Origin of the sequence: Pseudomonas sp. S4_EA_1b, assembly GCF_016307435.1 — a bacterium.
Taxonomy (GTDB): Bacteria; Pseudomonadota; Gammaproteobacteria; order Pseudomonadales; family Pseudomonadaceae; genus Aquipseudomonas; species Aquipseudomonas rhodesiae.
The window spans coordinates 1-55390 of the sequence record NZ_JAEILC010000046.1 but is presented as its reverse complement, the minus strand read 5'-3'; the positions used below and the strand labels follow the sequence as shown (position 1 = coordinate 55390).

General features: G+C 59.9%; 58 protein-coding genes, 2 tRNA genes and 1 pseudogene (1 of these 61 cut by a window edge). 39 read left to right on the top strand and 22 right to left on the bottom strand.

The annotated features are described in order from the left end of the window. Positions 1-1746, top strand: the 3' portion of a protein-coding gene (pta, locus tag YA0848_RS16500; protein WP_047881676.1) for a phosphate acetyltransferase. The gene continues 354 nt to the left of window position 1, outside the view; 1746 of the gene's 2100 nt are visible here — the last part of the coding sequence; its start codon lies beyond the left edge, outside the window; the stop codon is at positions 1744-1746. After that, a complete protein-coding gene (locus tag YA0848_RS16495) occupies positions 1747-2646 on the top strand; it encodes an acyltransferase (RefSeq protein WP_169903783.1) in 900 nt (299 codons plus the stop codon). Between the two features lie 111 nt (positions 2647-2757). On the opposite strand, the gene cysN is transcribed toward YA0848_RS16495, so the two are convergent. The 3 genes from cysN to YA0848_RS16480 form a co-directional block, all read right to left on the bottom strand. After that, on the bottom strand, positions 2758-4656 hold the full coding sequence (gene cysN, locus YA0848_RS16490; RefSeq protein ID WP_034095807.1) for a sulfate adenylyltransferase subunit CysN: 1899 nt from the start codon (positions 4654-4656) through the stop codon (positions 2758-2760). 9 nt (positions 4657-4665) lie between these two features. Next, a complete protein-coding gene (gene cysD, locus YA0848_RS16485) occupies positions 4666-5583 on the bottom strand; it encodes a sulfate adenylyltransferase subunit CysD (protein WP_005784641.1) in 918 nt (305 codons plus the stop codon). Between the two features lie 177 nt (positions 5584-5760). Next, complete coding sequence (locus YA0848_RS16480) at positions 5761-6519, bottom strand: Nif3-like dinuclear metal center hexameric protein (RefSeq protein WP_034095806.1); 759 nt, start codon at positions 6517-6519, stop codon at positions 5761-5763. A gap of 102 nt (positions 6520-6621) precedes the next feature. Between YA0848_RS16480 and algW the strand changes: the two genes are divergently transcribed. Together algW and YA0848_RS16470 are read left to right on the top strand one after the other, a co-directional pair. Next, on the top strand, positions 6622-7776 hold the full coding sequence (algW, locus tag YA0848_RS16475; protein WP_034095805.1) for a Do family serine endopeptidase AlgW: 1155 nt from the start codon (positions 6622-6624) through the stop codon (positions 7774-7776). 112 nt (positions 7777-7888) lie between these two features. Continuing rightward, positions 7889-9982 (top strand): TonB-dependent siderophore receptor, encoded by a 2094-nt coding sequence (locus tag YA0848_RS16470; RefSeq protein ID WP_269835997.1) that lies wholly within the window; start codon positions 7889-7891, stop codon positions 9980-9982. A 5-nt stretch (positions 9983-9987) separates the two neighbouring features. Here YA0848_RS16470 and hemH read toward each other — a convergent pair whose 3' ends face one another. Further along, a complete protein-coding gene (gene hemH / locus YA0848_RS16465; RefSeq protein ID WP_034095803.1) occupies positions 9988-11013 on the bottom strand; it encodes a ferrochelatase in 1026 nt (341 codons plus the stop codon). Between the two features lie 14 nt (positions 11014-11027). Next, a complete protein-coding gene (locus YA0848_RS16460; RefSeq protein WP_184316436.1) occupies positions 11028-11927 on the bottom strand; it encodes a TIGR01777 family oxidoreductase in 900 nt (299 codons plus the stop codon). Positions 11928-12125: 198 nt separating this feature from the next. Here YA0848_RS16460 and YA0848_RS16455 point away from each other — a divergent pair, with 198 nt between their 5' ends. From YA0848_RS16455 to YA0848_RS16400, 12 genes are all read left to right on the top strand, one after another. Then, a complete protein-coding gene (locus YA0848_RS16455) occupies positions 12126-13112 on the top strand; it encodes an NAD(P)/FAD-dependent oxidoreductase (RefSeq protein ID WP_034095801.1) in 987 nt (328 codons plus the stop codon). Further along, entirely contained in the window at positions 13109-13324 is a 216-nt protein-coding gene (locus YA0848_RS16450; RefSeq protein WP_034095800.1) for a TIGR02450 family Trp-rich protein, read from the top strand. Before YA0848_RS16455 ends, YA0848_RS16450 begins: the two co-directional genes overlap by 4 nt. Before the next feature lie 112 nt (positions 13325-13436). Next, positions 13437-14396 carry a YbgA family protein gene (locus tag YA0848_RS16445; RefSeq protein WP_034095799.1) on the top strand — a complete coding sequence of 320 codons (960 nt, stop codon included), beginning with the start codon at positions 13437-13439 and terminating at the stop codon, positions 14394-14396. A gap of 15 nt (positions 14397-14411) precedes the next feature. Then, a complete protein-coding gene (locus tag YA0848_RS16440; RefSeq protein ID WP_034095798.1) occupies positions 14412-15341 on the top strand; it encodes a MerR family transcriptional regulator in 930 nt (309 codons plus the stop codon). Next, complete coding sequence (gene phrB, locus YA0848_RS16435; RefSeq protein WP_169903782.1) at positions 15342-16787, top strand: deoxyribodipyrimidine photo-lyase; 1446 nt, start codon at positions 15342-15344, stop codon at positions 16785-16787. It abuts the gene before it with no gap. Next, entirely contained in the window at positions 16780-17202 is a 423-nt protein-coding gene (locus tag YA0848_RS16430; RefSeq protein ID WP_034111696.1) for a nuclear transport factor 2 family protein, read from the top strand. Before phrB ends, YA0848_RS16430 begins: the two co-directional genes overlap by 8 nt. Beyond that, the gene (locus YA0848_RS16425; RefSeq protein WP_034095795.1) at positions 17199-17981 is read left to right on the top strand and encodes an SDR family NAD(P)-dependent oxidoreductase; all 783 of its coding nucleotides are present in this window, start codon (positions 17199-17201) and stop codon (positions 17979-17981) included. Before YA0848_RS16430 ends, YA0848_RS16425 begins: the two co-directional genes overlap by 4 nt. After that, positions 17978-19225 (top strand): NAD(P)/FAD-dependent oxidoreductase, encoded by a 1248-nt coding sequence (locus tag YA0848_RS16420; protein ID WP_169903781.1) that lies wholly within the window; start codon positions 17978-17980, stop codon positions 19223-19225. Before YA0848_RS16425 ends, YA0848_RS16420 begins: the two co-directional genes overlap by 4 nt. Further along, positions 19222-20031, top strand: a complete 810-nt coding sequence (locus YA0848_RS16415) for a DUF1365 domain-containing protein (RefSeq protein ID WP_034095793.1) — start codon at positions 19222-19224, stop codon at positions 20029-20031. The genes YA0848_RS16420 and YA0848_RS16415 overlap by 4 nt, the downstream gene beginning before the upstream one ends. Beyond that, complete coding sequence (locus tag YA0848_RS16410) at positions 20018-21289, top strand: SAM-dependent methyltransferase (RefSeq protein ID WP_184316434.1); 1272 nt, start codon at positions 20018-20020, stop codon at positions 21287-21289. Before YA0848_RS16415 ends, YA0848_RS16410 begins: the two co-directional genes overlap by 14 nt. Then, positions 21282-21761, top strand: a complete 480-nt coding sequence (locus tag YA0848_RS16405; RefSeq protein ID WP_169903780.1) for a DUF2878 domain-containing protein — start codon at positions 21282-21284, stop codon at positions 21759-21761. Before YA0848_RS16410 ends, YA0848_RS16405 begins: the two co-directional genes overlap by 8 nt. 54 nt (positions 21762-21815) lie before the next feature. Then, complete coding sequence (locus tag YA0848_RS16400; protein WP_034111692.1) at positions 21816-22121, top strand: YkgJ family cysteine cluster protein; 306 nt, start codon at positions 21816-21818, stop codon at positions 22119-22121. A gap of 53 nt (positions 22122-22174) precedes the next feature. Here YA0848_RS16400 and YA0848_RS16395 read toward each other — a convergent pair whose 3' ends face one another. From YA0848_RS16395 to hemA, 6 genes are all read right to left on the bottom strand, one after another. Continuing rightward, complete coding sequence (locus YA0848_RS16395; RefSeq protein WP_034111690.1) at positions 22175-22693, bottom strand: acyloxyacyl hydrolase; 519 nt, start codon at positions 22691-22693, stop codon at positions 22175-22177. Positions 22694-22804: 111 nt separating this feature from the next. After that, a complete protein-coding gene (gene murI / locus YA0848_RS16390) occupies positions 22805-23599 on the bottom strand; it encodes a glutamate racemase (protein ID WP_169903779.1) in 795 nt (264 codons plus the stop codon). Beyond that, positions 23592-24347 carry a molybdopterin-synthase adenylyltransferase MoeB gene (locus tag YA0848_RS16385; protein ID WP_169903778.1) on the bottom strand — a complete coding sequence of 252 codons (756 nt, stop codon included), beginning with the start codon at positions 24345-24347 and terminating at the stop codon, positions 23592-23594. Before YA0848_RS16385 ends, murI begins: the two co-directional genes overlap by 8 nt. Beyond that, a complete protein-coding gene (gene prmC, locus YA0848_RS16380) occupies positions 24341-25171 on the bottom strand; it encodes a peptide chain release factor N(5)-glutamine methyltransferase (RefSeq protein WP_034095787.1) in 831 nt (276 codons plus the stop codon). The genes YA0848_RS16385 and prmC overlap by 7 nt, the downstream gene beginning before the upstream one ends. Continuing rightward, on the bottom strand, positions 25172-26254 hold the full coding sequence (gene prfA, locus YA0848_RS16375) for a peptide chain release factor 1 (RefSeq protein WP_169903777.1): 1083 nt from the start codon (positions 26252-26254) through the stop codon (positions 25172-25174). Further along, positions 26251-27540 (bottom strand): glutamyl-tRNA reductase, encoded by a 1290-nt coding sequence (hemA, locus tag YA0848_RS16370; RefSeq protein WP_034095785.1) that lies wholly within the window; start codon positions 27538-27540, stop codon positions 26251-26253. Before hemA ends, prfA begins: the two co-directional genes overlap by 4 nt. Before the next feature lie 183 nt (positions 27541-27723). Between hemA and YA0848_RS16365 the strand changes: the two genes are divergently transcribed. The 19 genes from YA0848_RS16365 (at position 27724) to YA0848_RS16275 (ending at position 42216) form a co-directional block, all read left to right on the top strand. Next, a complete protein-coding gene (locus YA0848_RS16365; RefSeq protein WP_034095784.1) occupies positions 27724-29448 on the top strand; it encodes a tetratricopeptide repeat protein in 1725 nt (574 codons plus the stop codon). A gap of 4 nt (positions 29449-29452) precedes the next feature. Continuing rightward, complete coding sequence (gene lolB, locus YA0848_RS16360) at positions 29453-30070, top strand: lipoprotein insertase outer membrane protein LolB (RefSeq protein ID WP_099313228.1); 618 nt, start codon at positions 29453-29455, stop codon at positions 30068-30070. A gap of 49 nt (positions 30071-30119) precedes the next feature. Next, positions 30120-30923, top strand: a complete 804-nt coding sequence (ispE, locus tag YA0848_RS16355) for a 4-(cytidine 5'-diphospho)-2-C-methyl-D-erythritol kinase (protein WP_221440389.1) — start codon at positions 30120-30122, stop codon at positions 30921-30923. 37 nt (positions 30924-30960) lie between these two features. After that, positions 30961-31035: transfer RNA gene (locus tag YA0848_RS16350), tRNA-Gln, on the top strand. 46 nt (positions 31036-31081) lie between these two features. Continuing rightward, positions 31082-32023: a ribose-phosphate pyrophosphokinase gene (locus tag YA0848_RS16345; RefSeq protein ID WP_003171603.1), complete on the top strand. Its 942-nt coding sequence runs from the start codon at positions 31082-31084 to the stop codon at positions 32021-32023. Between the two features lie 137 nt (positions 32024-32160). Then, a complete protein-coding gene (locus YA0848_RS16340; RefSeq protein WP_034095781.1) occupies positions 32161-32757 on the top strand; it encodes a 50S ribosomal protein L25/general stress protein Ctc in 597 nt (198 codons plus the stop codon). A gap of 167 nt (positions 32758-32924) precedes the next feature. Then, the gene (pth, locus tag YA0848_RS16335) at positions 32925-33509 is read left to right on the top strand and encodes an aminoacyl-tRNA hydrolase (RefSeq protein WP_034095780.1); all 585 of its coding nucleotides are present in this window, start codon (positions 32925-32927) and stop codon (positions 33507-33509) included. A 21-nt stretch (positions 33510-33530) separates the two neighbouring features. After that, complete coding sequence (gene ychF, locus YA0848_RS16330) at positions 33531-34631, top strand: redox-regulated ATPase YchF (protein WP_034095779.1); 1101 nt, start codon at positions 33531-33533, stop codon at positions 34629-34631. 313 nt (positions 34632-34944) lie between these two features. Then, positions 34945-35868: a sigma 54-interacting transcriptional regulator gene (locus YA0848_RS16325; protein ID WP_169903776.1), complete on the top strand. Its 924-nt coding sequence runs from the start codon at positions 34945-34947 to the stop codon at positions 35866-35868. Positions 35869-36164: 296 nt separating this feature from the next. Further along, a complete protein-coding gene (locus tag YA0848_RS16320; RefSeq protein ID WP_143506543.1) occupies positions 36165-36383 on the top strand; it encodes a hypothetical protein in 219 nt (72 codons plus the stop codon). 91 nt (positions 36384-36474) lie between these two features. After that, the gene (locus YA0848_RS16315; protein WP_082136133.1) at positions 36475-36843 is read left to right on the top strand and encodes an EscI/YscI/HrpB family type III secretion system inner rod protein; all 369 of its coding nucleotides are present in this window, start codon (positions 36475-36477) and stop codon (positions 36841-36843) included. 5 nt (positions 36844-36848) lie between these two features. Further along, positions 36849-37649, top strand: coding sequence for a type III secretion system inner membrane ring lipoprotein SctJ (gene sctJ, locus YA0848_RS16310; RefSeq protein ID WP_034095777.1), 801 nt, complete (start codon positions 36849-36851; stop codon positions 37647-37649). 334 nt (positions 37650-37983) lie between these two features. Continuing rightward, positions 37984-38244, top strand: a complete 261-nt coding sequence (locus tag YA0848_RS36055) for a hypothetical protein (RefSeq protein WP_232925129.1) — start codon at positions 37984-37986, stop codon at positions 38242-38244. Then, the gene (gene sctL / locus YA0848_RS16300) at positions 38222-38797 is read left to right on the top strand and encodes a type III secretion system stator protein SctL (protein WP_169903775.1); all 576 of its coding nucleotides are present in this window, start codon (positions 38222-38224) and stop codon (positions 38795-38797) included. The genes YA0848_RS36055 and sctL overlap by 23 nt, the downstream gene beginning before the upstream one ends. Before the next feature lie 92 nt (positions 38798-38889). Next, on the top strand, positions 38890-39108 hold the full coding sequence (locus tag YA0848_RS16295; RefSeq protein ID WP_169903774.1) for a hypothetical protein: 219 nt from the start codon (positions 38890-38892) through the stop codon (positions 39106-39108). Further along, positions 39109-39501, top strand: coding sequence for a hypothetical protein (locus YA0848_RS16290; RefSeq protein ID WP_034095774.1), 393 nt, complete (start codon positions 39109-39111; stop codon positions 39499-39501). Positions 39502-39515: 14 nt separating this feature from the next. Next, positions 39516-41654, top strand: a complete 2139-nt coding sequence (gene sctC, locus YA0848_RS16285; protein ID WP_169903773.1) for a type III secretion system outer membrane ring subunit SctC — start codon at positions 39516-39518, stop codon at positions 41652-41654. Further along, complete coding sequence (gene hrpT / locus YA0848_RS16280) at positions 41651-41854, top strand: HrpT family type III secretion system protein (protein WP_034095772.1); 204 nt, start codon at positions 41651-41653, stop codon at positions 41852-41854. The genes sctC and hrpT overlap by 4 nt, the downstream gene beginning before the upstream one ends. An 11-nt stretch (positions 41855-41865) precedes the next feature. Continuing rightward, a complete protein-coding gene (locus YA0848_RS16275) occupies positions 41866-42216 on the top strand; it encodes a transcriptional regulator (RefSeq protein ID WP_169903772.1) in 351 nt (116 codons plus the stop codon). Here YA0848_RS16275 and sctU read toward each other — a convergent pair whose 3' ends face one another. From sctU to YA0848_RS16220, 11 genes are read right to left on the bottom strand one after another with little or no spacing between them, the layout of a single operon-like run. Continuing rightward, the gene (gene sctU / locus YA0848_RS16270; RefSeq protein WP_034095770.1) at positions 42217-43314 is read right to left on the bottom strand and encodes a type III secretion system export apparatus subunit SctU; all 1098 of its coding nucleotides are present in this window, start codon (positions 43312-43314) and stop codon (positions 42217-42219) included. Further along, complete coding sequence (gene sctT / locus YA0848_RS16265; protein ID WP_034095769.1) at positions 43311-44099, bottom strand: type III secretion system export apparatus subunit SctT; 789 nt, start codon at positions 44097-44099, stop codon at positions 43311-43313. The genes sctU and sctT overlap by 4 nt, the downstream gene beginning before the upstream one ends. Before the next feature lie 10 nt (positions 44100-44109). After that, positions 44110-44373 (bottom strand): type III secretion system export apparatus subunit SctS, encoded by a 264-nt coding sequence (sctS, locus tag YA0848_RS16260; RefSeq protein ID WP_034095768.1) that lies wholly within the window; start codon positions 44371-44373, stop codon positions 44110-44112. Positions 44374-44380: 7 nt separating this feature from the next. Further along, positions 44381-45034, bottom strand: a complete 654-nt coding sequence (gene sctR, locus YA0848_RS16255; protein ID WP_034095767.1) for a type III secretion system export apparatus subunit SctR — start codon at positions 45032-45034, stop codon at positions 44381-44383. Continuing rightward, the gene (locus YA0848_RS16250) at positions 45031-46044 is read right to left on the bottom strand and encodes a FliM/FliN family flagellar motor switch protein (protein WP_034095766.1); all 1014 of its coding nucleotides are present in this window, start codon (positions 46042-46044) and stop codon (positions 45031-45033) included. The genes sctR and YA0848_RS16250 overlap by 4 nt, the downstream gene beginning before the upstream one ends. Then, entirely contained in the window at positions 46041-46499 is a 459-nt protein-coding gene (locus YA0848_RS16245) for a type III secretion system HrpP C-terminal domain-containing protein (protein ID WP_034095765.1), read from the bottom strand. Before YA0848_RS16245 ends, YA0848_RS16250 begins: the two co-directional genes overlap by 4 nt. Continuing rightward, positions 46496-46924, bottom strand: a complete 429-nt coding sequence (sctO, locus tag YA0848_RS16240; RefSeq protein ID WP_034095764.1) for a type III secretion system stalk subunit SctO — start codon at positions 46922-46924, stop codon at positions 46496-46498. Before sctO ends, YA0848_RS16245 begins: the two co-directional genes overlap by 4 nt. Next, entirely contained in the window at positions 46911-48269 is a 1359-nt protein-coding gene (locus tag YA0848_RS16235; RefSeq protein ID WP_040267191.1) for a FliI/YscN family ATPase, read from the bottom strand. The genes sctO and YA0848_RS16235 overlap by 14 nt, the downstream gene beginning before the upstream one ends. Next, complete coding sequence (locus YA0848_RS16230; RefSeq protein ID WP_034096756.1) at positions 48266-49171, bottom strand: FHA domain-containing protein; 906 nt, start codon at positions 49169-49171, stop codon at positions 48266-48268. Before YA0848_RS16230 ends, YA0848_RS16235 begins: the two co-directional genes overlap by 4 nt. A gap of 34 nt (positions 49172-49205) precedes the next feature. Next, positions 49206-51299, bottom strand: coding sequence for a type III secretion system export apparatus subunit SctV (sctV, locus tag YA0848_RS16225; protein WP_034095762.1), 2094 nt, complete (start codon positions 51297-51299; stop codon positions 49206-49208). After that, complete coding sequence (locus YA0848_RS16220; protein WP_034095761.1) at positions 51296-52360, bottom strand: TyeA family type III secretion system gatekeeper subunit; 1065 nt, start codon at positions 52358-52360, stop codon at positions 51296-51298. The genes sctV and YA0848_RS16220 overlap by 4 nt, the downstream gene beginning before the upstream one ends. A 260-nt stretch (positions 52361-52620) precedes the next feature. Between YA0848_RS16220 and YA0848_RS16215 the strand changes: the two genes are divergently transcribed. The 4 genes and pseudogenes from YA0848_RS16215 to YA0848_RS16200 all read left to right on the top strand — a co-directional run. Further along, positions 52621-53172, top strand: a complete 552-nt coding sequence (locus tag YA0848_RS16215; protein ID WP_034095760.1) for an RNA polymerase sigma factor — start codon at positions 52621-52623, stop codon at positions 53170-53172. Positions 53173-53398: 226 nt separating this feature from the next. Continuing rightward, positions 53399-53475: transfer RNA gene (locus YA0848_RS16210), tRNA-Met, on the top strand. Positions 53476-53676: 201 nt separating this feature from the next. Then, the gene (locus YA0848_RS16205) at positions 53677-54456 is read left to right on the top strand and encodes a PhzF family phenazine biosynthesis protein (RefSeq protein ID WP_169903770.1); all 780 of its coding nucleotides are present in this window, start codon (positions 53677-53679) and stop codon (positions 54454-54456) included. Positions 54457-54493: 37 nt separating this feature from the next. Beyond that, positions 54494-55369 (top strand): annotated as a pseudogene (locus tag YA0848_RS16200) (gamma-glutamyltransferase); the annotation flags it as partial. Between the last annotated feature and the right edge of the window lie 21 nt (positions 55370-55390).

Below are 55390 nucleotides of genomic sequence, written 5' to 3'. Positions count from 1 at the left end.
CGGGTCAACCTGCACCTGGCCAAGAGCCTTGATGCGGAAGTGATCCTGGTGTCCGCCCCGGAAAACGAAGTGCTCACCGAGCTGTCCGGCCGCGTGGAGTTGCAGGCGCAACTGTTCGGCGGGCCGAAAGACCCGAAAGTGCTGGGGGTGATCCTCAACAAAGTACGCACCGAGGAAAGCATGGAGGCCTTCTCGGCGCGCCTGAAAGAGCATTCGCCGTTGTTGCGCAGCGGTGATTTCCGTCTGCTGGGCTGCATTCCCTATCAGCCAGAACTTAACGCGCCACGTACCCGCGACGTCGCCGACCTGATGGGTGCGCAGATCCTCAACGCCGGCGATTACGAAACCCGGCGCATGACCCGCATCATCATCTGCGCCCGCACCATGCGTAACACCGTGGAACTGCTCAAGCCCGGCGTGTTGGTGGTGACCCCCGGCGACCGCGACGACATTATCCTGGCCGTCAGCCTGGCCGCCATCAATGGCGTACCCCTGGCCGGGTTGCTGCTGACCAGCGACACCCTGCCCGACCCGCGCATCATGGACCTGTGCCGCGGCGCCTTCCAGGCCGGGCTGCCGGTGCTGTCGGTGAGTACCGGCTCCTACGAAACCGCCAACCTGCTCAACAACCTGAACAAGGAAATCCCCATCGATGACCGCGAGCGCGCCGAGATCATTACCGATTTCGTCGCCAGCCATCTCGATGCGCGTTGGCTGCACCAACGCTGCGGCACGCCGCGGGAGATGCGCCTGTCGCCGGCGGTGTTCCGCTACCAATTGATCCAGCGCGCCCAGGCCGCCAACAAGCGCATCGTTTTGCCCGAAGGCAGCGAGCCGCTGACCGTACAGGCCGCCGCTATCTGCCAGGCCCGAGGCATTGCGCGCTGCGTGCTGTTGGCCAAACCGGCGGATGTGGAAGCCGTGGCCCGCGCCCAAGGCATCGAGCTGCCCGAAGGGCTGGAGATTCTCGACCCGGACCTGATCCGCGAGCGGTATGTCGAACCCATGGTGGCGCTGCGCAAGAGCAAGAGCCTCAATGCGCCGATGGCCGAGCAGCAATTGGAAGACACCGTGGTGATCGCCACCATGATGCTGGCCCTGGATGAAGTCGACGGGCTGGTGTCCGGCGTCATCCACTCCACCGCCAATACCATCCGCCCGGCCTTGCAACTGATTAAAACCGCACCCGGTTGCACGCTGGTGTCGTCGGTGTTCTTCATGCTGTTTCCCGAGCAGGTGCTGGTGTACGGCGACTGTGTGATGAACCCGCACCCGAGCGCCGCCGAACTGGCGGAAATCGCCCTGCAGAGCGCCGACTCGGCGCAGGCGTTCGGCATCACGCCACGGGTGGCGATGATCAGTTACTCCAGCGGCGATTCGGCCAGCGGCGAAGAAGTCGAGAAAGTCCGCGAAGCCACGCTGCTCGCCCACGAGCAACAGAGTTCACTGCTGATCGACGGCCCGCTGCAATACGACGCCGCCGCCAACGAAACCGTGGCCCGCCAACTGGCGCCCAACAGCCCGGTCGCTGGCAAGGCTACGGTGTTTGTATTCCCGGACCTGAACACCGGCAACACCACCCACAAAGCGGTGCAGCGCAGCGCCGACTGCGTCAGCCTGGGGCCAATGCTTCAGGGCCTGCGCAAACCGGTCAACGACCTGCCGCGCGGCGCCCAGGTCGACGACATCGTGTACACCATCGCGCTGACCGCGATCCAAGCCGCCAATCGACCTATGGATATCTAAATGCTGGATTTTCTACCTGCCGCCGTACGCGGGGTGATCGCCTCGCTGTTGCTGGCGCTGAACACTATCCTGTTGTGTTCGTTCCTGTTTGTCGTGGCGCTGTTCAAGGCCCTGCCCTTCGCCAAGGGGTTCAGCGAGTGGCTGATGAACCATACCCATGAGGCCTGGGTGACCAACAACAAGGGCTGGATGAACCTGGTTCAGCGCACGCGCTGGCATGTGAAGGGCCTTGAAGGCCTGGATTATCAGCATTCCTATCTGGTGACCAGCAACCACCAGAGCTGGGTCGACATCATGGTGCTGCAATACGTGCTCAATCGTCGGATTCGCCCACTGAAGTTCTTCCTCAAACAGGAACTGATCTGGGTGCCGGTGATTGGACTGGCGTGGTGGGCCCTGGGCTTTCCATTCATGAAGCGTTACACCAAGGCCTACTTGGAAAAACACCCGGAGAAGAAAGGCAAGGATCTGGAAACCACTCGCAAGACCTGTGAGAAATTTCGCGACAACCCGGTGGGCATCTTCAACTTCGCCGAGGGCACGCGGTTTACGCCAGCCAAACACGCACAGCAGAACTCGCCGTTTCGCTACCTGCTCAAACCCAAGGCCGGCGGTATCGCATTTGTACTGGATGCCATGGGCGAGCAATTGAAGTCACTGGTGAACGTAACCATCCACTACCCCGCCGGGCGCCCTGGGTACTGGGACTTGCTATGCGGGAAGGTGAAGGACGTGGTGGTGCAGTTTGACGAGGTGCAGATCCCGGTCGAGTTTATCGGCAGGAATTATGAGCAGGATGGGGAGTATCGGCTGGCGTTCCAGGGGTGGATCAATCAGCTGTGGGAAGAGAAGGATGCGTTACTGGACAAGCTACATAAAGACTTCCCAGGCAAACGATAATCAAAAGGTGGGAGAGGGCTTGCCCTCGATAGCAGTGTGTCAGTCAGTACATCTGTCACTGGTACATCGCTATCGGGGGCAAGCCCCCTCCCACATTTGATTGCGCGAAGCTTAGATCGCGCCGCGCTGGCGCAACAGCTCCAGCACTTGCTTGACGCTCTCTTCCAGCGATAGGGCCTGGGTGTCGATCACCAGATCGGCGTTCAACGGCACGTCGTACGGGAAGGATTCGCCCGGGATGTTATCCCCACCGGCGGCGTACAGACCTTGCGGGTCACGCTCGGCGCACACCAGCGGCGATGCTTGCACGTAGACCGTCAACAGGCGATCGCTGCCAATCAGCGCCTTGGCCTGCTCGCGACCCTCGGCATCCGGTGCGACGAACGCGGCCAGGGTCAGCAGGCCGGCTTCGTTGAACTGACGCGCAACGTGAGCCGCGCGCCGCCAGTTTTCAGTACGCCCGGCGCGATCCTGCGGCAGCCCTTTGTTGAGGTCGTGACGCAGGTTTTGGCCATCCAGCACGAACACCGCGCGGCCCATATCGAACAGCTTGCGCTCGACCGCATAGGCCAGGGTGCTCTTACCGGCGCCCGACAAACCGCTGAACAACACGGTAGCCGGTTGCTGGCCGAAGCGTATGGCGCGCTCTTCGGTTGCCACATGGGCCAACTTGCCGTGGTGCGACGCACTGCCATGGCTGACCGGTGGCGCGATGATCATGCCAGCCGCCACGGTGCCATTGGTCAGGCGATCGATGACGATAAAGGCGCCAGTGGTGCGGTTGCTGTCGTAACCGTCCAGCGCGATGGCGGCGTCGAGGCTGACCTTGACCCGGCCGATCTCATTCAACTGCAACGAACTCGCCGGGCCTTCGGCCAGGGTGTTCACGTCCACGCGGTGCACGATGCTGGTAATGGAGCCGGGCACATAGCTGGTGGCGCGCTTGATGTCGTATTTCTTACCCGGCAGCATCGGCTCTTCGGCCATCCACACCAGCATGGCGTCGAACGCGTCGGCCACTTGCGGCACGTTATCGGCATGCACCAGCAGGTCGCCACGGGAGATATCGATTTCGTCTTCCATGGTCAGGGTCACAGCCTGGCCTGGGCCGGCGTGTTCCAGCTCACCTTCAAACGTGACGATGGATTTGACGCGACTGCTCTTGCCCGACGGCAGCACCACGACTTCGTCGCCCTTGTGCACGATGCCGCTGGCCAGGGTGCCGGCAAACCCACGGAAGTTCAGGTTCGGACGGTTGACGTACTGCACCGGGAAACGCAGGTCGGTGTAGTTGCGGTCGTTGGCGATCTCGACGGTTTCGAGGATCTCCATCAACGACTGGCCGGTGTACCAAGGCGAACGCTCGCTCTTGTTGACCACGTTGTCGCCCTTGAGCGCCGACATCGGCACGAACGCCATGGTGCTCGGCTTGAACGCGATGCCTTCGGCGAACTTCAGGTAATCGGCCTTGATCGCCTCGAACACGCTTTGGTCGAAGCCGTTGATGTCCATCTTGTTGACGGCAATCACGATGTGCTTGATGCCCAGCAACGAGGCGATATAGCTGTGGCGACGGGTCTGGGTCTGCACACCGTAGCGTGCGTCGATCAGGATGATCGCCAGGTCACAGGTGGACGCACCGGTGGCCATGTTGCGGGTGTACTGCTCATGGCCGGGTGTGTCGGCGATGATGAATTTGCGCTTGGCGGTGGAGAAGTAGCGGTAGGCCACATCAATGGTGATGCCCTGCTCACGCTCGGCCTGCAAGCCGTCGACCAGCAAGGCCAGGTCGATGTCGTCACCGGTGGTGCCGGACTTCTTCGAATCGCGGGTAATGGCTTCCAGGTGATCTTCGTAGATCATCTTGGAGTCGTGCAGCAGGCGCCCGATCAGGGTGCTCTTGCCGTCGTCGACGTTGCCACAGGTCAGGAAGCGCAACATTTCCTTGCGCTCGTGCTGGCCCAGGTAGGCGAGGATGTCCTCGCTGATCAAATCAGATGCGTGCGACATGACAACCCCTTAGAAATAACCCTGACGTTTTTTATCTTCCATAGAGCCGGCGCCATCATGGTCGATGACCCGGCCCTGGCGCTCGGAAGTTCGCGTCAGGAGCATTTCCTGAATGATGTCCGTCAGCGTCTCGGCTTCGGACTCCACCGCGCCCGTCAACGGGTAGCAGCCAAGGGTACGGAAACGTACTTTCTTTTTGACGATGCGGGCTTTGTCTTCGTCGGACAAATGTTCGAGGATGCGGTCGTCGTCGATCATGATCAACGTGCCGTTCTTCTCGATCACTTCACGTTCAGCAGCGAAGTACAACGGCACGATCGGGATACCTTCCAGGTAGATGTACTGCCAGATGTCCAGCTCGGTCCAGTTGGACAGCGGGAACACGCGGATCGACTCGCCCTTGTTGACGTTGCCGTTGTAGACGTTCCACAGCTCCGGACGCTGGTTCTTCGGGTCCCAGCGGTGTTTGCTGTCGCGGAACGAGTACACACGCTCTTTGGCGCGGGATTTCTCTTCATCGCGACGGGCGCCGCCGAATGCTGCGTCGAAACCATGCTTGTCCAGAGCCTGCTTGAGGCCCTCGGTCTTCATGATGTCGGTGTGCTTGGCGCTGCCGTGGGTGAATGGGTTGATGCCCTGCGCCACGCCGTCCGGGTTGACGTGGGTGATCAGGTCCAGGCCCAGTTCTTCGACCATCTTGTCGCGGAACTTGTACATCTCCTGGAATTTCCAGCGGGTGTCGACGTGCATCACCGGGAAGGGCAGCTTGCCCGGAAAAAACGCCTTGCGTGCCAGGTGCAGCATCACGGCAGAGTCTTTACCGATCGAGTAGAGCATCACCGGGTTGTCGAACTCGGCGGCGACCTCGCGGATGATGTGGATGCTTTCCGCCTCCAGCTGTTTCAGATGCGTCAGTTTGTCGACCATGGTTACTCACGGAAAAACGATCTTATGGACGGCCAGCGGGCCGTGTTCGAGCGAGGCATGCTAGCACAGCAACTTCTTCTATTTAGGGCGCCAGCTAGACCGAAACGATATATCAATATGCCGTCAGGTTTGTGTGAAAGCAGGCATCCCCTCCCCCATCCTGGTCAGCGTTGTGGTTCAGATCGGGTTGGGGCAATCGATGAATAGATGTTCCAGGGCAAAGCGCCGCGCCAGGTAATCGCCCAGCGCCTGCACACCGTAGCGCTCGGTGGCGTGATGGCCGGCGGCGATGAAACTGATGTCGTTTTCGCGGGCGCTGTGAAAGGTCTGCTCGGAGGCTTCGCCGCTGAGGAACAGGTCGACACCCGCGGCAATCGCCTGGTCGATATAGCCCTGGCCGCCGCCGGTGCACCAGCCGACGCGCCGGATCATCTCGCTGCCTTCGATCAGCAAAGGCTCGCGGCCCATCACGTCCTGCACGCGGCGAGCGAAATCGCGGGGGGATAGCGGCTCGGCGAGGGAGCCCACCAGGCCGACGACCTTGAGGTTGTCCGGGTCCAGCGGGCCTTCGACGGTGATATCCAACTGGCGCGCCAGCTGCACGTTATTGCCGACGTCGGGGTGCAGGTCCAGCGGCAGGTGGTAGGCCAGCAGGCTAATGTCGTGCTTGAGCAGGGTTTTCAGACGACGCTGCTTCATGCCGGTGATGCACGGGTTTTCGCCTTTCCAGAAGTAACCGTGGTGCACCAGCACCAGGTCGGCCTGGGCTTCGACGGCGGCGTCCAGCAGCGCCTGGCTGGCGGTCACGCCGCTGACGATGCGCATCACCTGCGGACGACCCTCGACCTGTAGGCCATTGGGGCAGTAATCGGCAATTTTTGCACTGCCGAGGTAGCGGTCGGCTTCCTCGACGAGGGTGGTAAGGGGGACGGCCATGAAAGTCTCCTAAATATCCCGTTCAGAGGCGCGCTCAGCCTCGTATAATGCGCGACATTATGGGCGCTCCCCCGCCCCCTGCAACCTGTCAGGACTTACTTGATGCTCAAGGCGCTGCGTTTTTTTGGATGGCCATTGCTGGCCGGCGTGCTGATCGCGATGCTGATCATTCAGCGTTTCCCTCAGTGGGTGGGCTTACCCAGCCTTGATGTGAACCTGCAACAGGCCCCACAGACCACCACGGTGGTGCAAGGCCCGGTGACCTACGCCGACGCAGTGGTGATCGCCGCCCCGGCGGTGGTCAACCTGTACACCACCAAAGTCATCAACAAACCGGCGCATCCGCTGTTTGAAGACCCGCAATTCCGCCGCTATTTCGGTGACAACGGGCCCAAGCAGCGGCGCATGGAGTCCAGCCTGGGTTCCGGGGTGATCATGAGCCCTGAGGGCTACATCCTCACCAACAACCATGTGACCAGTGGCGCCGATCAGATTGTGGTGGCCCTGCGTGACGGCCGCGAAACCCTGGCCCGAGTGGTGGGCAGTGACCCGGAAACGGACCTGGCGGTGCTGAAGATCGACTTGAAGAACCTGCCGTCGATCACCCTCGGCCGTTCCGATGGCTTGCGCGTGGGCGATGTCGCACTGGCCATCGGCAACCCGTTCGGGGTTGGCCAGACGGTGACCATGGGCATCATCAGTGCCACCGGGCGTAACCAACTGGGTCTTAACAGCTACGAAGACTTTATCCAGACCGATGCCGCGATCAACCCGGGCAACTCCGGCGGCGCCCTGGTGGATGCCAATGGCAACCTGACCGGCATTAACACGGCGATTTTCTCCAAGTCCGGTGGTTCGCAAGGCATCGGATTTGCGATCCCGGTGAAGCTGGCGATGGAAGTGATGAAGTCGATCATCGAGCACGGCCAGGTAATTCGCGGCTGGCTGGGCATCGAAGTGCAACCGTTGACCAAAGAGCTGGCCGAATCGTTCGGCCTGACTGGGCGCCCAGGCATCGTGGTGGCGGGGATCTTCCGCGATGGCCCGGCGCAGAAGGCCGGCCTGCAATTGGGTGACGTGATTCTGAGCATCAACGGCGAACCGGCCGGCGACGGACGCAAGTCGATGAACCAAGTGGCGCGAATCAAACCGACGGATAAAGTCGCAATTCAGGTCATGCGCAATGGCAAAGAGATCAAGTTGTCAGCCGAGATCGGCCTGCGCCCACCGCCAGCCCCGGTAAAAGAAGAGGAATAACCGGCCGCACCCAGGTGCCCGTTCGCGGGCGCTTGCCAGCTGACATCTCATAGCGATTCATTCTCATTAGGCATGTTATATTGTTTCAATTAAATCATTGGAACGCTCTCTCATGCCGTCTCGAAAAATCGCTCCCATGGCCGGTCTGGCCCTGGGATTGCTGCTGGACCCTGCCTTCGCCGAAGACAACCGCCTGGAACTGGAAGCTATCAGCGTCACGACCGACGCTTATGAATCCGCCACCGGCCCGGTCACGGGCTACCGCGCCACCCGATCCGCCAGCGCGACCAAAACCGACACGGCCCTGCGTGACATCCCACAGTCCATCAGCGTGATTCCCGCCACGGTGCTCAAAGACCTGGGCAGTACCAACGTGGAACGCGCGCTGGAATTCGCCGGCGGGGTGTCCAAGCAAAACAACTTCGGCGGCCTGACCCTGTACGAATACAGCGTGCGCGGTTTCACCACCTCGGAGTTCTACCAGGATGGCTTCAGCGCCAACCGTGGCTACCCGAGCACGCCGGACACCGCCAATATCGAACGCATCGAGGTGCTCAAGGGCCCTGCCGCCAGCCTCTACGGGCGCGGCGATCCCGGCGGCACGGTGAATATCGTCACCAAAAAACCTCAACCCGAGGCCTTCACCACCCTGCAAGCCAGCGCAGGCAGTTGGGATCGTTATCGCACCGCACTGGACGTCAACACCCCACTAGCCAGCGAAGGCAACGTGCTGTCGAGGGTCAACCTGGCGGTGGAAGACAACCACAGTTTCCGCGATCACGTCGGCAGCAAGCGGGTGTTTGTCGCGCCGTCGTTCAGCTGGCAATTGGACCCGGATACCACCCTGCTGGTGGAAAGTGAATTCGTGCGCCACAGCTCTACCTTCGACCGCGGCATCGTCGACGCTCCCGGCGTATCGCGCCGCACGTTCCTCGGCGAGCCCAACGACGGCGATATCGACAACCACAACAACCGCCTGCAAGCGACCCTCGAACATCACCTCAACGACGCCTGGAAACTGCGCCTGGCCAGCCACTACAAACAAGGCAGCCTATGGGGCGATGCTTCGGAAAACCGGGCGCTGAATGCCGGCGGTCATACCCTCAATCGCCGTTACCGCGAACGCTCCATGGGCTGGCATGACAGCATTACCCAGCTGGAACTGCGTGGCCTGTTCGACATCGGCAGTTGGCAGCACGAATTGCTGGTGGGCACCGAATACGAGGACTACCGCAAGAGCGAACGCGTGACTGCGATCGCGGGCAGCTACCCCATAGACCTCTACAATCCGGTCTACGGCCAACCCAAACCCAATGGCGCTCGCTCCGGCACTGACTTCTTCGAGCAGACTAAAAGCCACGCGTTGAACCTGCAGGACCAGATCATCTTCACCGAGCGCTTGCGCGGCATGATTGGCGCGCGCTTCGAGCACTTCGAACAAACCCTCGACGACTTCACTCGTAACGCCCCAACCAGTCGACAAACCCACGACGCCCTCACCCAGCGCGCCGGGCTGCTTTATCAGCTCACGCCCGAGGTCGGCGTGTTCGCCAACGCTTCAACCTCGTTCAAGCCCAATAGCGGCCTGGACGCCACGGGTAAAACCTTCAAGCCTGAAGAAGGCGTGGGTTATGAAGTGGGGATCAAGAGCGAACTGTACGACGACCGCCTCAGCGCCACCCTGGCCGCGTTCCATATCGAAAAGGAAAACGTGCTGGCCCTGGACCCGGCCACCAATACCAACCGCGCCATGGGCAAGGCTCGCAGCCAGGGTTTCGACCTGCAGCTGAGCGGGCAAGTGACCGACGCGGTGCGCGTGATCGGCGCCTTGGCCTATATCGACGCCGAAGTGACCAAGGGTGACAAAACAATTCCCACGGGCAGCCGCATTCTCGGCGTGGCCAAGCGCAGCGGCAGTCTATTAGGTGTGTATGAATTCCAGGACGGCGCCTTGCGCGGCTCGGATATGGGCGCAGCGTTCACCTATGTGGGGGATCGCTCGGGTGAGGCCGGCGGTAGCTTTGAACTGCCCGCCTACCACACCGTCGATTTGCTGGCCCATTACAAGGCAACGCAAAACGTGACGGTGGGCCTGAACCTCAACAACCTGTTCGATGAAAAGTACTACGAGCGCTCCTACAGCAATTACTGGGTCAACCCCGGCGAACCGCGCAACCTCACGGTCAGCCTGACCCTCAATCTGTAACGCGCCTACAGTTGCTGCGGCGCGCGCTCGCACAGGGTATTGAGCGCCGCCGCCCACTGCGGGTCATCGTTCAGGCACGGCACCAATATCAGGTCCTCGCCCCCGGCTTCGCGGAATTGCTCGCGGCCGCGGTCGCCGATTTCCTCCAGGGTCTCAATGCAATCGGCGACGAACGCCGGGCACATCACCAGCAGTTTTTTCACACCTTGCTGGGCCAGCGCCTCCAGGCGGGCCTCGGTGTAGGGTTCGATCCATTTCGCGCGACCCAGCCGCGACTGGAACGCCACCGACCACTTACCGTCGGGCAAGCCCAGCCGCGCAGCGAAATCACGGGCGACACTGAAGCACTGTGCGCGATAGCAGGTGGCGAGCACCTCAGGCGAGGCATTCTTGCAGCAGTCGGCATCCTTGAAGCAATGCTGGCCGGTGGGGTCGAGCTTGGTCAGGTGGCGCTCGGGCAAGCCGTGGAAACTCAGCAGCAGGTGATCGTAATCCTGTTCCACATAGCGGCGCGCGCTCGCCGCCAATGCGTCGATGTACTCCGGCTGATCGTAGAACGGCTGCAGGATCGAAAACTGCACAGCCAGTTTCTTATCACGCACCACGCGCTGGGCCTCTTCGATCACCGTGGTCACGGTGCTGTCGGCAAACTGCGGGTACAACGGCGCCAGCGTGACTTTGCGGATGCCCTGGGCGGCAAGGCGCGTCAGGGTGGTTTCCAGGGAGGGCTCGCCGTAACGCATCGCCAACTCCACCGGGCCTTGGGTCCACTGCGCGGTCATTTGCGCTTGCAGGCGACGGCTGAGCACCACCAACGGCGAGCCCTCGTCCCACCAGATCGATGCATAGGCATGGGCCGACTGCTCTGGGCGCTTGATCAGGATCAGCGACACCAGCAGGCGTCGCACCGGCCATGGCAAGTCGATCACATAAGGGTCCATCAAAAACTGATTGAGGTAGCTGCGCACATCGGCCACCGAAGTGGACGCCGGTGAACCCAGGTTGACCAGTAACAACGCGTGATCCGTCATGCAACATCCTATCTCTAGAGGCGGGTGGACAAGTCGTCCAGAGCCGCGCGCAACTCAGTGAACTGGAAAGTGAAACCGGCCGCCAGCAAACGTTCCGGTACGGCCTTCTGGCCGCCCAACAACAACCCCGACAACTCGCCCAGCCCCACCTTCAACGCGAAGGCCGGCATGGGCATGAATGCCGGGCGATGCAACACTTGGCCCAGGGTCTTGGCGAACTCGCGGTTACGCACCGGGTGCGGCGCGCACGCATTATAAGGACCGTTGGCGTCTTGCTTGTGCAGAAGAAAATCAATCAGGGCAATTTGATCCTGGATATGCACCCACGGCATCCACTGCCGGCCATTGCCGATAGGCCCGCCCAGCCCCAGTTTGAACGGCAGCAGCAACCGCGACAAAAAGCCGCCCTCGGCAGCCAGTACCAGACCAGTGCGCACCAGTACCACGCGGATGCCCAGGGCTTCGGCGCGCTGGGCGGTTTCTTCCCAGGCGATGCACAGCTGGCTGGGGAAGTCGTCCTGCACCGGGCCACTGGCTTCGGTCAATTCGCGCTCGCCGCCGTCGCCGTACCAACCCACCGCCGAACCGGACAACAGCACTGCCGGTTTCTGCTCAAGGCCTTCGAGCCAGGCCAGCAAAGTTTCGGTAAGACTGATGCGGCTGCTCCACAACAGCGCCTTGCGCTTGTGAGTCCAGGGGCGGTCGGCGATGGGCGCGCCGGCCAGGTTGACCACCGCATCTACCGCGCCGATCACCTCTTCCAGGCGCGCAACGCCCAGTACTTGCGCGCCGCACAGCGACGCCACTTCCTCAGGATGACGGCTCCACACGGTCAGACGATGACCCTGGGCCAGCCAGTGTTGGCAGAGTTGGCGACCGATCAAGCCGGTACCGCCGGTCAGCAAAATATGCATGGGACGCTCCTCATGTAACGTTCGCCGCCGATCACTGGTCTATTTTATAAGCAGGGATCAATTCGAAGTCGGGCGTGGCGTAGGGTTAACCATAGGCCACGTCAACGGTTCAGGTACGCCAAAACTTATACCAAAAAACAATATTGTACAGCTATTGGTCTCGGCGTAGCCTGTACCCAACGGTAAATGAGGCCCACCATGACTCTACCCATCGCGATTATCGGTACCGGCATCGCCGGACTTTCCGCCGCCCGAGCGTTAAAAGAGGCCGGGCACCTTGTACAACTCTTCGATAAAAGCCGCGGCAGCGGCGGACGCATGTCCAGCAAACGCAGCGATGCCGGTGCGCTCGACATGGGCGCCCAGTACTTCACCGCCCGCGACCGGCGCTTCGCCACCGAGGTGCAACGCTGGCAGACGCAGGGCGTGGTCGATCAGTGGCAACCACAGCTTTATCAATTCAAGTCCGGCCAGCTCACCCCCTCACCCGATGAGCAGGTGCGCTGGGTCGGTACACCGCGTATGAGTGCGATCACCCGCGCATTGCTGGATGATTTGCCGGTGCAATTCGGCTGCCGCATCACCGAGGTGTTCCAAGGCAAACATCATTGGAACCTGCAGGACGCCGACGGCGGCAATCACGGGCCGTTCAGCCATGTCATCATCGCCACGCCCGCGCCCCAGGCCACTGCCCTGCTGGCAGCCGCGCCCAAACTGGCGGGCGTCGCCGCCGGTGTGAAAATGGACCCTACCTGGGCCGTGGCCCTGGCCTTCGACACCCCGCTGGACACCCCAATGGAGGGCTGCTTCGTACAGGACAGCCCCCTCGACTGGCTGGCGCGCAACCGCAGCAAGCCCGGGCGCGACACCACCCTCGACACCTGGGTGCTGCACGCCACCAGCGCGTGGAGCAAGGCTCATCTGGACCTGTCCAAAGAAGCGGTCACCGAATACCTGCACGGCGCGTTCGCCGAACTGCTGCACAGCGCCATGCCCGCGCCGTCGTTCAGCTTGGCGCATCGCTGGCTGTACGCGCGACCGTCCAGCGCCCATGAATTCGGCGTGCTCGCCGATGCCGACCTAGGCTTGTACGTATGCGGTGACTGGTGCTTGTCCGGCCGTGTGGAAGGCGCCTGGCTCAGCGGGCAAGAAGCAGCGCGACGGCTGATCGAGCATCTGCAATGAACCGCATCAACCCGGCCAAATTGCTGCTGTCGAAGTGGACAGCAGCACACCCCCAAAACAAGGAAAAGCATTTTCTGGTCACCGAACTGTTTTGTGACGAAGAAGGCACCGTGTTGGAAATCGAGCTGCAAGCGGTCATGACGCGCCGGGGTGAACGCCTGCCGTGGCAAACCCTGCAAGACGCCGGGGCGTGGAAAATCGGCTGGCAATAATCTCAGCGCAAAAACTTATACAAATGATTTGACTTGTACAGCATCAAACCTATGATGAGATTTAGTTGTACAGGCACTCTTGTTTGTATAGGAATTTTGCAGAGGTTTGCTCATGTCCAGCATCACCAAACCGAAGATCGCCATCAGCGCCTGCCTGCTGGGCGAGAACGTGCGCTTCAATGGCGGACATAAACAATCCCTGCTCTGTTGCCAGACCCTGGCCGATTATTTCGACTTTGTGCCGCTGTGCCCGGAAGTCGCCATCGGCCTGGGCATCCCCCGTGAACCGATCCGTCTGGTGGGCGACCCTGCCCAGCCGCAAGCCGTCGGCACGGTGAACCGTGCCCTCAACGTGACCCAGCCGCTGGACGATTACGGCCGGCAGATGGCGCGCGAGCATACCGACCTGTGCGGTTACATCTTTATGCAGAAGTCCCCGTCCTGTGGCCTGGAGCGGGTCAAGGTGTATCGCGAGAACGGCACACCGGTGGATGGCGGCGGTCGCGGCATCTATGCCCAGGCGTTTTGCGCGCGCCACCCCAACTTGCCGGTGGAAGAAGACGGTCGCTTGAATGACCCGGTCCTGCGGGAAAACTTCCTCACCCGCGTATTCGTCTATGCCAGCTGGCAAGCACTGCTGGCCGAAGGTTTGAGCCGTCATCGCTTGCTGGCCTTTCATTCTCGGTACAAGTACTTGCTGATGGCTCACAGCCCGCAGCACTACAAAAGCCTCGGTCACCTGTTGGGCACGATGGATAAAAGTACCGAGCTGGATGAGCTGGCCAGCGTTTACTTCACTGAGCTGATGACCGGCCTGAAAAAATGCGCCACCCGCGGCACCCACAGCAATGTGCTGCAGCACATCAGCGGCTACCTGAAACAGGTGATCAGCGCCGACGACAAACAGGAAATGCAGACCGTCATCGGCCAATACCGCCACGGCATCGTGCCGCTGGTGGTGCCGCTGACGTTGCTCAAGCACCACTTTCGTCAACACCCGGACCGCTACATTGCGCAGCAGGCGTACTTGCAGCCGCACCCGGAAAATCTCAGCCTGCGAAATGCGATCTAACCCATGAAAAGCGTCATGAACGCCGTCCTCCAAGACGAACCCGGCGAAGACATCGCCCAAGCCCTTGAAGACGGCTGGCTGCCGATCCGTGAAGTGGCGCGCCAGACCGGCGTCAACGCCGTAACCCTGCGCGCCTGGGAACGCCGTTACGGTTTGATCGTGCCGCAGCGCACGCCCAAGGGACATCGGCTCTTCAGTGCCGAGCATGTGCAACGTATCCACGCCATCCTGACCTGGCTTAACCGCGGCGTGCCCGTCAGCCAGGTGAAAAACCTGATCGACTCCGCCCAGATCACCCCCGACAGCGCTGCCAACGAATGGCAGAGTCTGCGCCAGACATTGGTGCAGGCCATCAGCGACTTGGCCGAGCGCCGGGTCGACGATGCCTTTAACCAGGCCATGGCGCTGTACCCGCCGCGCACCTTGTGCGAGCAACTGCTGCTACCGCTGATCCAGGAACTGGAGCAACGCTGGCAGGGCCAGTTCGGCGCGCAGATGGAGCGGGTGTTTTTCCTGTCGTGGCTGCGTAGCAAGTTTGGCGCGCGCATTTACCACAACAATCGGCAATTGCACGGTGCGCCGCTGCTGCTGATCAACCAGTCCGACTTGCAGCTGGAGCCGCATCTGTGGCTCAGCGCCTGGCTGGCCAGCAGCGCCGATTGCCCGGTGGAAGTGTTCGACTGGCCGCTGCCGGCCGGCGAATTGGCCCTGGCGGTGGAGCACCTCAAACCGCGCGCCGTGCTGCTGTATTCGAGCAAAGCCTTGCAACTGCCGGCCTTCGCCAAACTACTGGGCGGTGTTGATTGCCCGACACTGCTGGTCGGCCCCACGGTGAGCATTCATCAGGCCGAGCTGGCGTTATTGAGCCATGACCTTGCGGATCTGTCCCTCGCCGAAGACCCGTTGTCGGCCCACCAGCTTATGCTCCAGCGTGGACTCGTCTAAATGCACCTGATCTGGCTGCGCACCGACTTGCGCATTCACGACAATACCGCCCTGGCCGCTGCGAGCCAGCGCGGCCCGCTGGCAGCGGTGTACCTGATCACGCCCGAACAATGGCTGGCCCACGATGACGCGCCGTGCAAAGTGGATTTCTGGCTGCGTAACCTGCGGCACTTGAGCCGGTCCTTGGGCGAACTCAACATCCCGTTGCTGATCCGCACCGCCGCCACCTGGGACCAGGTACCCGCCGTGCTCCGCCAATTGTGCGGCGAGTTGGGCGTGGCGTCGGTGCACGTCAACGAGGAATACGGCATTCATGAAAGCCGCCGAGATGCGGCGGTGGCCACGGCGCTGGAAGCCGATGGGGTGACCTTCCACAGCTACCTGGATCAATTGTTTTTCCAACCCGGCAGTGTGCTGACCAAAAGCGGCACGTATTTCCAGGTGTTCAGTCAGTTCCGCAAAGTCTGCTACACCCGTCTGCACAGCGCCCTGCCGCACCTGGTGAGCACGCCCAAGGCCCAGGCAAAACTGGCGATCAAAAGCGACGCCGTGCCAGCCACCGTCGATGGCTTCGAACCGCCGAGCGAACACCTACGCGCCCTCTGGCCTGCCGGTGAAGACGAAGCCCGACGCCGCCTGGAAACCTTCGCCGATGCGCAGATCAGCTATTACAAGGACGAGCGCGATTTCCCGGCCAAACCCGGCACCAGCCAGTTGTCTGCCTACCTGGCCGCCGGCGTGGTCTCGCCGCGCCAATGCTTGCACGCGGCGCTGCAAACCAATCAGGGCGAGTTCGAAAGCGGCGATATCGGGGCGATCACCTGGATCAACGAACTGCTGTGGCGTGAGTTCTACAAACACATTCTGGTGGGCTACCCTCGGGTGTCCCGTCACCGCGCCTTCCGCCCCGAAACCGAAGCCGTGGCCTGGCGCGATGCGCCCAAGGACCTGGCGGCCTGGCAAGAGGCGCGCACCGGTCTGCCGATCATCGACGCGGCGATGCGCCAGTTGCTTGAAACCGGCTGGATGCATAACCGCCTGCGCATGGTGGTGGCGATGTTCCTGACCAAGAATCTGTTGATCGATTGGCGCGAAGGCGAACGGTTCTTCATGCGCCATCTGATCGACGGCGACTTGGCCGCCAATAATGGCGGCTGGCAGTGGAGCTCTTCCACCGGCACCGACTCGGCGCCGTACTTCCGGATTTTCAGCCCGCTGAGCCAATCGGAAAAATTCGACAGCGAAGGCGTGTTCATCAAGCACTGGCTGCCGGAACTGGCCGGACTGAATAAAAAGGAAGTCCACAACCCCGACGCGGTTGGCGGACTGTTTGGCGTGGCGGATTACCCGCGCGCCATTGTCGATTTGAAAAAATCCCGCGAGCGCGCCCTGGCGGCGTTCCGCAGTCTGCCGTCGCGCGAAGCGGTAGGAGGTGCCCATGAGTGATTTCCTGCGCCGTTTCGCCCAGACCTTCGCCACCCTGGACAAGCACAACCTGCACTTGCTCGACAGTCTGTACAGCAAGGACATCACCTTCACCGATCCGCTTCACGAAGTGCACGGCTTGACCGCGCTGCACCGCTATTTCGAGTCGCTGTACGGCAACGTCAGCCAGTTACGCTTCGATTTCCACGGTTTCGATCAGGTCGCCGAGGGCGAAGGCTACCTGCGCTGGAAAATGAGCTTCTGCCACCCGCGCCTGGCCAATGGCAAGGTCATCCGCGTGGAAGGCTGCTCACACCTGATGTGGCGTGAAACGGTGTACCGCCATCGGGATTATTTCGATGCCGGGGCACTGCTGTACGAACACCTGCCCGTGTTGGGCAAGGTGATCAGCTGGCTGAAAAGGAGAGTGGGATGAACGCAGTGACGCCTCGTCGTTATTGGCTGACTGGCGCCAGCAGTGGCATCGGCGCCGCGCTGGCCGTGGAGCTGCTCAACAGCGGCGCCCAGGTGGCCTTGAGCTCGCGCACCAAAGAGCCGCTGGAGGCGTTGGCGCAGCGTTACCCTGGCCAAGTGCTGGTGGTGGCCGGCGACCTGACCAACAGCCAGACTGTGCGCGAAATCGGCGAGCACATCGCTCAGGTATGGGGTGCGCTGGACACAGTGATCCTCAACGCCGGCACGTGCGAATACGTGGACGCCCGCCAGTTCGACTCATCGATCATCGAGCACGTCGTGCGCACCAACCTGCTGGCCAGCAGTTATTGCATCGAAGCCGCCCTGCCGTTGCTGCGCGCCGGGCTCACGCCGCACCTGGTGGGCGTCGCCAGCGCCGTGACTTACCTGCCAATGCCACGTGCCGAGGCGTACGGTGCGTCCAAGGCCGGCCTGCGCTACTTGTTCGAATCGCTGCGCATCAGCCTGTCGCCGGAGAACATCGACGTTACCGTGATCAGCCCAGGCTTTGTCGACACGCCCCTGACCGAACGCAACGACTTCCCGATGCCCCTGAGCTGGCCCGCCGACAAAGCCGCGCGGCATATCTTCGCCAAGCTGAGCAAGCGTCCGTTGGAGATCGCCTTCCCCGCGCTGTTTATCGCCACCTTGTGGCCGTTGTCGAAACTGCCCAACCGCGCGCAATTGATCATCGGCAAACGCATGTTGCGCAGCCCACCGCCGAAGAAGGACGACCTGTGAAGATCGCCATTATCGGCAGCGGTATCGCCGGGCTGACCAGCGCCTATCTGCTCAGCCGCCGTCACGATATAACCCTGTTCGAAGCGGGCGACCGCATCGGCGGGCATACCCATACGGTCAACGTGACGGTGGAGGGCCAACCCTACGCGGTGGACACCGGTTTTATCGTGTTCAACGACTGGACCTACCCCAACTTCATTCGGTTACTGGGGCAGATCGGCGTGGCGTTCAAACCCACCGAGATGAGTTTTTCGGTGTGCGACGAGCGCACCCGGTTCGAGTACAACGGCAACAACCTCAACAGCCTGTTCGCCCAGCGCCGCAATATCCTCTCGCCAGGCTTCTGGGGCATGTTGCGCGACATCCTGCGCTTCAACCGCCAGGCTCCGCTGGATCTGCAAGAACAACGGATCAGCGCCGATATGACCCTGGGCGACTACCTCACTGCCGGCGGTTACGGTGAGCGCTTCGTGCGCCACTACATCGTGCCGATGGGGGCAGCGATCTGGTCGATGTCACTGGCGGACATGTTGGGGTTTCCGTTGCAGTTCTTTGTACGGTTCTTCAAGAACCACGGCTTGTTGTCGGTGAACAATCGCCCGCAATGGTGCGTGATCGAAGGCGGCTCCAGCGCTTATATCGAACCGCTGACGCGCGGTTTTCGTGAGCGGATCCGCCTGAACTGCCCTGTGCATAAAGTCGAACGCAACGAGGACGGTGTGGTTATCTACAGCGCGGCCGGTAGCGAGACGTTCGACCGAGTGGTGTTCGCCTGCCATAGCGATCAAGCCCTGGCGTTACTCGGCGACCCGAGCCAGGCCGAGCAGGAGATCCTCGGCGCCCTGCCCTACGCCGACAACGACGTAGTGCTGCACACCGACACGCGCCTGCTGCCCGACCGCAGGCTGGCCTGGGCCAGTTGGAACTACCGGCTGACCGGCGACAGTCAGGCCCAGGCCGCCGTAACCTACGACATGAACATCCTGCAAGGCATCGACAGCACCACGACCTTTTGCGTGAGCCTCAACCAGACGGCGGTGATCAACCCGCTGAAGATCCTCGCGCGCTTTACCTACGCCCACCCGCAATACAGCCTGGCCGCCGTTGCCGCCCAGCAGCGCTGGGAAGAACTGAACGGCGCCCGACATACCCATTATTGCGGTGCCTATTGGGCCAACGGGTTCCACGAAGACGGCGTGGTCAGCGCCCTGCGCGTGGCGCAAACCTTCGGAGAGACCCTGTGAACAGCGCCCTGTACAGCGGCTGGATTGCCCACCGCCGGTTTGCGCCCAAGGCTCATGCCTTTCGCTACCGCATCGGCCTGCTGTACCTGGATTTGAGCGAAGAAGACCAAGTGCTCGGGCTCTCGCCCCTGGCCGGGCGTAGCCGCCTGGCGCCCTTCGGTTTTCGCCAGCAGGACTACCTGCGTGAGTTGACCGGCCACGGTATGAGCCTGAGCGATGCCGTGCGCCAGGAAGTCGGCAAGGCGCTGGGGCGCACACCCCAGGGCGTTATCTGCCTACTGACCCAGGCTCGCAGTTGGGGCCTGGCTTTTAATCCGGTGAGTTTCTTCTACTGTTTCGAGGCCGATGGGCAATTGGCCGCGATCCTGTGTGAAGTAACCAACACCCCTTGGCGCGAACGCTACCACTACGTGCTGCCGGCCCAGGCACTGGGCGCGGACGAGCACCAGCATTTCGCCGTGGCCAAGGCGTTCCATGTATCGCCGTTCCTGCCGCGGGACCTGGAATACCGCATGAGCTTCAGCCCGCCCGCCGAGCGGCTTGGCGTGCATATGGCCGACTGGCAGGGCGAGCTGAAAGTCTTCGACGCCACCCTGAGCCTGCACAAAGAGGCGCTGACCCGCGCCAGTCTGCACCGCTACCTGGGACGTTTTCCGTGGATGACCGCCAAGACCTGCCTGGCCATTTACTGGCAGGCCCTGCGCCTGTTGCTCAAACGCACACCGATTTTCTCCCACCGGGCCGCCGATGGCGCCTCTCGCACCGCCGTCGGGTATACCAAGGAACATCGCCATGAAATCCCCTAGCTTATCGGTCAAGGCCAGCCGCCTGAACGTCAACGGCATGACCACCGCGCTGCTGCGCAAGGGTGTGCTGCGTCAACTCAGCCAATTGCGCCATGGCCAGTTGGTGGTGATCGAGGACGGTGAACGCCAAGTGGTCGGCGCACGGGAAGCGCACCTGTTGGGGGAAATCCAGATCGTCGATCCGGCCGTGTGGGGCCTGGTGGCGGCCAACGGTTCGATCGGCGCCGGCGAAGCGTTTATCCATGGCTACTGGACCAGCCCGGACCTGACCGCCGTGGTGCGGGTGATGGTCAGCAACCTGGACGTACTCGACGCGCTGGAAGGTGGCTTGGCCCGCCTCGCCCGCCCGCTGACTCAGAGCCTGCACTGGCTCAACCGTAATACGCGCGAGGGCTCGCAAAAAAACATCGCCGCCCACTACGACCTGGGCAATGAGCTGTTCGAACAATTCCTCGACCCAACCATGATGTACTCGGCGGCGCAATTTCTGACGGCCGACGACACCCTGGAACAGGCGCAACTGAACAAACTGGAGCGTATCTGCCAGAAGCTTGCCCTCAAACCCAGCGACCATTTGCTGGAGATCGGCACCGGCTGGGGCAGCATGGCGCTGTATGCCGCGCAGCACTATGGCTGCAAGGTCACCACCACGACCCTGTCCAAAGAACAATTTGCGTACACCGAACAACGCATCCAGGCGTTGGGCCTGCAAGATCAGGTCACCCTGCTGCTAAGGGATTATCGCGATCTCACGGGCGAGTACGACAAACTGGTGTCCATCGAGATGATCGAGGCTGTGGGTCATCGCTTTCTGCCCACCTACTTCAAGCAATGTGCACAGTTGCTCAAGCGCGACGGCCTGATGTTGCTGCAAGCCATCACCATCCGCGAACAGCGTTTCGAGCAAGCCAAACGCAGCGTGGATTTTATCCAGCGCTACATCTTCCCCGGCGGCGCCCTGCCCTCGGTGCAGAACATGCTGCAGATCGTCAGCCGCGACACCGATATGAACTTGCTGCACATGGAAGACTTCGGTCTGCACTACGCAAAAACCCTGCGCCTGTGGCATGAGAATTTTCGCCGCGCCCATGGCCGCCTGACGGAACTGGGCTACGACGAGTACTTCCTGCGGCTGTGGGAGTTCTACCTGTGCTACTGCGAAGGTGGCTTTATGGAGCGCACCATCGGCACCGCTCAGTTGCTGCTGGCCAAACCGGCGGCGATCAACCCTCCGCTCCTCGGCCGTTTCAATGCTTAAAAACCTGGCCAACGCCGCGCTGTTCCAGTCCGGCTGGTTTGCCTGCGTGCTGGGCGGCGACGGCCCCTGGTTGCTGATTGGCGTGGCGGTGCTGGCCGTTCATCTGCTGTGGATAAGTTCTTGGGCCAAGGATGGCGCGCTGATCATTGGCGTGACTGTGGCGGGCACGCTGCTGGACACGTTACTGCGAGCGCTGGGTGTGTTTCAGTTCAGCGAACCGGGGCCGTTGATCCCGTTTTGGCTGATGCTGCTGTGGGCGCTGCTGGCCACCACGTTGCGTCATTGCCTGGCATGGAGCGCACGCCCCTGGTGGCGAGCCGCCGTATTAGGCGCAGTGGGCGGGCCGCTGTCGTATTACGCCGGCAGCCAGTTGGCAGGCGTGGAATTCGGCTTTGACGTGGCGCCCACGCTGATCGGGCTGGCGCTGCTGTGGGCAGTGGTTTTTGTCGGGCTGCATCGATTGGCGCGCTGACGTCTGTCAGACCTTTCACACCCGAGACTCGCCCATGCCTTACACTGCGCGCCTATGACCAACATCCCCCACATCCAAATCGCTGAACCCGCCGTCACCTGCTCTACGTGTGCGGCGTGCTGCTGCCAGCTGGAAGTCATGCTGATTACCGATACGGGCGTGCCTGAGCGCTATATCGACACAGACGATTGGGGCGGTGAAGTGATGCTGCGCCTGGACGACGGCTGGTGTGCGGCGCTGGATCGGGACACGATGATGTGTACGATTTACGAGCGGCGCCCGCTGATTTGTCGGGAATTCGAGATGGGCGCACCGGAGTGCCTGGAAGAACGCCAGGGAATTGCGACGGCGTATATCTGATCGCAATGCGGGAGGGCACAAGCCGCCCCCGCAGCGTTTTGCAATGCGGGTGATTACAACGGCATGGTGTAGTGCAGCGCGTAGCTCTCTACCCCATCGTTGTTGCTGCTGATACCGGCGTTGGAATAATGGGTGGCGCGAATGCCCACTTCATGCCCGCCGGTAAAACGCAGCCCGAAACCCAAACGGTCTTCGAACTGAAAAGCCTGGCCGATGTTGTTGTCTTCCAGCTTGGTACGGGAGAACACCGCAACGCCGATGCCGGCCTCAATGTACGGTTTGACCGATTGCCCGGCAAATTCGTACACAAACACCGGTGAGAACGACAGACTGCTGGCGCCTGCGCGGTCATCACCTTCCCAGTACGTGTAAGCACCGCTCCAGTAACCGGTCAGGCGACCTACATCGCTTTGCATCCAACTCTTATCCCAATCCGAAGTCAGCCCCAGGCGGTATGTCAACGTCGAATCGCTGGTGGCCCCCAGACCGAATTCGAGGCCGGCGGCCTGCGCCGAAAACGAGTGTCCTACAACGGCGGCCGCAATCGCAGCCAAACAGAACAAGCGCTTCATTAAACGTTCCTTCCGAACAAGTTTGTATGGTGTTTTGTACAAGCAATCTCGCTATAGAAGCCTGCGCAGAGTCAGAAGTTCAGCTTCTAATCACGAAATTTCACGAAATTTTCACGAGGCGAAGCTTCGCACGATTCCGGGATGTTTCCATAGTGTCGGTAGGATATTTCTTAGGTGAGACAGATCGCCGCTGGTCCAGAACTGCGCGGGAGCAGGTTTCCGGTCGGCCAACAGGTCGCGCTCGCCCAATAAGCGCTTGAGCTGCCGTGCCACTGCGGCGCCAGTATCGATGAGGATGACGCTCGGCGGCAGCATTTGCGCCAGCATCGGTTTAAGGAAGGGGTAGTGGGTACAACCGAGGATGATGGTGTCGCAACCGGCACTGAGCAGGGGGTCGACGTAGCCCTGTAACAACTGGCGCAGGGCCGGGCTGCTCAGGTCGCCGGTTTCAATCAGTTCCACCAAGCCCGGGCATGGCTGGGTAACTACGCGCACGTCGGTGGCAAAACGGTCGAGCAGCGCCGCGAACTTGGCGCTTTGCAGGGTGCCGGTGGTGGCGAGCACGCCGACCACGCCACTGCGGGTCGCGGCGGCAGCGGGTTTGACGGCGGGCTCCATGCCCACCAGCGGCCAATCGGGGTAGTCCAGACGCAGGTCGGCGACGGCGGCCACCGTCGCCGTGTTGCAGGCAATTACGAATGCTTTGGCGCCCTGCTCGCGGAAAAACGCCGCCACCCGCCGCGAACGCTCGCGAATAAAGGCCGGAGTTTTCTCGCCATAAGGGATATGCCCGCAATCGGCGACGTAGAGCAGCGACTCGTGGGGCAGTAGTTGCTGGATTTCCTCCAGCACCGACAGGCCACCGACACCGGAATCGAACACACCGATCGGCGCATCCTTACCCATGGCGAGTCCCGCAGACACTGCAGCCAGGGTCGCGCTTGACCCGCAGCTCGCGGAAACGCGTGGTCAAGGCATCGATCAGCAATAAACGCCCGACCAACGGCTCGCCAAAACCGGCCAACACCTTCAGGGCCTCCAGGGCTTGCAGGCTGCCGACCAAGCCCACCAGCGGCCCGACGACACCGGCTTCGCTACAGGTCAATTCGGCGTCGCTGCCGTGCCCATATAAACAGTGGTAGCACGGGCTGTCGGCGCGACGGGGGTCAAACACTGACAATTGCCCTTCCAGACGAATCGCAGCGCCGCTGATCAACGGCTTCGCGGCGGCGACACAGGCGGCATTGACCGCCTCGCGGGTAGAGAAGTTGTCACTGCAATCGAGCACCACATCCACTTGAGCCACGGCTGCGGCCAGCGAATCGGCATCCAGCGCGGTGCGATGGGGCACCAGTTGGATGTCGGGGTTGATCGCGCTCAAGCGACGCATGGCCGAGTCGACTTTGGTCTGCCCGACGCTGTCGGTGTCATGGATGATCTGGCGTTGCAAGTTGGTCAAGTCGACCGTGTCGAAATCCGCCAAATGCAACTGGCCAACGCCCGCAGCGGCCAGGTACAGCGCTACCGGCGCGCCCAGACCGCCAAGGCCGACTATCAGGGCACGGCCGTTTTTGAGGCGCAATTGCCCGTCAATGTCGACATGCTGCAACAGAATCTGTCGGCTATAGCGCAACAGCTCCTGATCGGTCAGCACGGCCGGCGCCCTAAGGTGATACGTTCGTGCCCGCCAAGGTCGACGCGGCTGTGCACTTGCTCAAAACCTTGGCTCTGCAACAGGTCGCGCACCGCAGGGGCTTGATCGTAACCGTGCTCCAACAGCAACCAGCCACCCGCATTCAGGTGGGCGGGCGCGTCCTGGATGATCAGACGCAGGTCATCCAAACCATCATGGCCCGCCACCAGGGCGCTGGCGGGCTCGAAACGCACGTCGCCGGCCACCAGATGCGGGTCGTTGTCGGCGATATACGGCGGGTTGCTGATGATCAGATCGTAGGAGTGCCCGTGCAGGGCGCTGAACCAATGGCTGTTGAGTACCGTGGCGTTATTCAAGTGCAGACGCTGGCGATTGCGCTCGGCCAGGGCCACCGCTTCCAGCACACGGTCGACCGCGGTCACTTGCCAGGCCGGTCGCTCGCTGGCCAGGGCCAGAGCAATCGCGCCGCTGCCGGTGCCCAGGTCAAGCACGCGGGCGGGCGTGGCCGGCAATAATTCCAGCGCCGCCTCCACCAGCATTTCGGTCTCGGGACGCGGGATCAGCGTGTGTGGCGCCACTTCAAGGTCGAGTTTCCAAAAGCCTTGCTGGCCGAGAATATAAGCCACCGGCTCGCCCGCGCGGCGGCGTTGCAGGTAGCCGGCAAACGTCAGCGCGTCTTCGCTACTGACGATTTTTTCCGGCCAGGTGTGCAGATAGCTGCGCGATTTACCCAGGGCCGCAGCCAGTAACAATTCGGCGTCCAGGCGCGCGGTGGGCGAATCCGGCAGGTCGGCGGCGCGCAACAGGCTGGCGATGATGGTCATTTATTCACCTATGGCCGCTAGTTGATCGGCCTGGTATTCGGCGAGCAACGGCTCGATCACCGCTTCAACGCCGCCGGCGAGGATTTCGTCCAGGGAATACAGGGTTAGGTTGATTCGGTGATCGGTCACTCGGCCCTGGGCGAAGTTGTACGTGCGAATGCGCTCGGAGCGGTCGCCCGAGCCCACCAGCAGCTTGCGCTCAGTGGCGATCGCATTGGCGGCGGCGCTGGTCTGCTGGTCATTGAGCTTGGCCGACAGCCAGGACATGGCACGCGCCCGGTTCTTGTGCTGGGAGCGCTCTTCCTGACATTCCACCACGATGCCCGACGGCAAGTGGGTGATACGGATCGCCGAGTCGGTCTTGTTGACGTGCTGGCCGCCGGCACCGGACGAACGATAGGTATCGATGCGCAAGTCGGCCGGGTTGATCTCGATGGCTTCCTGTTCATCCGGCTCGGGCAGCACGGCGACGGTGCAGGCCGAGGTGTGGATGCGGCCCTGGGACTCGGTGGCCGGCACCCGTTGCACACGGTGCGCGCCGGACTCGAACTTCAGCTTGCCGTAGACATTGTCGCCTTCGACGCGGGCGATGACTTCTTTAAAGCCACCGTGTTCGCCTTCGTTCTCCGACAGGATCTCCACACGCCAGCCGCGACGCTCAGCGTAGCGCGAGTACATACGGAACAGGTCGCCGGAGAAGATCGCCGCCTCGTCGCCACCGGTGCCGGCGCGGATTTCGAGGAACACGTTGCGTCCGTCGTTGGGGTCCTTGGGCAGCAGCATGCGTTGCAGGTCGCCTTCCAGCTCGGCGAGTTTTTCCTTGGCCTCGCGGACTTCTTCCACGGCCATTTCACGCATGTCCGGGTCGCTGTCCTTGAGCAGTGCCTGGGCGCCTTCAAGGTCGGCCTGCACTTTCAGCAGGTTCTTATAGGTGGCGACCACGGGCTCAACTTCGGCGTATTCCTTGGAATAGGCACGGAATTTGGCTTGATCGGCGATGACCTCGCCATCGCCGAGCAAGGCGGTCAGTTCTTCGAAACGGTCCTGGAGCACGTCCAGTTTATTGAGCAGTGACGCTTTCATTGCGGTTTTTTATCCGAAGAGCTGTCTGACGCGCCCTCTCCGAGGGCAAAAAGTTCCTGGGCCATGGCCAGCGCATCGAGGCGGCCTTCGGCGGTCAATTTCTTAAGTTGCACACTGGGTGCATGCAGCAATTTGTTGGTCAGGCCACGCGCCAACTGCATCAACACCTCTTCGGCGCTGCTGCCATTGGCCAGCAAACGCTGGGCCTTGATCAGTTCTTCGTCGCGCAGTCGTTCGCCCTGCTGACGATACGCCTTGAGCACGTCCACCGCCGCCAGTTCACGCAAGCGCACCATGAAATCTTCGGCGCCGGTGCTGACCATTTCCTCGGCGGCCTGGGCTGCGCCCTGACGAGTCTTGAGGTTTTCGGCGACCACTTCGTGCAGATCGTCGACGCTGTACAGATAAACATCGTCCAACTCGCCGACTTCGGGCTCGATATCCCGAGGAACGGCGATATCCACCATGAAAATCGGCTTGTGCTTGCGCAGCTTCAGCGCGCTCTCAACCGCGCCTTTGCCCAGGATCGGCAACTGGCTGGCGGTGGAGCTGATGACGATATCGCTGCGCACCAGTTCGGCCGGGATATCCGCCAGCAGCACCGCATGGGCGCCGAACTGTTCGGCCAGGATACTGGCGCGCTCCAAGGTACGGTTGGCCACCACGATACGCTTGACCCCCAGGTCGTGCAGGTGACGAGCGACCAGGGTGATGGTTTCCCCGGCGCCGATCAGCAGCGCCTGGCTGCGCTGCAGGTCACTGAAAATCTGCTTGGCCAGGCTGACGGCCGCGAACGCCACGGACACCGGGTTTTCGCCGATCGCCGTGTCGGTGCGCACCTGCTTGGCGGAATTGAACGTGGCCTGGAACAGCCGACCCAGCAACGGACCAACGGTGCCGGCTTCGCGCGCCACGGCGTAGGCGGATTTCATCTGGCCCAGGATCTGCGGTTCGCCCAACACCAGCGAATCGAGACCGGCCGCCACACGCATCATGTGACGAACTGCCGCATCCTCTTCATGCACATAAGCACTGGCGCGCAGCTCGTCGAGGCTCAAATGGTGATAATCGGCCAGCCAGCGCAGGACGACATCCGCAGAGAGATGTTCCTGTTCTATATAAAGCTCACTGCGATTGCAGGTCGAAAGGATCGCAGCTTCGCGACTGTCGGTGAGCCGGCAGAGCTGCTGCAAGGCTTCAACCAACTGCTCAGGCGTAAACGCCACGCGCTCGCGCACGTCTACAGAGGCAGTCTTGTGGTTAATACCGAGTGCGAGGAAGGCCATTCAATATCGCTGATGATGTCGGGAAGCCGGCGATTGTCCTACTTCGAAAGATTCAGAACAACCACCGTCGTCTATTGTCCCTATACCTTGTGCCTATAAAAGACACGCACTGAGACTCGGTTATGTTTGGCCGAAGGCTTGTGTCATGATGATCCGACCGCAGGTTAGTCGTCCTCTTCCTATATGAATAGATCTTCCGCGTTGCTCCTTGCTTTTGTCTTCCTCAGCGGCTGCCAGGCCATGGCCCCCGTGCAGCCGGACGGTACGCCGCCGACAGAAGACAGCACCCCCGCCCCTGAAAAGCCCAAGGTTTACTCATCGTTCAGCGAAGAAACGGTGTACAGCCTGCTGACCGCGGAGCTGGCCGGCCAGCGCAATCGCTTCGATATTGCGCTGGATAACTACGTGACCCAGGCCATCAATACGCAGGACCCGGGGATCTCCGAGCGCGCGTTTCGCATCGCCGAGTACTTGGGGGCCGATCAGGCGGCGCTGGACACGTCGCTGATCTGGGCGAAAAACGCCCCTGACGACTTGGAAGCACAACGGGCGGCGGCCATTCAGTTGGCGCGGGCCGGGCGCTATGACGACTCCATGGTGTATATGGAGAAAGTCCTGCAGGGCAAAGGTGACACCCATTTCGACTTCCTGGCGCTGTCGGCCGCCGACACCGACCAGGACACCCGCAATGGCCTGATGAACAGTTTCGACCGACTGCTACAGAAGCACCCGAAAAACAGCCAGCTGATTTTCGGCAAGGCCTTGCTGCTGCAACAGGATGACGAAGCCGAAGCAGCGCTGAAGCTGCTGGAACAAAACCCGCCGGATGAGGGGGAAATCGCTCCCATCCTGCTGCGCGCACGCTTGCTGCAGAATCTCAATCGCGGCAAGGAAGCGATTCCCTTGCTGGAAAAAAGCATCAAGAAATACCCGGAAGACAAGCGCCTGCGCCTGACTTACGCACGTATGCTGGTGGAGCAGGACCGCATGGAGGACGCCAAAGTGCAGTTCGCCAATCTGGTCCAGCAATATCCGGACGACGATGAACTGCGCTACTCCCTGGCCCTGGTATGCCTGGAAGCCAAAGCCTGGGACGAGGCCAAAGGGTACCTGGAAGAGCTGATCGCCCGGGAAAGCCATGTGGATTCCGCGCACCTGAACCTGGGCCGCATTGCCGAAGAGCGCAACGACCCACAGGCAGCCCTGCTCGAATACGCTCAGGTCGGCTCCGGTAACGATTACCTGCCGGCCCAACTGCGCCAGGCCGATATCCTGATGAGCAACGGCCGCACCGATGAGGCGGAAAAACGCCTGGCCGCCGCGCGGGATGCCGAGCCGGACTATGCCATCCAGTTGTACCTGATTCAGGCTGAGACCTTATCGGCCAATAGTCAGGGTGATCGCGCCTGGAAAGTGCTGCAACAAGCCTTGTTGCAATTCCCCGACGATTTGAACCTGCTGTACACCCGCGCCATGCAGGCGGAAAAACGCAATGATTTGGCGCAGATGGAAAAAGACCTGCGCCTGATCATCAAGCGCGACCCCGACAACGCCATGGCCCTCAACGCCCTGGGTTACACCTTGTCCGATCGCACCACCCGCTACGACGAGGCCAAGGCGCTGATCGAACAAGCGCACAAACTCAATCCGGAAGACCCGGCCGTCCTCGACAGCCTCGGTTGGGTGAATTACCGCCTGGGTAACCTGGATGAAGCCGAACGCTTGCTGCGCCAGGCGTTGGAGCGCTTTCCCGATCAGGAAGTCGCGGCCCATTTGGGCGAAGTGTTGTGGGCCAATGGCAAACAGCGCGAAGCCCGTCAAATCTGGGAAAAGTTCCTCAAGGAACAACCCGAAAGCCCCATCCTGCGCAGCACCATCAAGCGCCTGACCGGATCCGAGACCCTTTAAATTTATGTTTTTGCGCCACGTTATAGTGTTCAGTCTTATCGCCTTGCTCGCCGGTTGCGCGGGCTTTGGCGCCCGCGAATCCGTTGAAGGCCAGGGCAAACCGGCGCAATGGAAGCAGCACAAGAGCCAACTGGCCAGCATCGATGGCTGGCAGATCGAAGGCAAAGTCGGCGTACGCGCGCCGAAAGATTCCGGCAGCGGCACGCTGTTCTGGCTGCAACGCCAGGACTACTACGATATTCGCCTCTCGGGCCCACTGGGCCGAGGCGCGGCGCGGCTGACCGGGCGTCCGGGCCAGGTGAGCCTCGAAGTGGCCAACCAGGGGCGCTACGAAGCGACCTCCCCGGAAGCTCTGCTGGAAGAACAGATTGGCTGGAAACTGCCGGTGTCTCATCTGGTCTGGTGGGTGCGCGGTTTGCCCGCACCGGACAGCAAGAGTCGCCTGAGCCTTAACGGCGACAGTCGTCTGGCCACCCTTGAACAGGATGGCTGGCAGGTTGAGTACCTCAGTTACGTACAGCAGAACGGCTATTGGCTGCCCGAACGCATCAAGCTGCACGGCACGGACCTGGACGTCACGCTGGTGATCAAGGACTGGCAACCGCGCAAATTAGGGCAATAACGTGACCGCAGAAAAACTGACCCTGCCCTCTCCGGCCAAACTCAATTTGATGCTGCATATTCTCGGACGCCGTGAAGACGGCTACCACGAGCTGCAGACGCTGTTTCAATTTCTCGATTACGGCGACGAACTGACCTTCGCCGTACGCGACGACGGCGTGATCCAGTTGCATACCGAATTCGAAGGCGTGCCCCACGACAACAATCTGATTGTGCGGGCCGCGAAAAAACTCCAAGAGCAATCCGGCAGCTCACTGGGCATCGACATCTGGATCGATAAAATTTTGCCCATGGGCGGTGGGATCGGCGGTGGCAGCTCTAATGCCGCGACTACCCTGCTGGGCCTGAACCATTTATGGCAGCTCGGCTGGGACCCTGATCGCCTGGCTGCGCTGGGTCTGACGCTGGGGGCCGACGTCCCGGTTTTCGTACGCGGGCACGCGGCTTTTGCCGAAGGCGTAGGGGAAAAACTGACGCCTGTAGAGCCTGAAGAGCCATGGTACGTCGTGCTTGTCCCGCAAGTATCTGTAAGTACAGCAGAAATTTTTTCAGATCCGCTGTTGACACGTAACTCTCCTCCCATTAAAGTGCGCCCCGTTCCCAAGGGAAACAGTCGAAATGACTGCTTACCGGTTGTAGCAAGGCGTTATCCAGAGGTACGTAACGCTTTGAATTTGTTAGGTAAATTTACCGAAGCAAAATTAACCGGAACTGGAAGTTGTGTGTTTGGGGGCTTCCCAAACAAAGCTGAAGCTGATAAAGTCTCGGCCCTTCTTACAGAGACCCTTACAGGGTTTGTAGCAAAGGGAAGCAACGTTTCGATGTTGCATCGCAAGCTGCAAAGTCTGCTCTAAAAGGAATCGAGTACTGGGTACTCGTTGCAACAGATACAGGGGCGTCGCCAAGCGGTAAGGCAGCAGGTTTTGATCCTGCCATGCGTTGGTTCGAATCCAGCCGCCCCTGCCATTTTCCTATACTCATCCAGGTTACCCTCAGCCTCTAGGTACTGCGCGTGTCCAAGATGATGGTCTTTACGGGGAACGCTAACCCCGATCTGGCTCGACGTGTCGTACGTCAGCTGCATATCCCTCTCGGTGACATCTCTGTCGGTAAATTCTCCGACGGCGAAATTACAGCCGAGATCAATGAAAACGTCCGCGGTAAAGATGTCTTCATTATTCAGCCGACCTGCGCTCCGACCAACGATAACCTGATGGAACTCGTCGTGATGGCTGATGCCTTCCGCCGCTCCTCAGCGACTCGAATCACAGCTGTAATCCCTTACTTTGGTTATGCCCGTCAGGATCGCCGTCCGCGTTCCGCACGTGTGGCTATCAGCGCGAAAGTCGTGGCTGACATGCTGACCGTGGTAGGCATCGACCGTGTTCTCACGGTTGACCTGCACGCTGACCAAATCCAGGGGTTCTTCGATATTCCGGTAGATAACATCTACGGCTCCCCCGTTCTGGTGGATGACATCGAAGACCAGCGCTTTGAAAACCTGATGATCGTGTCCCCGGACATTGGTGGCGTCGTGCGTGCACGGGCTGTTGCCAAATCCCTGGGCGTGGACCTTGGGATCATCGACAAACGCCGTGAAAAAGCCAATCACTCTGAAGTGATGCATATCATTGGTGATGTCGAAGGGCGTACCTGTATTCTGGTTGATGACATGGTCGACACCGCCGGCACCCTGTGCCACGCGGCGAAAGCCTTGAAAGAGCACGGTGCGGCTAAAGTCTTCGCCTACTGCACACACCCTGTGCTGTCGGGCCGAGCGATCGAGAACATCGAGAATTCTGTGCTGGACGAACTGGTGGTGACCAACACCATCCCGTTGTCCGCCGCCGCTCAAGCCTGTGCGCGTATCCGTCAATTGGATATCGCACCGGTCGTTGCCGAGGCGGTTCGCCGTATCAGCAACGAAGAATCGATCAGCGCGATGTTCCGTTAAGGGTTACCCCTTCGTAGCAAAGCACTGACGAAAAGCGCCCCGCCCCAGCATTGTGTTGGGGCGGGGCTTTTTTGCCCATATCGAGTCTGGCGCTGGTCGCAAACGCCGCTCGATGATGGCTATTTTGGAGATACAAAATGACTGAATTTACTCTGAACGCTCAAGCGCGTACTGACCTGGGGAAAGGTGCGAGCCGCCGCCTGCGTCACGCCGCCAACATTCCTGCTGTTGTATACGGCGGTAGCAAGCCTGCTGAATCCGTGACCATCCTGGCCAAAGAAATCGCCAAGCTGTTCGAAAACGAAGCTGCCTACAGCCACGTTATCGAGCTGAACGTCGACGGCACCAAGCAGAACGTCATCGTTAAAGCAATGCAGCGTCACCCTTCCAAGCAGTTCATCATGCACGCCGACTTCGTTCGCGTTGTTGCTGGCCAGAAACTGACCGCTATCGTGCCTGTGCACTTTGTTGGTGAAGAAGCTCCGGTCAAGAAAGGCGGCGAGATCTCTCACGTCCTGAACGAAATCGAAGTGACCTGCCTGCCGAAAGACCTGCCTGAGTTCATCGAAGTCGATCTGTCGGCTCTGGAAATCGGCGCCATCGTTCACCTGTCCGACATCAAGGCACCAAAAGGCGTTGAGTTCGTTGCACTGGCTCACGGTGATGACAAAGCAGTTGCCAACGTACACGCTCCACGCGTTGCTCCAGAAGCTGAAGAAGGCGCTGCAGAGTAATTCACTCTGTCTTGCCGGAGCTTGAGGAAACATCGCGGACCGAAACGTAGCGAGAAAGCGGGCGATAACGCGGCGTTTACTCTTGAGTAAATGATCTTTGTCGTCCACTTTCGCCGCATGCAGGTCGCGGCGATGTTATCCACAACTCCAAAGGAAGGGCCCCTGTCGTGACTGCCATTAAACTGATCGTTGGCCTGGGAAATCCAGGCGCCGAATACGAACAGACCCGGCATAACGCGGGGGCCCTTTTTGTTGAGCGCATCGCCCACGCCCAAGGTGTAAACCTGGTGGCCGATCGCAAATATTTCGGCCTGACCGGACGCTTTTCGCATCAAGGTCAGGATGTTCGTCTGCTGATTCCCACCACTTACATGAACCGCAGCGGCCAGGCTGTCGCGGCGCTTGCGGGCTTCTTCCGGATCAAACCCGAAGAAATCCTGGTGGCCCATGACGAGCTGGACCTGCCACCCGGCGTCGCCAAGCTCAAACAGGGCGGCGGGCATGGTGGTCACAATGGCCTGCGCGACATCATCGCGCAGTTGGGCAATCAGAATACCTTTTACCGCCTGCGGCTCGGCATCGGCCATCCGGGCGTTGCCAGTATGGTTTCAAATTTCGTCCTGGGTCGTGCGCCACGCGCCGAACAGGAAAAACTCGATGCCAGCATCGATTTTGCCCTCGGCGTGCTGCCGGATATCCTCGCCGGTGAATGGAACCGTGCGATGAAAAACCTGCACAGCCAGAAGGCCTGACTCTTACCGAGGGGAAACACCATGGGATTCAATTGCGGCATCGTCGGCCTGCCCAACGTCGGCAAATCCACCCTGTTCAACGCCCTGACCAAGTCCGGTATTGCGGCGGAGAACTTCCCCTTCTGCACCATCGAACCCAACAGTGGCATCGTGCCTATGCCCGATCCGCGCCTGGACGCATTGGCGGCCATCGTCAATCCCAAGCGCATCCTGCCGACCACCATGGAATTCGTCGATATCGCGGGCCTGGTAGCCGGCGCGTCGAAAGGCGAAGGCCTGGGTAACAAGTTCCTGGCCAACATCCGTGAGACCGACGCCATCGCCCACGTGGTCCGCTGCTTTGAAGACGAGAATGTGATTCACGTCTCCAACAGCGTCGACCCGAAACGCGACATCGAGATCATCGACCTGGAACTGATCTTCGCCGACCTCGACAGCTGCGAAAAACAACTGCAGAAAGTTGCGCGTAACGCCAAGGGCGGCGACAAGGATGCCGTGGTCCAGAAAGGTCTGCTGGAGCAGTTGATCGCCCACTTTACCGAAGGCAAACCTGCGCGCAGCCTGATGAAGAACATGGGTGCCGACGAGAAAGCCGTGATCAAAGGCTTCCACCTGCTGACCACCAAGCCTGTGATGTACATCGCCAACGTGGCTGAAGACGGCTTCGAGAACAACCCGCTGCTCGACGTGGTCAAGGCCATTGCCGACGAAGAAGGCGCCATGGTTGTTCCGGTCTGCAACAAGATCGAAGCGGAAATCGCCGAACTTGAAGACGGCGAAGAAAAAGACATGTTCCTTGAGGCCCTGGGCCTGGAAGAGCCTGGCCTGAACCGTGTAATCCGTGCCGGTTACGAAATGCTCAACCTGCAGACCTACTTCACCGCCGGTGTCGAAGAAGTCCGCGCCTGGACCGTCAAGGTCGGTGCCACAGCACCACAGGCTGCCGGTGTGATCCACACCGACTTCGAAAAAGGCTTTATCCGCGCTGAAGTGATCGCTTACAACGACTTCATCCAGTACAAGGGTGAAGCCGGTGCCAAGGAGGCTGGTAAATGGCGGTTGGAAGGCAAGGAGTACATCGTTAAGGACGGTGATGTGATGCACTTCCGCTTTAACGTATAAACGTCACTTGTAATTCATTCATAAACAAAAGGCCGATGCATTGCATCGGCTTTTTTGTGGGCGACCTTTTAATTGGAAAACCCCACCTGCAAAAATTACATATTCTCAGATATTTCCTATTTATCACGCTCACACCTCTCTCTCATTAAGCATCGCGTAACTTATCGTCCAATAGAAAGTCACTTTCCTACACCACTTTCCTCTTCAGAGGCTCAAAGACTAATGACAACTTCTTTAATCTACGCTCTACTGGTGACCGCAGGCATAATATCTTTTTAATAATGAAGCCATAGCGAGAAGGGAATATCTTCCAATGTCGGCTACCTTCAACATGGAAAATGAAACGGCCCTTTCACTCATCGAAGGCCCGGACATTGAAAATACTTTAAACAACACAGCCACTCTCAACATAGACATTTTGTTGCTGGGGGAAACCGGTACTGGCAAGGATACGCTAGCACAACGAATTCATCTTCTATCGGGCCGGCGAGGCAACTTTGTCGCCGTGAACTGTGCGGCCATTCCGGAAAGCCTCGCGGAAAGCCAATTGTTTGGTGTAAACAGCGGGGCCTATACCGGGGCGATACAATCCAGGGCAGGTTTCGTCGAGGCTGCCCACCTAGGCACGCTCTACCTCGATGAGATCGACAGCATGCCATTGAATCTTCAAGCCAAGCTGCTACGAGTGCTGGAGTCGCGAGGCGTCGAGCGCTTGGGATCGACCCGCTTTATCCCGGTGGACATGCGTGTCATAGCCTCTGCACAGCACTCGCTGCACCAAATGGTCGAGCACGGCACGTTCCGTCGTGACCTGTATTTTCGCCTGAATGTTGTCCATATCCAGCTTACGCCGTTGCGGGACAGGCGCGAGCGCATCATCCCGTTGTTCTTGGAGATGATCCAGCAGGAAGCCAGCTATTTTAATTGCTCGGCCCCGCTGCCCTCTGATGGATTGCTGCAACAATTGTTGCACCACCCGTGGCTGGGCAATGTTCGCGAGCTGCGTTCGACGGCAAAACGCTTCGTGCTGGGACTCACACCGCTTTCCATTCCCATGAGCAACTTGGCGGTTGCCCAGACGAACCTGAAGGCACGTCTGCAGCAAATTGAAAAAGCACTGATTGAGGAGTCGTTGAGTCGCCACGAGCACTGTGTAGATACCGTCGCACTGGAGCTGGGGGTTGCAAAGCGCACGTTGTACTACAGAATTAAGCAACTGGAGATAGCGCTCGCATAACGTCGTTTTCGCCCCTATCCACTCAGATCTTTTCAAAAACTTTCGGCAATTCCAACCCCAATTTAACGCTCATCAGGCCTTCACGCTAACACCTATTGACTTGTTAATACTTTCAGAGCCCAGACACACACTTTGAAATATTCAGCCGTTAAACAAATTGGAACGTTTTAGTCGGGCTAGCCACCTAGTCATAGCCAGGCTCGAACCCTCCTTAAGTAATTTAAAGAGGCGCCAAAGTACCCTTCGACAGCCGGCAACCATATCAATTTTTATGTCAATGAAACCGGAGACTCATCATGAGTAGTGCAATTGGTTCTGGATACAGCTCGTCAGCAAGTCTTTACAACAACTTGTCACAAAGTCTGAACAAAGATGCCGGGGACATCGGAGGTGGTGGAAGTGCTGGCTCGGCGAGTGATCGTGCAGCAGCGGTCGCCGAGGCGACTTTCAAGGAAAGCTTGAAAGCGAAGATGATCTCAGGTCTGTATGCCGCGGCTAAAGAAATCCGCTCATAAATAGGCGACCTCCCCCCGGCTCTTCAGTTGGAGGGGAGGTTCTTATGTCCCTAGGTCGTGAACATGCGACAAACATCACTAAAGGCCTTATATGCAGATAGACGATTTTGGTGCGGCAACGTTTATTACCGGCAGGGACACCGCCAGAATTAAGCAAGCCACTGTAGCGCCTGCGACAGATGTTGCTTTTTTTTCGTCGTTGCTAGATCCAACGGCATCGAACACCGCAAGGGTGGCTAAAGACGGCACACCTTCGCTGCTCGCTACCACTTCAAGCCAACTTCAGGACTTAAACCGTCGCCTTGGGCGCACGTTGAAATCATCAAGTAAAACTATGGACGTTGAAAAATTCAGGGAGTATCCACGGGATTTGTCCAATGCGACGCTTACCTCGCAATTGCTCATAAAAAGCTTGGGCAAAGCTACCCAATGCATCGACAAAATTTCTAATCTGCAATAGTGAACATGACTAAATTTCTGTCTGTCGCGTTACTTCTGGTGATTACATTCACGTTAAGCGGATGCAGCGAACGTGTAGAACTTCATCGCCAACTCTCTGAGCAAGAGGCCAACGAAGTCATAGCAGAATTAGCTGACAAACACATTCGCGCACAAAAAGTCCCAGCCAAAGATGGTGTTGTCGTCGCAGTTAATGCAACCGACATAGGGCGTGCCGTACGCACGTTAGAAGCCGCAGGCCTGCCCCGTGTTGCCAGGACGACCCTAGGCGATACCTTCCGTAAGGAAGGGGTTATTTCCACCCCACTGGAAGAGCGGGCACGCTACATTTATGCCTTGTCCCAGGAACTTGAGGCGACGTTGTCTAACATCGACGGCGTCATCGTTGCCCGCGTTCATGTAGTACTGCCAGAGCGCATCGCACCAGGAGAGCCGGTCCAACCCGCGTCCGCCTCAGTATTCATCAAGCACGACCCTCGCTTGGATCCCGATAACATCCGCGCACGCGTACGCAGGATGGTGGCGAGTAGTATTCCAGGCATGACCACTGCAGTGGATAACCCGCAGAAGCTCACGGTTATATTCGTACCAGCCGCCACTTATCAGGAACAGCAACGCCTGGTCTACTTCGGGCCATTTCTCGTCCCCAGCGACGATCTCGGATTTTGGCGAGTTGCCGTTATCGTTTCTTTGCTCAGCCTGGTGTCATGCGTGAGCGCCGGGCTATTCCTGCACAATCGGCGTCAACGCCTTAACTCAGAATCACCCGCAGCTAGCGGCACGCTTGGCCCCGCACATGATGCATAGACCTGATCATGCGATGCGTGATGAGCTGGCGTGGGCCCAGTGGTGGGCATTCCCGTGGACATGCGCTCACGAAGACTGGCGAGATGATAAGTATCACGTGCTTACACGGCTCTATCACTGTGGAAAGTCGGTGCCGGCCAGCCTTGCGGGGGTTGCACCCTGTTTGCCTCCTGCACCTCATCCCTCCGTGCTTCGCCTGGCCTTGGCCACAGCGGACCAACTTAACTTGGCGATGGCACTAGTTCACAACACGTTTAGTCCTCAGGCCGCAACGCTCTTGAGCGACAGTCATCATCTATGGTGCCTGCGTTTATCCAAGGCGTTTCCTCCCGCCATGCTGACGCCGGACGCAGATCCGTTGCAACTACTCCATAACTGGGTAGATCCCCCTATCTGGAAGCGCCTTCGCCTGCGATTCCCCCGCGAGCGCGTGCGTGAAGTTGAAAGGATCAATCTCCTGATTGAGAACGCAGGCAGCCGACTGAATATGCTATGGCAAGCCGTAGCTTGGCGCGCGATGGCACGTACAACCAATCAGATGCATCCCGAACCTGGCGGCGAGGAAACCGACGATGTTATGCCGATGCACAATTGAGTTACCTAAGGGCGCGCCTAGAGCGTCGCGTATTCTGATCCCCCGCGACGAGCTTTTAAATTGGGAGCAGGCAGATCAACTCTTGAGCCGAGCTGATGCGCAGGCCAATGAGCTGATACGCCAAGCAGAGAAAAAGTGCGAAGTGCTACTGGAGACGGCCTCTCTGGAGGTCTGGCAGCGCGCAGATGCCCAATTCAAGCAGTGGGCACACGAGCGTCAAATGATGTGCGAAAGCCTAGAACGCTACGCGACATCGCTGACGAACCAGGCGATTCGTTGCCTGCTTGACGAAGCCGTTCCCCCTCAACGTCTCTCGGCCCTGATTAAACAGTTGCTTGCAAGCCAGGTCCAGGAGGTCGACGCAACACTGCTTTGCCACCCTGATGAATATGAGGAGATGAAACAGTGCCTTGCCAACTACAAGGCCACATTTTGGAAGCTTCAACCCGATGAAACTATCCCTACCCAGACTATTGTTCTGCATACAGACGAGGGAGACTTTCGTATTAGTTGGCGGTCGATGCTCGATACTTTTTTCAACCCTGGTAAATAACTACGCATGCAAATTTAACCGTACACCTCTTGGTGTTCTGCATGACGCGCCTCACCGAATTCATATAACAATGCACAAATAAGAGAACACATATGAACTTTTTCAAAGACCTGTCGCATAATCTTTTAAAAAAAAGCAATACCGCTCATCGACTTTACGAAGCGAACTCTCTCGCTGCCGGGGAAGACTCCTCGGACTCCACGTTGTTCTACGAACTCGCAGTAAGAACCACCACCGCTCAAATGGCATTCCTGGAGCATACCCGAGTCAAGCATATGTTGCTCAAAAGCACTTTTGAGAGCTTTCAATAAATGCGTGAATTTATCAGCGAGTGGCTACTTAGTCGCAAAGAACAGATTATCTTCTATGAAGCCGATAGCGAAATAACCTTGAAACATCAGGGGGACACGTTGTTGCTCAAGGTTCAACTGACTTCAACACACTCAGATAACGCAACGCACCAACTCTGGATGCGACTGGGCGCTGCCAGTCTGAATCACTTTCAGGGCGCACTTGCTCAGAAAGCTGACACAGGTGCGTTATGGCTGGTTCAAAGTCTGCGGGACGGGCAAGGAGAAACCCGCGTGCTCAAGTGCCTAGAACAGCTGCTCAACCAACGCGATACATGGCGCGCAGCAATCAAGCGCCTTGTTCGCCCCTCCCAGAACTTCAAACCCACTTCGCTTCGATCACTGCCTTTCTAAACTGAGAAAAGTCTATGTATAACCCCCCTTCCAAGCGCAGTAGCTTGCGCCTTGATTCGCCCGACGATTCATCTAAACGAGCGCATTGGCGGCGTAGCATGTTGGTGCTTTCCTTTCTGCTGATTCCCGCGAGTAACACGTTAGCCGCCATCCCTCCAGAATGGCGAAACACCGCCTACGCCTATGAAGCCGAGCACAAACCCCTACGAGACGTACTCGAAGACTTCGCCCAAACCTTCGGCACACAACTTCAAGTCGAAGGCCTGCTGCAAGGTAACGTCAACGGCAAGATCCGCGCTAACACCCCGCAGTCGATGCTCGATCGTCTCGGTGTAGAACACCGTTTCCAGTGGTACCTGTACAACAACACGCTCTATGTCAGCACGCTGGATCAGCAGGAATCAGCGCGCCTGGAAGTCTCTTCCGAAACCATCGCCGATCTCAAGCAGGCCCTCACCGACATCGGCCTGCTCGACAGCCGTTTCGGCTGGGGTGAGTTGCCCGAAGATGGTGTCGTGCTTGTTTCGGGGCCTCGTCGCTACATCGAGCAGATCAAGCACTTCAGCAGCCAGCGACGCTCACCGGATGAAAAGCAGAGCGTGCTGAGTTATCCGCTCAAGTTCGCGAATGCGGCGGACCGCCAAGTAGACTATCGCGGTGAAAAGCTGGTCATCCCCGGGGTGGCCAGTATTTTGCGCGGCCTGTTGGAGCCCCGCTCCAGCTCAACGCTTGCAGGGCTGAGCCAACGTCCCCCCTCACAACCCGCGCCGCTCACCCCCAACACTCCCCGTCTGGGCAACCCATTGTTGGGCCAAATGCTCGGTACTAACGCTAACCCGGCGTCATTGGACATCGGCCCTGCGCTCACACCGCGCGCCCCGGTCTCAAACAGTCGGATTCGGGTCGAAGCCGATGTGCGCAATAACGCGGTGCTGATCTATGACTTGCCAGAACGCCAGGCCATGTACCGCGAGCTGATCACCCAACTCGATGTGGCGCGCAAGCTGGTGGAAATCGACGCGATCATCCTCGATATCGAGCGCACGCAATTGCGGGAGTTTGGGGTGAACTGGGGGTTCCAGAACAGCCGTTTCCGCGGCGGGGCCAATCTGGCACCGGGCACGTCGTCACAGTTGTCGATCGAACACCGCGATCGCTTCTACGCGGACATTCGTGCCCTGGAGGCCAAGGGCCTGGCGACCATGGTCTCCAATCCCTCGGTGCTCACACTGGAAAACCAACCGGCGGTGATCGACTTCAACCGCACCCAATACCTGACGCCGGGCAGAGAGAATGCAACCATCTTGCCCGTCACTGTGGGAACCAGTTTCCAGGTGGTGCCTCGTGTGATCACCAGCCGTGGCGGCCATCAGATCCATCTGGCGGTGGATATCGAAGACGGTAACTTCGACGAGTCCAACCCTACCCCAGGCAACCTTGATGTACGCCGAGGCAAGGTCAGTACCCAGGCGGTGATGGCGGAGAAACGTTCGCTAGTGGTCGGTGGCTTCCACGTCACCGAAAACACCGACAAACACAACAAGGTGCCGCTGCTGGGTGATATTCCGCTGTTGGGCAAGGCGCTGTTCTCCTCGACCGAACGGCAGAACAACCGACGAGAGCGCTTGTTCATCCTGACCCCAAGGGTCATCGGCGATCAGTCCGACCCGTCACGCTACTTGCCCCAGGCCGACCAGGTTGAATTGCAGAAGGCCCTTGCGCCATTGGCCCGGCGCAATGCCCCTCACCCGCCGGTGATCAAGCGCAGCGATATCATCAGCACCCTGGCGCATTTGGTCAGCGGTGAAGTGCCTAAGCCCTTCAAGGCCGCACCGATGCCGCTGGCCTTGGATACGCTGTGCAGCACCCGCGACTTGCTGGCGTTGAATACCGAGCGCAGCCAGTGGTACGCAGGCCCCGAGTACAACGTTGCAGTCGTTGTGCTGCGCAACCAATTCAATCGCAATGTGCGTATCGACGAAAAAGAATGCAGCAACGCCCAGACCTTGGCCGTCAGCGTGTGGCCGCGCGCCTGGCTCAAGCCCGGTGAAGAAGCCGAGGTGTTTATCGCCATGCGCCCTGTGGTGAAGGATGAACACCTCAGCGTGCCGCGCCCTTCCTTGATCACTCCCGCTCAAAAGGCTAAACCATGAAACACCGCCTACTCTGCGTCACCCTGATCGGTACCGCGCTGCTCGTCGCCGGCTGCACCCCCACTTGCAAAGGCGACTCGTGCTCTCGCCCGCAATCGACCAAGGACAAGATGGTGATCTGGTGGCCACCGCAGATGCGTGTCGAACCGGGCCCCGCCGGGGAGCGAAAAGACTACCAAACGGTCTCTCTGGAACGATGAGCGCAACGGAAATGCCCGACGTACAACGCCAGGTATTTCTGGACAAGCTGGTGAGCGGCGCTGCCGCTCACCTGCAACTCGCCGCCGGAATTAAAGTGTGCGCACTGCAAGCCGGCATGCAGCCAGGGATGGCCTTGCTCATTGCGCGTGAATCGTTGCAACCCGGGCAACTGCAACGGGTTCTGGAGCGACGCTTTGAGTACGCGTCCTTGTACGATGGCTGCTTTGCCTACCTCGACGCCCAGAACGCACTGGTGATCTGGCACGCGCTGCCTACGGCACGTAACACACTGGAAAAAACTCTCAGCCGGATGTTGTCGCTGGCCAACCTCAGCGCCCTGGACACAACCTCCAGCCGCTGATCAACGCCGCTCAAGCTCCGGCAATTCCAGGGTTTCGCGCTTGGCTTCGTCATCCAGCTCACGCAAGGTCCGGTAGATCAACGCCACGGCCTGCAAGGTTTCGCGGGGAATACTGGCACCTAGTTTTTTCTCGTAGAGCGTACGGGCCAACCAAACGCACTGAATCACCGGCACCTCGGCAGCCTTCGCCCGCACGATCAGTCGACGGGCGTCGGCGTCCGTACCTTTGCTGATCAGCAACGGCAGCGGCGTCTTACCTGGGCGGTAATACAGGGCCACTGCAAAGTGCGTCGGGTTGACCACCAGCATATCGGCCTCCTCGAGCTTGGGCAGCTTGACCTTGGGTTCCTCCTGGGCCAGTTGCTGCGCCAACGCGCGACGCTGGCCTTTTACATGAGGGTCGCCCTCCATGTCCTTGTACTCTTTGACGACCTCGACCTGGGTCATGCGCATACGCTTGGCGAAGAAGTACTTCTGCAAGGCGAGGTCAATCAGGGCCAGCACCAATAACAACCCGAGACAGGCATGCAGCAACTGGCGAAACAGGGCGATTAGCCCCAACACGTAACTGGGCAGATCGCTGGTTGCCAGGTTGATCAGAGCCCCCAGCGAGGGCCAGACCACCACGTACACCACCAGGCCAATCAGGAATGCCTTGGCGATGCTCATCAACAGATTCATCACCGACTGGGCAGAGAACATTTGCTTGAGCTGGCTGACCGGATTGAGGCGGTTGAAATCGAGCTTCAGGGCCTCCGGGGCGAACAGCAAGCCGAATTGCATCCAACTGCTGATCAGCTTCGTCGTAATCGCTACCCCGACCATCAACAGGGCAAACGAGGCAAACATCACCAGCCCTTCAACCATCACTTCTTCCAACGCCCGTCCAAACGGCTCGTTAAAGCGCGACATCGGCAATGCCATCAATTGCTGGAAACGTTGCAGGCTGGTTTCGGCGGTTAACAAGGCAATCTCACTGATGGCCGTGAGTACCACGAGCTTGGGGATGTCCTGGCTCTGGGCGACCTGGCCCTTCTTGCGCTGGTCACGCAGTTTCTTGGCGGACGCCGGGTGCTTTTTTTCCCCCGAGTCACTCATGCGCCCGAGGCCTTGAACAGCAACCCCAACGAGTGTTTAAGCTCACCGAGCTGGAGCATGCGCCCAACGATCAGGTCCTGCAGCAAAGCAAAGTACAACAGCACAATTCCAATACCCGCCAGACACTTGACCGGCGGCGCCAGCGTACTCACCTGCAGCTGCTGGCTGTAAACCCCCAGCAACGCGATGCCGAACTCCAGCAACAACAGCACCGCGATAAAAGGCGCGGCGTACAGCATCATGTGCGTGAAGGTATCGCCCAGCAGGCCGACGAATACACTCATACCGTTCGGCGCAGGTAGCGGAAACCACACGGTCGGGGGCCAAATCAGGTAGCTGTCCCAGATCACTTGGGTCAGAGCGCCCAAGCCCAGGCTGACCATCAGCAGAAAAATCGCCAGATGCTTGAACAAGTGCCCGATCGGCGTGGCATCCGGCCCCAACGAAGGGTTGAGCTGACCACCGGCCAGCGCACCGCGCTGGTTATCCAGCAGCGCCCCCACCGCCTCGAACATCCAGAACGGCATCGCCAGCAACACGCCCAGCAATAGCCCGAGGGCCACCTCCTTGAGCGCCAACCCACCGAGCATGAGCGCCGAGTAATCCTGCCCCTGCAGCGCCGCATGGATACCCGGTGCGGGCATCAATGCCATGACCATCACAATGGTGTGCCGAGGCATGCCGCGTATGTGCTGAAAACAGAACGCCGCCACCAGGATGGCACAGGGGTAAATACGCGCCATGCCGATCAACAGACTGGGCAGGAATTCAAGGTAGAGCAGCACAGGCAAGGCCTCAGTTCAGGGCCGAGCGGCCGATCATGTCGAAGGTCAGGTTGATCAGTTGGATCAACTCCACACCAATCCAGCGTCCGGTCATGATCAGCGTGATACCCACCGCCACCAGCTTGATGCCAAAGGGCAACGTCTGGTCCTGGACCTGCATCAATGCTTGCACCAGGGACGTCAGCACACCGACCACCACCGCCACGATCAACGGTGGCGCCGACAGCACCACCACCAGCAACATGCCTTGCTTGAACAGCACGATCGGGTCCATAAGCGACTCAGAGATAGGAGAGGAACAGGCTGTCGAGCAGCCGCGACCAGCCGGACACCAGCACGAACAGCAGCAGCTTGAGCGGCAAAGAAATGGTCATGGGCGAGACCATCTGCATGCCCAGCGCCAGCAGCAGGTTGGAGACAATCAGGTCGATCACGATAAAGGGAATGTAGATCAGGAAGCCGATCTCGAAGCCGGCCTGCAACTGCGACAGCACAAAGGCGGGGATCAACAGGATCAGGTCCTCGCGCTGCACCTCTTGCGCCATCTGCGCAGGCCATAGCCGCCCCGTATTTTCCAGCAGATGGGTCAGCACATCCGGGTCCACGTTACGCAGCATGAAGGCACGCAACGGCTTGATGGCTTCTCCACCGGTCTGCAGTACCGTTTGCACGTTGCTCATATCCAGAGGCGAGGCCTTGACGCTCTCAGCGATCTCGTACCCCACCGGTGCCATGATAAATAACGTCGCGGCCAACGCGATGCCATTGATTGCCATGCTGGGCGGCACCTGCTGCACGCCGATGGCATTTCGGGTAATCATCAGCACAATCACGATTTTCAAAAACGATGTGCAGATGACCAACAATAGGGGCATCAGCGACAGCGCCCCCAGAAAAAGCGCGAGAACGAGGGGGTCTAGCCCCTGAAGTATCATCGGCCGAACATCACGCGGGACAACTGCAACCCCAGGCGACCGTCGACTTCCACCAATTGCCCCTGGCCGATGGGGCGGTCGCCGTAATAGAGGCCCGCCATTCCCGGCGCGTAACCGGCAATGCCCAGCACTGAGCCGGGTGCGAGATTGCGCAGCTCGCCCAAGGTCAGGTTCAACGTGCCGCAGCGCACATTCAACGCCATGCTCAACTCATCGAAGGGCTCGTGGCCGAACACATCCACCACGGGTTCATCTTCTTCATATTCCGAGTAATGGGGGGCTGAAAATTCTTCGTCCATGGACGTGTCCTCGATAGAAGTAAGGGTCAGGCACAAAGCCCCGGTAGCATCGTCAATACAGCCATGCAGCCGCTGTTTGCCAACTTGCAGATAACCTTTGCCCTGGGCTTGAAAAAAGGGTTGTTCAAGCATCAGCACATCGCCTGTGCGCAGGCCGCGCACCTGTGCAATCGGTAGCTGCAAGCGCCCAAGGGTCACGGCAATTGCCAGCTGGAATCGCGCCGGCAGCGGCTCGGCGGTGTCGCGCCAGGGTCCGGCCTCGCACAACGCCAGGAAGCTGTCCGGGGTCAGCCACACAAAGCTATCCACCCGAGAGGCCCCCAGGGTGATGCAGAGCCGGCAACCAAAGCCCTTGGGACGGTCGGTTTCCAGCAAGCGCACATGCCCCAACAGCGCACTCACCTGCGGGCTAAGGTGGTGTTGGAACACGGCCCAAAACCAAGAATCCGGATCGTTGCCGGAAGGGGCCAGTGTCACCGGGCACTCGCCCAGCAGGCTGAGCACCGGCCCTGCTTGCGCGAACGCCAGCACGCCACACGCGGTCTCGAAGCAAAAGAACTCGGGCCGTGTGGGCGCTCGCCCAGGCTCCAGTCGCAATTCACCGCTCTGGCCGGCAACCTGAAACGCCATACGCAGGCCGCGCCCCAGGCGACGGCGCGCGGCAACCGTGGTGGCCCTGATCGAAGGTAGAGTTAAGGTCGGCACTATCATGCGCACCCGACAGCCGGCAGAAGCAGATTGACCGGCATCCCCAACTCTCCCGAAAACCGCTCTTCACATTGTTGTCGCACGCCGCTGAGCCAGCGCGCCGTGGCGTCATGTTCCGCCTCCAGTTCGATGGTCCAGGCGTTCGGCTCACGGCGCACGCTGGCGTTGATCCGCCCCAGCCGGGGTAAATACAAAACCGCCTGCAGCGGCCAGTTGGCGCCGGCCTGTATACGAGGGGCCAACTGTTCGGCGAGGGCCTGCATCATGGCGGCATCGGTCGATGTCTTGACGCCCGATAAGGACGCTCCCGACCCAAAGCCTTCATCGTTATCGGCAAACAGCTGAGCGAACAATCGCCCCTGTTCCCAAGCCACTACACCCATAGCGCCGGGCTCGCGTTCCTCACGCGCTTCACTGGGACGCGGCCGCTCGGTGGGTTTATTTGAAACCTGAGTCATGTCGGCTCCTGAGCCAGAAGGAGCGATAACTCCTGAAGTTTTTCCACCTGCCGCAGACACTCAGTGACGTGCTTCTGAGCGCTGCCAACGCGGCGTTCCTTTTCGCCCTGCTGATCTTGTAGTTGCACCAAGTGGCCTTGTTCGCGCCGGGTACTGGCAGATAACGAGCGTTCCCGCGCGCCCCAGGATTTCAACTCCTTAAGGCTCAGCACCTGCCCCTGATGCTGACTGAGCAATTCAGCACTTTTGCGGGCCTCTTCCTGTCGAGTCTGTTCAAGGGCGTCCTGGGCCCGTTGGATGTGGGCGAGCAGCGCCTGCTGGGCGCGCTTGGCCTCGCGTAGCGCGCGCTCGGCACGGTCGGCTCGATGCCGGCGCAGACGTCGCAGCGTCTCCACCTCACCCTGCAATACATCAGAATGGGACATGGGCGGTGAGCTCCTTGAGTTGCTCCAGCGTGTGCGCCATCGGCGTAGGCTCGCGCAGATCCTGGCGCAGGAAACCATCGACCGCCTGACGGCTGTCCACCGCGAGGTCAGTGAGAGGGTCGCTGCCGGGTTGGTACTCCCCCAACTTGAGCATCAGCTCGATCTGTTGGTAGGCCGACAGCAAACGTCTCAACCCGGTGCCGGCCTGGATATCTTCAGGGGCCGCGACGTTGCTCAAAATCCGTGAAAGGCTCGCCAGCACATCCACCGCCGGGTAGTGTCCGCGCTCGGCCAATTTGCGTGACAGCACGATGTGGCCGTCGAGCAGCGAGCGAACTTCATCGGCCACAGGATCGTTCATGGAGTCCTGCTCGATCAGTACCGTATAGATCGCCGTGATCACGCCGTCGCGGGTCAACCCGGCACGTTCCACCAGGCGAGGCAGCAGGCTGTAAACCGACGGTGGCAAGCCTCCGCGCCCCAAGGGTTCGCCGGCAGCCAGGCCGATTTCGCGCTGGGCCCTGGCGAATCGAGTCAAGGAGTCAATCAGCAGCAATACCCGCTGCCCCTTGCGACGAAAACTTTCCGCCAATGCCGTGGCGGTAAACGCGGCGCGGGCGCGCTCCATGCTGGAGCGGTCGGAGGTGGCGCACACCAGTACCGCTTTGGCGCGCAGTTGTTCGTCCAGTTCATGATCGAGAAACTCACGCAATTCACGACCCCGTTCGCCGATCAGGCCGAACACGATGACATCGCATTCGACGTTGCGCGCGATCTCGGCCAGCAAGGTGGTCTTGCCGCAACCAGCCCCGGCGAACAGGCCTACGCGCTGCCCCTCGCCCAACGTCATCAGGCCATCGATCGAACGCACGCCGGTGGCCAGCGCCCGGTTGATTCTGGGGCGCTCGGTGGGCAACGGCGCCTCACATAACACGGCGCTGGTGTCCGGCAAGTCAGCCTCGACAAAGGCGCTGGGCCCCTCCCCCGTGATCGGCCGCCCAAAGCCATCCAGCACCTGGCCCAGTAGCGCATCGCTGACCTGCACCCGATGGGAGACACCCAGGCGCTCCACGCCGGCCCCCACCCGCACGCCTTCGAGATTACCCAGGGCACTGAGTACCGCGTCCTGCTGATCGAAACCGATGATCTCGGCGAGCATGTAGTCGCCGGGGCTTTTTTCCACCTGGCACAAATCGCCGATACGCGCCTGCGGCAAGCGGCACTGCAGCAGCATGCCGTTAACGCGCTGGATGCGACCGCGCATTGTCACCGGCGCAAAACTGGCCAGTGACTGGGCCTGACGCTGCTGCCAAACCTCGAGCCGCGCTTGCACATCCAAACTCACCAGCGCACCTCATAACGCTGGGCGCCATCGAAGACCACCTTGGTGTTGTCGATCAGCACCAGCCGCAGCCCTTCCACTTCGTCTCCGACAAACAGTCGGCCGCCCTCTTCCAGGACCACATGGCCATTGGGCCCGCCGACGATTTGCACAATCTTGAAAGGCAGTGCCCCATCGCGCACACGCACACGGCTGATCACCGGCACGGCGCTGTCGAACTGCTCGCCAAAACGGGCAAGCATGCGCGCCACCAGTTCCACCTCGTCCTGGGAAACATCACCGCTGAGGGCAACCTGGCCATTGATCACTTGCAGACTGACGCGCTGGCTCAACTCACGCTCGCCGAGCATCTTCAACAGCTGCTGGCGCACTTCAAATGGCGTGGCCAACTCGTGCTTTCGGACTACCGGCGGCATCAAGGAAGCCTGGGCCTCGGGCTCCCCGGTTGAAATCATGCCCATCACTACAATGATGGCCGTGACCACCAACACCACGCTGATCAAGCGCTTCTGCTGTGCTTGCGGGATGGACGATAGCGTGAACCCCCGCGCCGGTTCAGGAGACGGGGACGGGGGCGGCGATAGCGGTGCCGGCGCGTAAGGCTGGGGCCAGGGCTGATCGGCCAAGGTGACACACAACTGCACCTCGCCCACCCAAAACGGTATGTTCAGCTCCAGGTTCGCGATCTGCGCCAGCATCCGCCCTTCGGCGTCTCGCAGCAGCCCCGCCTCCGCCTGCACCGACCAATTAGCGTCAGTAAAACGAAGACGCGCATGCTGCTCTTCGATCCCCGGACCGTTAAGCACCAGGTCAGCATCCCCATGGGCGCCGATGCTCCACTGCTCACCAAACAATGGCAACGCAGCGCCCTGGCTCAGGCCATCAAGTACCCGCAGCTCAAACATCATAGAGCCCTCCACACAGGCCATGGCGAGATCCTCATGCCACCGCACCACGCATCAGATCGTCCTGGCCCAGATCGATGCGCCCCAGTACCTTGACCTTGGAGGTACTCGCCAACTCGGCAAACGACAACACGGCAACGTGGTTGAACTCCTCCACCAGCAGGGTACGCAGCGGGCTGCGCAGGTCTTGCGCTACCAGCAGCACGCTTTTGCTTTTGGGCCTCACGGCAAAGGCCTGATTGAGCAGGTTGATCAACGCCGCGCTGTGTTCGTCGTCCAGCGCGAAGAACACACCGGTCTGGGTCTGGCGCAGGGCCTCACGCAAAATGTTTTCACTCTGGGGCGAGAGCAGCCACGCATGCAGGCCATCGGCTTCGCTGTACTGGTGGAAGATCTGCGCCTTGAGGGCAATGCGCGCGTAGTCGGCCAGGGCTTCCGGCTCCCGCTCATGCTGACCGTATTCGATCAGCGACTCGACGATCAGCCGCACCGCCCGCAACGGCACTCCCTCACTGGCCAGGCGCTGCAGCACCGCCGAAAAACGCGACAGCGGCATGATGCGTTGCAGTTCCTGAACCAATTCCGGCTGGTTGTGCTCCAGCCAACTGAGGATCGATTTGCTCTCCTGGATCCCAAGGAACTGGGGCCCACTGAGCATCATGGCTTGCTTCATGCGCTCGATGATCAAGGTCGTCGCCGTGAAACGCTCCAGTTGCGGGTCGTCAAGCAGCGGGTCATTCGGTGGCAGCCAGATCCAGTTCTGCTCGTCGCGCTCAACCGACCCGGGTATGCCATGCTCAGGCTCCACCGTCAGCGCTTTGCGATCGACCGCCAGAAGGCTGACGAGCGACGCTTTGACCATCGGCACTTCATGCACACAGAAACGCATTTCATCGACGGGCAATGAATCATCCAGCTCGACTTCGAAGGGCGGCAGCGTCAGGCCGATATTGGCTACCAATGCATTTCGCGACTGTCGGATCCCGTGAATAAGCTCGGTCACTTCCGGCGTTCCGCGCAGGGACGGCGGAAACTGCAACAGGTACGGTCGCGACGGATCGAAGCCGCGCAAGTCCTCTCGCCCGTTCTCTTCAGGACGCACGACCTCGGTGGTTTCAGCGGCAGGTTCTGCCTGTTTTTGACGCTGGCGCACCAGGTAATAGCCCAAGGTTCCCGTGATCAGCGAGATCAGGATAAACACCCCGGTCGGCATGCCGGGTACTACGGCGAAGGCCAGCATCCCCACCGATGCAATCACCCAGCTCTTGGGCTCGCTGGTCATTTGCCGGGCGATTTCGGCCCCCATGTTACTGATGCCTTTGCGCCCATCCGGTGCCACGCGGGTGATGATCATACCGGCCGTCAGCGAGATCAACAGAGCAGGAATCTGCGCGATCAGCCCATCACCGATGGTCAGCACCGAGTACAACGCCATCGAGTCTGATGCACTCAACCCATGCTGGAACATGCCCGTGGAGAAACCGCCCAACAGGTTGACCACCACAATGATCAAGCCTGCGATAGCGTCGCCCTTGACGAACTTCATTGCCCCGTCCATGGCGCCGAACAACTGGCTCTCACGGGATAACTGCTCACGCTTGTCGCGTGCCTGCGCACCGTCGATCAGGCCGGCACGCAAGTCACTGTCGATGGACATCTGTTTGCCTGGCATCGCATCCAGACTAAAGCGCGCCGCAACCTCGGCCACCCGCTCCGAGCCCTTGGTAATCACCAGGAAGTTGACCAGCGTAAGGATCAGGAAGATCACCATGCCCACCGCCAGGTTGCCTCCCACCACGAAGTTGCCGAAGGCCTCGACAATGTCGCCCGCATCCTGCTCCAGCAGGATCAGGCGCGTGGTCGCGATCGACAGCGCGAGTCGGAACATGGTGGTCAGCAACAGAATTGACGGGAACGAGGAAAACGCCAGCGGCCCCGGCAAGTACAACGCCAGGACAATCAACAGGCACGAGATACAGATATTCAGCGCAATCAGGATATCCACCAGCCAGGTGGGCAACGGCACGATAAAAATGAACACGATGGCCATGACCACCACCGCGCCGAGAACTTCGGCGCGCTGGGCCACTTTGAGCAGGACACGGTTGATGGCCGACAATGCGGTCACGTCGCGGCCCTCGGCTCGCCAGCAAAGCGTTTGGGCCCACGTACACTGCGGTCCAACTCATCGATCACTAGCAAGAGCATATGCAGAGTCTCACGGCGGGTCTGGCTGTCCCCCCACAACGCCAGGGGCATCTGCTGCAGTAGCGGGTAAAACGCGTTGAGGACGACCAACTTCTGAGCGATCGAGCCACCGCCCAGATCAGTGCCCAGGCGCAAGAATTCACCGGCATCAATACCGCTACCGGCGTAACCCAACAGCCGCTGCAGCAATTCCACGGCGTCATGCCCGACACCCAGGCGCTCAATCAACGCACGGCAGCCGGCCAAGACGCCGCTCAACTGTCCGCAGCTTTGCAGCCCCAACAATAAGGTGCGCAACACGGCCGTGGGGCTTGACGACACCAGCGCGGCAATATCGTCCGCCAAGGCTTTACGCATGATCTTGAGCCCATCGTGAAACCGCTCGCCACCATAGACCCCCAGCAACGCCTGCATCATCGTGGCCAGCGATTGCCGCGCCACTACGCTGGCGTAGTAGAGCGTACGCAGGGCCTGGCGCTCCTGCGGATCGATACTCGCCGTCTGCAGCGCCGAGGCGATGTTCAGCCCGGCCTGGATCTCCCCTTTGAAACGGATTTCCAACCGGTTAATGGCATCGCGCGCCAAGGCGGCCTCAGCCGGACGCGCTTCGCTGTCCGCATGAGCCGCCACATACTTGAGCACCACAAATGCGCGTGCCGGGTCCCGCCCCGTCAGCTCCAGCAACTTCTCGACAGTGGGCTTCTGCAGCAATAGCATCCTGACTCGACGGGAGATCGCCGCCATGGTCGCTTGGGCCGGATGACCCAACTGATCGTACAGCTGCACCATATGTTCGACGGGAGGGATGGGAAATCCCATCTTGCGTTCGCTCAACGGTCGGGAATTGGCGTCCACTTCCTGACTGAACAAGAACGAAAGTTCGTCAGCAGCCTTCGTGGGCATCGCCACGGTAGCGGGATTTAGAACCGGTTGATCCAAGCGTTGGTTCGCTTGCACATCATTTTTGGATTCGACTTTCATGGACTGACCAGCACAGGAAGAGTGTTTCCCTGTGTGGCAAGACCTTCCTGAGCGGTTCCATCAAAAATGATCTCAGGACAAATTTGAAAAGACTTGCACAAGCTTGCGCGCCGCCGCGCAACAGGCTGCACGAATCTCAGATATTTCAAGATATTTATACATATAAATCATAGGGTTATGAGTTTTTTCCGTTTGGCACAGGCAGTGCTAAAGGGGTCCTGTCGACATGTTTCGACTGCGTCTACCCAAAGGAAAAAAACATGAATATCCCTATTGAAGCTTTAGCTCACCTCGTTGGCAGCTCGCCTCAATTCATGCATCACCTGACAGACGACGAGCAAAAAAAACTCCGACGCTTTATCCACAAGCGGGTGCTCAACCCGGAGGATGCGGACGATCTTCTGCAATTGACCTACCTGGAAGCCTGGCGTAACCGTGAACGCTACAGCGGCATCGCAACACTCAGCACCTGGATGTGCGGCATCGCCCAGAACCTGATCCGCAATCACTTCAGGCGAATGTATGCCAAGCCGGTTCACTGTGAGTTCGACGAATCGCTGTGGCACGGCCAGGATGAAAACAACAACCTGGACTGGGAGTTCGAGGTCAACCGCCGGTTGGAAAAAACCTTGAATGCCATCGACCATCTGCCGACGGAAATGCGTAAAACGCTCTACGCCTCGCTGGAAACCGACGGTAGCTACCAAGACACCGCCGATGTATTGGACATACCTATCGGCACCGTCCGCTCCCGCCTGTCTCGGGCTCGCGAACAGCTCAAGCGCGTCACCCACAGCTCGCGTCAGCCGTAACCGGAGCCATAGTTGGGCGGCAGGGATATCGCCCAACCGAATATCCGCTTCAGAAACCTACCTCACAGTGCCCGGTGGAAACGCTTGCCGGGCAACCGATGCCGCTTTCCACCTCTCCGCTCGTCGCCATTTAGCCCTGTTTCGGTTAAACAGTTGAAAGCGTAGATAAAAACTCAAAATAAACGCTTGACGCGTTGTCGTTCTGCGCGAATAATGCGCGCCACTTGGCTACATAGCTCAGTTGGTTAGAGCATAGCATTCATAATGCTGGGGTCCGGGGTTCAAGTCCCTGTGTAGCCACCAAGTACTAAAAACGGCTTACCGAAAGGTAGGCCGTTTTTTTATGCCTGCCGAAAAGCCCCGCCGGCCGCAGGCCCGCTCCGTGCCGCAGATGACGATAAGCAACACGGTCTGCATGCGCACAAAAAAACTCCCCAACTGTATTTTGACGCTCCCTTGACCCACTGTTAGTGTCCAGCCTCCCCCCACACGGAGTGCCCTGCGGTGAAACTGGACATTTATCAAGTCGACGCCTTCAGCGAACAGCCTTTCGGCGGCAACCCGGCCGCAGTCTGCCCGCTCACTGAGTGGTTGCCCGATGAGCAGTTGCAAGCGATCGCCGCCGAGAACAATCTCTCGGAAACCGCCTACTTCGTGCGCCGTGGCGATGGCTATGAGTTGCGCTGGTTTACCCCCGAAGTCGAAGTGGACCTGTGTGGTCACGCCACGCTCGCCGCGGCTTGGGTGTTGATTCATCGACTGGCGGACACCTCTGACGTGCTGCGTTTTGCCACCCGCAGCGGCGAGCTTCGGGTGACAAGCAACGGTGACGAACTGGCGATGGATTTCCCGGCCAAAGTGCCCCACCCGTGCGAGCCACCCGCCGGTATGCTGGCCGCGCTGGGCATTGAGCATGCCGACGTATTCAACACCGATGACTTCATTGTGCTGGTGCAGGATGAGGCTCAAGTGGCCGCGCTGACTCCGGACTTTGCACGCCTCAAGGGCATGCCCAAACGCGGAATCGCCGTGACCGCGCGCAGCACGCGGTTTGACTTCATCTCCCGCTGGTTCGGGCCGAATGTGGGGGTCAACGAAGATCCGGTCACCGGTTCGGCACACACTTCGCTGGCCCCGTTCTGGGCCGAGCGCCTGGGCAAATCCCACCTGACGGCCGAGCAGGGCGGCCTGCGCAAAGGCCAGTTGCACTGCCAGTGCAAAGGCGACCGCGTGATTATCTCCGGCAAGGCCGCGCTGTACATGCAAGGCACGATTTACCTGTAAAAAAGCCGTACCTAAAGGACAACGGATCTTGCTCACCATGAACGGAGTTCAGCGCGTGTTTTCGATTTCTCGCCGTCAACTGACGGTCATCGCCGCAACCCTGGCCCTGACGGCCTGCCATACCTCGGTCAACGAACAACCACCGGCGCCGGAGCTGGGCTCGGGTTATCGCACCGACCTCACTACCCGTCACGCCGAACGCCATATGGCTGCCGCCGCCAACCCGCTGGCCGCGCAAGCCGGACGCGAGATGTTGCGCCAAGGCGGCTCGGCGATTGACGCCGCGATTGCGATGCAGGCGGTGTTGACCTTGGTGGAGCCGCAGTCCTCGGGCATCGGTGGCGGCGCATTCATCATGCTGTGGGATGGCCAAACGGTGCACGCGTACGACGGCCGCGAGACCGCACCGGCCGGGGCGACGGGTCAACTGTTCCTCAACGCCGACGGCAAACCGATGGCGTTTCCCGACGCGCAGATCGGCGGACGCTCGGTCGGTACGCCGGGGGTTTTACGCGCACTGGAAATGGCGCACAAAAAGACCGGCCACTTGCAGTGGGCCAAACTGTTCGAGCCGGCGATCCGTCTGGCGGAACAAGGCTTCGCGATCTCACCCCGCTTGCACAGCCTGATTGCCGCCGACCCGTATATCGCCCAATCGCCGGACATGGCGGCGTACTTTCTGAACGCCGACGGTAGCCCCAAAGCCACCGGTACCCTGCTGCAAAACCCGGCGCTGGCCCAGGTGTTCAAGCGCATCGCCAAGGAAGGGCCGGACGCGCTCTACACCGGCCCGATCGCCGATGAAATCGTGCGCAAGGTCCAGGGCCATCGCAACGCAGGCAGCCTGTCTCAGGCCGACCTGCAACGCTACGTCGCCAAAGAGCGCGCACCGCTTTGCAGCGATTACAAACAATGATCTGAGGGGTGGTAACCG

What these genes read in the sequence shown, in the direction of transcription:
- YA0848_RS16220 (WP_034095761.1), bottom strand. Translation starts at nt 52,360, where the DNA reads ATGAAAGTCGAATCCAAAAATGATGTGCAAGCGAACCAACGCTTGGAT.
- YA0848_RS16275 (WP_169903772.1), top strand. Translation starts at nt 41,866, where the DNA reads ATGCCCGACGTACAACGCCAGGTATTTCTGGACAAGCTGGTGAGCGGC.
- YA0848_RS16440 (WP_034095798.1), top strand. Translation starts at nt 14,412, where the DNA reads ATGAACGCCGTCCTCCAAGACGAACCCGGCGAAGACATCGCCCAAGCC.
- YA0848_RS16245 (WP_034095765.1), bottom strand. Translation starts at nt 46,499, where the DNA reads ATGACTCAGGTTTCAAATAAACCCACCGAGCGGCCGCGTCCCAGTGAA.
- ychF (WP_034095779.1), top strand. Translation starts at nt 33,531, where the DNA reads ATGGGATTCAATTGCGGCATCGTCGGCCTGCCCAACGTCGGCAAATCC.
- prmC (WP_034095787.1), bottom strand. Translation starts at nt 25,171, where the DNA reads ATGACCATCATCGCCAGCCTGTTGCGCGCCGCCGACCTGCCGGATTCG.
- YA0848_RS16410 (WP_184316434.1), top strand. Translation starts at nt 20,018, where the DNA reads ATGAAATCCCCTAGCTTATCGGTCAAGGCCAGCCGCCTGAACGTCAAC.
- YA0848_RS16460 (WP_184316436.1), bottom strand. Translation starts at nt 11,927, where the DNA reads ATGCATATTTTGCTGACCGGCGGTACCGGCTTGATCGGTCGCCAACTC.
- sctL (WP_169903775.1), top strand. Translation starts at nt 38,222, where the DNA reads ATGTTATGCCGATGCACAATTGAGTTACCTAAGGGCGCGCCTAGAGCG.
- YA0848_RS16450 (WP_034095800.1), top strand. Translation starts at nt 13,109, where the DNA reads ATGAACCGCATCAACCCGGCCAAATTGCTGCTGTCGAAGTGGACAGCA.
- sctO (WP_034095764.1), bottom strand. Translation starts at nt 46,924, where the DNA reads ATGTCCCATTCTGATGTATTGCAGGGTGAGGTGGAGACGCTGCGACGT.
- prfA (WP_169903777.1), bottom strand. Translation starts at nt 26,254, where the DNA reads ATGAAAGCGTCACTGCTCAATAAACTGGACGTGCTCCAGGACCGTTTC.
- sctC (WP_169903773.1), top strand. Translation starts at nt 39,516, where the DNA reads ATGTATAACCCCCCTTCCAAGCGCAGTAGCTTGCGCCTTGATTCGCCC.
- YA0848_RS36055 (WP_232925129.1), top strand. Translation starts at nt 37,984, where the DNA reads ATGCTGACGCCGGACGCAGATCCGTTGCAACTACTCCATAACTGGGTA.
- cysN (WP_034095807.1), bottom strand. Translation starts at nt 4,656, where the DNA reads ATGTCGCACGCATCTGATTTGATCAGCGAGGACATCCTCGCCTACCTG.
- YA0848_RS16400 (WP_034111692.1), top strand. Translation starts at nt 21,816, where the DNA reads ATGACCAACATCCCCCACATCCAAATCGCTGAACCCGCCGTCACCTGC.
- YA0848_RS16295 (WP_169903774.1), top strand. Translation starts at nt 38,890, where the DNA reads ATGAACTTTTTCAAAGACCTGTCGCATAATCTTTTAAAAAAAAGCAAT.
- YA0848_RS16340 (WP_034095781.1), top strand. Translation starts at nt 32,161, where the DNA reads ATGACTGAATTTACTCTGAACGCTCAAGCGCGTACTGACCTGGGGAAA.
- YA0848_RS16430 (WP_034111696.1), top strand. Translation starts at nt 16,780, where the DNA reads ATGAGTGATTTCCTGCGCCGTTTCGCCCAGACCTTCGCCACCCTGGAC.
- YA0848_RS16445 (WP_034095799.1), top strand. Translation starts at nt 13,437, where the DNA reads ATGTCCAGCATCACCAAACCGAAGATCGCCATCAGCGCCTGCCTGCTG.
- YA0848_RS16405 (WP_169903780.1), top strand. Translation starts at nt 21,282, where the DNA reads ATGCTTAAAAACCTGGCCAACGCCGCGCTGTTCCAGTCCGGCTGGTTT.
- YA0848_RS16425 (WP_034095795.1), top strand. Translation starts at nt 17,199, where the DNA reads ATGAACGCAGTGACGCCTCGTCGTTATTGGCTGACTGGCGCCAGCAGT.
- cysD (WP_005784641.1), bottom strand. Translation starts at nt 5,583, where the DNA reads ATGGTCGACAAACTGACGCATCTGAAACAGCTGGAGGCGGAAAGCATC.
- YA0848_RS16250 (WP_034095766.1), bottom strand. Translation starts at nt 46,044, where the DNA reads ATGATAGTGCCGACCTTAACTCTACCTTCGATCAGGGCCACCACGGTT.
- YA0848_RS16365 (WP_034095784.1), top strand. Translation starts at nt 27,724, where the DNA reads ATGAATAGATCTTCCGCGTTGCTCCTTGCTTTTGTCTTCCTCAGCGGC.
- YA0848_RS16325 (WP_169903776.1), top strand. Translation starts at nt 34,945, where the DNA reads ATGTCGGCTACCTTCAACATGGAAAATGAAACGGCCCTTTCACTCATC.
- YA0848_RS16230 (WP_034096756.1), bottom strand. Translation starts at nt 49,171, where the DNA reads ATGTTTGAGCTGCGGGTACTTGATGGCCTGAGCCAGGGCGCTGCGTTG.
- sctU (WP_034095770.1), bottom strand. Translation starts at nt 43,314, where the DNA reads ATGAGTGACTCGGGGGAAAAAAAGCACCCGGCGTCCGCCAAGAAACTG.
- YA0848_RS16320 (WP_143506543.1), top strand. Translation starts at nt 36,165, where the DNA reads ATGAGTAGTGCAATTGGTTCTGGATACAGCTCGTCAGCAAGTCTTTAC.
- sctR (WP_034095767.1), bottom strand. Translation starts at nt 45,034, where the DNA reads ATGATACTTCAGGGGCTAGACCCCCTCGTTCTCGCGCTTTTTCTGGGG.
- lolB (WP_099313228.1), top strand. Translation starts at nt 29,453, where the DNA reads ATGTTTTTGCGCCACGTTATAGTGTTCAGTCTTATCGCCTTGCTCGCC.
- YA0848_RS16470 (WP_269835997.1), top strand. Translation starts at nt 7,889, where the DNA reads ATGCCGTCTCGAAAAATCGCTCCCATGGCCGGTCTGGCCCTGGGATTG.
- algW (WP_034095805.1), top strand. Translation starts at nt 6,622, where the DNA reads ATGCTCAAGGCGCTGCGTTTTTTTGGATGGCCATTGCTGGCCGGCGTG.
- sctS (WP_034095768.1), bottom strand. Translation starts at nt 44,373, where the DNA reads ATGGACCCGATCGTGCTGTTCAAGCAAGGCATGTTGCTGGTGGTGGTG.
- sctJ (WP_034095777.1), top strand. Translation starts at nt 36,849, where the DNA reads ATGACTAAATTTCTGTCTGTCGCGTTACTTCTGGTGATTACATTCACG.
- YA0848_RS16480 (WP_034095806.1), bottom strand. Translation starts at nt 6,519, where the DNA reads ATGGCCGTCCCCCTTACCACCCTCGTCGAGGAAGCCGACCGCTACCTC.
- YA0848_RS16290 (WP_034095774.1), top strand. Translation starts at nt 39,109, where the DNA reads ATGCGTGAATTTATCAGCGAGTGGCTACTTAGTCGCAAAGAACAGATT.
- murI (WP_169903779.1), bottom strand. Translation starts at nt 23,599, where the DNA reads ATGGGTAAGGATGCGCCGATCGGTGTGTTCGATTCCGGTGTCGGTGGC.
- YA0848_RS16395 (WP_034111690.1), bottom strand. Translation starts at nt 22,693, where the DNA reads ATGAAGCGCTTGTTCTGTTTGGCTGCGATTGCGGCCGCCGTTGTAGGA.
- YA0848_RS16495 (WP_169903783.1), top strand. Translation starts at nt 1,747, where the DNA reads ATGCTGGATTTTCTACCTGCCGCCGTACGCGGGGTGATCGCCTCGCTG.
- YA0848_RS16215 (WP_034095760.1), top strand. Translation starts at nt 52,621, where the DNA reads ATGAATATCCCTATTGAAGCTTTAGCTCACCTCGTTGGCAGCTCGCCT.
- YA0848_RS16315 (WP_082136133.1), top strand. Translation starts at nt 36,475, where the DNA reads ATGCAGATAGACGATTTTGGTGCGGCAACGTTTATTACCGGCAGGGAC.
- ispE (WP_221440389.1), top strand. Translation starts at nt 30,120, where the DNA reads ATGCTGCATATTCTCGGACGCCGTGAAGACGGCTACCACGAGCTGCAG.
- YA0848_RS16455 (WP_034095801.1), top strand. Translation starts at nt 12,126, where the DNA reads ATGACTCTACCCATCGCGATTATCGGTACCGGCATCGCCGGACTTTCC.
- hemH (WP_034095803.1), bottom strand. Translation starts at nt 11,013, where the DNA reads ATGACGGATCACGCGTTGTTACTGGTCAACCTGGGTTCACCGGCGTCC.
- hemA (WP_034095785.1), bottom strand. Translation starts at nt 27,540, where the DNA reads ATGGCCTTCCTCGCACTCGGTATTAACCACAAGACTGCCTCTGTAGAC.
- hrpT (WP_034095772.1), top strand. Translation starts at nt 41,651, where the DNA reads ATGAAACACCGCCTACTCTGCGTCACCCTGATCGGTACCGCGCTGCTC.
- phrB (WP_169903782.1), top strand. Translation starts at nt 15,342, where the DNA reads ATGCACCTGATCTGGCTGCGCACCGACTTGCGCATTCACGACAATACC.